The sequence below is a fragment of the Lentzea alba genome (assembly GCF_011067745.1).
Taxonomy (GTDB): domain Bacteria; phylum Actinomycetota; class Actinomycetes; order Mycobacteriales; family Pseudonocardiaceae; genus Lentzea; species Lentzea alba.
Window position 1 is genome coordinate 1 of the sequence record NZ_JAAMPJ010000017.1, and the last position, 57,102, is coordinate 57,102.

Sequence of the window (57,102 nt, forward strand, 5' to 3'; positions counted from 1 at the left end):
GGAATATGTCTGGCAATCTGGTATTACTCTCAAAGGAACTACCTCGACGAGGAGGTAATTCATATATTACTGGCTGTGTTTCGGCACGCTGTTGAGTTCTCAAAGAACACGCGCTCACCGCAGTCACGCCAGCTTTTCTGCTGGTTACTTCCGGGGCTTGTGTTGCCAGGCTCGTTCCGGCTTGTTTTCCGGCCCGTGTCGCTCTGACTTGGAGAACATTACATGGGCCGGTTTCGATCTCCAAATCGGGGGGCCCCTAAGCGCCGGAACCGCCGCTGACCTGCACGTTCTCCACCTGGAAGACCGGATGGCGGTCCGCCTCCGCTTCGAAGGCCGAGACCGGGTCGCCGACCCGTGCGTCGAAGAAAGGCCTAGTCACCGGCTCCTTGCGCACATAAGCGGCCAGCACGGGCGCCGCGACGGCCGCGGAAACCTCCACCAAACGAACCTGACGTGACCTACGTCCCCTTCGCACGACCGCCGTACCGGCTGCCCGTGCGTTGCGCACCCAGTCGCGCACGCCGTACGGCGCGACGAACCACTCCTGCCCGTCATGCAGCATCAGACGGATAGGGATCGTGCGCTCCGCACCACTACGTCGCCCACGTATGGACAGCAGCACGTAGTGGGAAGGCGCGATGCCCAGCGAAACGGCGCGACTGATGACGACGTTGCCGACACGACGCACGAGGTGCTGGCGGTAGGTCTTGGCCACAAGGTCAATCATGGACCCTGTGGAGTTCGACGTGGTGGTGATTGGCGGAGGTCCGGCCGGCCGTGCGCTCGCACGCGCGTGTGCGCAGGAGGGCCTCCACACGGCGATCGTCGACCGTCACCCGCACCGTGTGTGGACGGCGACCTACGGCGCGTGGGCCGACGAGCTCCCACCAGACACACCGGTGGCCGCCACAAGCTCAGTGGTCCGCGCCTACGCGCGCGAGGAGCACCTGATCCCACGCACCTATGTCGTACTCGACAACGCACGACTCCATGAGCTGCCTCAGGACGTGACAGTGCTCCGCGAACCAAGGGCAGCGCGCTACACGTTCAACGCCACAGGCGCACGCAAGGGCCGTGCTGAACAAACGGCCGTAGGCACCGTCATCGAGTCGAACGACACCGAGACCACGCTGATGGACTGGCGCAACGGCGACACGTTCCTCTACAGAGTCCCGCTCGGCCACAACAAGGTCCTGGTAGAGGAGACCTGTCTGGCCAGACGCCCCGGCATGCCGCTCAGCGAGCTCCGCGCGAGGCTCCACACACGGCTAGAAGCAGGCCAACAGGAAGAACGCGTCCGCTTCCCCTTGGACGCACCACGCCAGAAGGACCTCGCATTCGGCGCGGCGGCCGGCTTCATCCACCCCGCGACCGGCTACAGCGTGGCCACTTCGCTGGCCCTCGCCCCGAAGGTCGCCCAGGCCGTCAAGGCCGGCGAGAACCCGAAGCACGTCATCTGGTCCCGCAAGGCGCGCATCGTGCACGGCCTCAGGCGGTTCGGCCTCGAAGCACTGCTCCGCCTGGACGCCGCCGAGACCAGGGACTTCTTCGAGCTCTTCTTCCGGCTCCCGCCCGAACTGCAGCGCGCTTACCTGTCCGGACGGGAGGACGTGCGCGGTACGACGGCCGCGATGGTGGAACTCTTCCGCGCGGCACCGTGGCGGCTTCGCGCCAACCTGGTGAACACCTGGTGAACCCTCTTGGAGCTGGTCGTTCTCACCGGCACGATCTCCAGACGTGCCCGCATTGCTGGATGACGTCAGGTTCGCCTTCCAGCCGCTGTTCAACCTGAACACCGGGGGCGTCGTCGCGGTGGAGGCTCTGGCCCGGCCGCACGACGGCAGCGTGCAGGATCTGCTCCAGGCCGCCTTCCAGGCCGGTCTGCTGACCAACGCCGACGTCGGACTCGCCTGCCGCGCCATTCGGTCCGCGGCCGACTTCGACCTCATGCTGCCGTTGCACGTCAACCTGCTCGCGATCACGGTCGCGGACAAGCCCGAGATCATGAGTCCGCTCTACGGCGCGCTGCGGGACACCGGCCGGTCGCCCGACAGCATCGTCATCGAGGTCGGCGAGCCGTACTCACGGGCCAATCGCGCGCGTCTCGCCCGTGGAATGCAGACGTTGCGGAACAACGGCTTCCGCATCGCGCTCGACTGCGTGGGCGAGGGCGACGTGCCGCTGGGGCTGCTGACCAGCGCGAGTCCGGACTACATCAAGCTCGACCGCGAGATCGTCCGGACGTTGCCGGGTGACGCCGCGCGGGGTGCGTTGGTGAAGTCGTTGGTGCATCTCGGCGAGTACACGGGCGGTCAGGTCGTGGCCGAAGGTGTGGAGACCGAGGCCGAGCTGACCTACCTGCGCAAACTGGGTGTGGGACACGCGCAGGGCAACATGCTCGCGCCGCCGCAGCGCAGGCCGGCGGTCAACGCCCGCATCGCGCCTGAGGCGGTCACGGAGACCGGTGAGATCCGGCGCAGCAACACGGGCCCTCGGATCACGGCTTTCCTGCATCCCGCCACGACGTTGCCCGAACACGCCACGAGCGAGAACGTGCGTGAGGTGTTCTCCACCCAGCCGTCGGTCACCGGTGTCGTGCTCATCGACGACGAGGGACGCCCTAAGTGGTCGGTGGACCGCAACCGGTTCCTGCTCGCGGTCACCGGGCCGTACGGGCACGCGTTGCACGCCAAGAGAGAAGCCGCACGGCTCGCGGACAAGCCGCACATCATCGGGGCCGAGTCGTCCGCGCTCGAACTGCTCGACTTGGTGGCGCACGCGAACCGTGAGCGCACCAACGACGACCTCATCGTCGTGGACCACAACGAGCGGTGCATGGGTGTTGTGCGCGTTGCGGACGTTGTGCGAGGCGTCGCCGAGCTCAAGGTGGAACAGGCGGCGGCACTGAGCCCGCTCACCCGGCTGCCCGGCAGCGACGCGATCGCGAAGGAGGTCGACCGGCGCATCGAGGCCGCCGAGATCTTCGTGGTGTCCTGGCTGGACGTCGACAGCTTCAAGCTGGTGAACGACACGGTCGGGTTCGCGGCTGGCGACGATCTGATCCGCGAGATCGGGCACGACCTGGCGGATCTCGCGCACACGTTCCCCGGTGTGCAGGTCGGGCACGTGGGCGGGGACGACTTCCTCATCCTCGCCGGGCTCGACGAAACGGTACCGCTCAGTGCTCGTTTGCTCGACAAGCCGTACACGGCGGAGGGACGACACATCACCCTCTCTCTTGCGACCCTTATCTGTGCCCCGGGGTCAGTCGGGTCGTATCGCGAGGTGTCCCGGTTGCTGGCACCAGTGAAGGAACACGCGAAGTCGCTCGCCGGGTCGAGCTGGGTCATGGGCCGGCCGGGCAGCGAACGTCGCGATGTGCTGCGTGGTGTCGCGCAACGCGCGGTGAGTTGACAAGTACAACCCAAACGCATCCTGTGCGACGACCTGATCACTCATAGCATCGAGGTCGCTACTCAGCGCACAGGAGGTCCGGCGTGCAGGTCGGCAGCAGAACTCAATCGGTACCCGCGCAACGCATGAGCATGGACGCCCTCCTCACCGTTGGAGTGGAAGAAGAATTCGTCCTCGTCGAAGCCTCCACCGGGCATTTGGCCAACCGGGCCAACGAAGTGCTCGCCGGCGCCGACCGCTTCCAGGTCGACCTGCAACCGGAAATCGCGCAGTACCAGGTGGAATCGGCCAGCGGCATCTGTACCGACATGGGTGAGCTGCGCGACGAGCTCGCCGTCGCGCGCCGGGCGTTGATCGAACGGGCCGCGCGCCACGACGCCAGGCTCGCCGCGACCGGAACGCCAGTGCTGGGCCTGACGATGCCGACGCCGTTGACGAACTCCCCGCGCTACCACCGGATGGCGCAGGAGATGGGGGCGCTCACCAACGACCTCGCGATCTGCGGTTGCCACGTGCACGTCGGGCTCCCGGACGACGAGTCGAAGATCTTCGTGAGCAACCACCTGCGGCCGTGGTTGCCGACCCTGCTGGCACTCGGCGCGAACTCGCCGTACTGGCTGGACGGCGACACGGGCTACGCGAGCTGGCGCTACGTCGTCTGGAATCGTTGGCCCACTTCGGGTGCGCCACCGCACTTCGAGTCGGCGGCCGAGTACTACGCGGCGCGGGAGGAGATCGTCGCGAGCGGCGCGGCGATGGACGCCGGGATGCTCTACTGGGACGTCCGGCTCTCCGCCCGCCACCCCACGCTCGAACTGCGGGTGTCCGACGTCGCGCCGACGGTCGAGGAGGCCGTTCTGATGGCGGCGCTGGTGCGCGCGATCGCCGCCACCGCGCTGAGTTCCGGTGCCGCACCCGTGCACGTCCCTCCGCACCTGCTGAAGGTCGCGCTGTGGCGGGCCGCGCGCGACGGCCTGGCGGGCTTCGGCATCGACCCGGTCACCGGTGCGCCCACGCCCGCGTCCACGATCGCCGCGTCGTTGTTGCGGTGGGTGCGGCCGATGCTGGAGTTCGCCGGCGACTACGAGATGGTGACCGACGGGATCGACAGGTTGCTGCTCGACGGCACGGGTGCGGCACGGCAGCGCAGGGCGTTCGCGCGGCGCGGCAGGTTGGACGACGTCGTGGGATTCCTGGTGGCACAGACTGCTCCGGTCTGAGATCCATTCGAGTGCTATTCATCCGATCAGGTACACATTTGGTCGGCTTGGTGTGCGTCCAAGCCCTCATCCGGTAGTTAGTCCCCGTGGCCACCCCCATCTGGGCACCGGGAGTGAACGGCCCGGACAAACCCAACACCGCACGCGTCAGGGACTACTGGCTCGGCGGCACCCACAACACGGAGGCCGACCAGGAACTGGCGGCCCACCTCGTGTCCGCGGCACCGCACCTGCCGTACCTGTGCCGCACGCACCGCGCGTTCCTCGGCAGGCTCGTGAAAAGACTGACCGCGCTGGGCGTGCGGCAGTTCATCGACCTCGGCTCCGGCCTGCCCACCACGGGCAACGTGCACCTCGTCGCCCCCGACGCGCGCGTGGTGTACGTGGAGATCGACCCGGCGGTGGCGAGCGAGGGCCGCGAGATCGTCGCGGGCAACCCGAACGTCTCGTACCTGTGCGCGGATCTCGCCCAGCCCGAGAAGGTGCTGGAGTCGCCGGAGGTGCGCCGGACGCTGGACCTGTCCGAGCCGGTCGCCGTGCTGGTGCTGGACGTGCTGCACTTCGTCCCGGACGGCGCGGAGCCGCACAAGATGCTGGCGAAGTACATGGCCGCGTTGGCGCCCGGCAGCTACCTCGGGCTCTCGCACACCTGCCGCGACCCGTTCATGCTGGCCGCCGTCGGGCTTTTCGGCTCGATGTACGAAGACCAGCCGTTGCCCACCTTCACGTTCCGGTACCCGGAGCAGGTCGTGCAGTTCTTCGACGGTATGGAGGTACTGGCGCCGGGTGTCGTGCCGATTCCGTTGTGGGAACCGGATCCTGAAGAGGACCAGGACCGCAATCCGGAGAACTTCCAGGGATGCGGCGGTTTGGCGCGCAAACCCTAAGCGAGCAAAGGGATAGCGGCCAGCACGATCGTCGACGCGACGGCCATCGACATGCCGTAACGCAACTGCTTCCTGGCCGTCGGCAGGTCGCGCGCCAGCAGGAAGGCCGAGCACGCCACCACGCCGACAGCCGCCCAGAACGGCCCGAACCTGAACCACAACCCGCCGCCGACGAGCAGCAGCCCGCCCACCGTCAGCTGCGTCGTCGCGTTGACCGCATGTCTGATGCCGTAAAGGACCGCGGGCGTTCTGGACCCGACGCGGGCGTCACCGACGCGGTCCGGCACGGCCCACCAGAGCGCTCTGCCGGTCGCGAGAGCGGCGACACCGGAGAACACCAGCCACACCGCCGGGTCCGGCTGTCCCCCGGCCGCCGCGTAGGCGGTGACGCTCGGCAACAGCCCGGCGGCGATCGCCAGCACCACCGGACCTGAGTAGCCACGCCGTTTCAACCTGATCGGTTCGAGGTTGTACGCCAGGTACAGCACCAGGATCAGCCCGACCCCGGCCGCCACCCGCCACGACACCGCGATCGCCAGCGCCTCGGCGAAAATCATCTCGAAGATCGCCAGCGCGAGGACCTTGTTCGCGCCGATCTCCTGCACCGCCTGCGCCAGATGCCGTTTCTCCGCGGTGTGGATGTCGTTGCGGAGGTCGGCGTAGGCGTTGAGCGGGTTGCCGGAGATGATCGCGACGAAGTTCGCCAGCACCGCGATCACCACGGCCAGGTCGAATCTCGTCGCGTAGCAGGCACCCCACGCGGCGCAGCACGCGTAGTGCACGCCGAAGGGGTGTTCCAGGCGGTGGAGGTAGGTCAGCGCCGGCACGTGGCCACCATCGCGAGGCTCGGCGGCGGCGCCATCGCGGCGCCCCGCAACTGGGGTGAGCGGGGGTTCGGGATGCTGAGCCGGATCCGCCGGTGCCGCAGCAGGGCGGTCACGATCATCCGGATCTCGGTGAGCGCCAGGTCTTTGCCGGGGCAGTGCCGCACTCCCCCGCCGAACGGGAAGAACGCGCCCGGCGGCGGTGAGGTCCTGGCCGGGTCGAACACGTGCGGGTGCGGATAGGTCGCGGCGCGGCGGTGGGCGAGGTAGATGCTCGGGGTGATCACCATGCCGTCCTCGCTCATCCGGTTTCCGGCGAGCGTCGCGGGTGGGGACAGCCGCAGCGACTCCATGATCGTGGCGTCGAGCAGGTCGCCGTCGTCCACGAGCCGCTCGGCCAGGCCGGGGGTGCGGTCGATCCAGAACACCGTCCAGGCGGTGGCGGAGGCCGTGGTTTCGTGGCCCGCGAACAGAAGTGAGACGACCTGGTCCCGCAGGTCTTCCGGGGGCAGGCAGGCGGCCAGCGAGGGTGGTTCGGCGGTGCGGGCGCGGTGCAGGAGTCTTCGGTCGAGCTCCGGGTCGGATCTGGTGGCGCCGGGGGTGAGACAGCGGTGCGCGAGGGTCCGGACGCGGCTGCCGAGACGGCAGTCGAGCCAGCGGGTGAACGCCGTGAGCAGCTCGTCGTCGTCCACGCCGAAGACGATGCGGCCGATGATCCTGAGCGTGAGCTTTCTGGACCACGCGGCGAGCCCCACCGGGTCACCGCTCGGCAGTTCGGCGATCGAGCGTTCGACCATCTCCTCGATGAGCGCCTGATATCTGTTGCCGCGCAACACGGGTGCGAGCGTGCGGCGGTACGCGGCGTGCTCGGCGCCGTCGAGCCACAGCACGGAACGGTCGCCCAGCAACGCGCTCAGCGTGCGGCTCGGCGGGTGCCGCAGGACGCGGTCCTGGCGGAACAGCGCGGCCATCACGTCCGGGTGCCAGACGAGCCAGCGCCGGTCCCGCAGCTTGACCAGGCCGTCCTCGATGTCCTCCACCGAGTCGAGGAAGGGGATCAGCCGCAGGGCGAACCTCAGCTCGGTGCGGTTCATCGGCACACCGCGCACGCGAGGTGGAACGCCGCCGTGCCTTCCGCCTGGATGATCCTCGTTGGTGCGTAGAGGTCTTTGTCATGCCACAACGGTGGATGCGGGCGGTCTCCCCACTCCTGCATGAAGTTCGCGCCGCGGACCATCGCCCTGCTGACGTCGCGTCGTGAATGCGACAGGATCCGGATGGCGTACGCCGTTTCCTCGTAGGTGCCTTCCCAACGGCCCCACGAACCGTCGGCCTGCTGCGTCCTCAGCACCCAGTCGACGGCCTTTTCGTTGCCTCGCAAGGCATTCGTCACGCACGCGGTCGCGTAGTAGGGCGAGGCGTGCCACTTGTCGAGCCAGAAACCGCCGGGCTGCTGCATGTCACGCAGCCACTCCTCAAGCACTCGGTCGTGGCCGAGTGCCTGCAGCGCGTGGGCGTTCGTGCTGGTCGACGGCGTGCGCTCGTTCGGGAAACAGGCGAAGTGGCGAGCTTCCCGGTAGCGGCCGAGGGCGTCGGTGGGACGGGGGCTGTCGCACAACGCGAGCGCGTGCAGCGCGGTGGCGGTGTCGTCGGCGTCGGCGGGAAGTCCCGGTCCACCGGCCGCACCGTCGCGGGTGAACGCGGCTCTGATCTGGCCGGCCATCGGATCGGGGACGTCGAGGCCCGCGGACTTCAGCGCGACGATGATCCAGGACCGTTCGAACAACGGGACCGGCACACCCGCGGGGACCGGGCCGCCGTGCCGGCGCTGGACGGCTTCGAGGTAGTCGAGGCTCGGGCCTGGTCTCGGCCCCTGCAACTGGACGGCGGTCGCGGCCGGGCTGGCGGCGACGATGCCGTCGACCGCCCTGACCTCGGGACGCGGGCCGAAGACCTCCAAGGTGTGCCAGAGCTTTTCCGGCAACGGGCGTTGCCGGAGGGCGTGCAACGGGCGCGGGTCGAACGGAGTGCGCAGGCCGAGTCTGTCGGCGAGCGCGGGCACGATGAGCTCGACCGCGACCGTGTCCGGGAGTTTCAGCGGGAGGCTGAGCAGCTTGCGGAGCGCCAGCAGACCTCGTCGCGCCGCCGGGTGGTCTTGGAGTGCGTCGACCGCGCTGAGCGTCGGGACCAGCGCGTATTCGCCGGGGCCGCCCCAGGTGCCGTCCGGGTGCTGGGTGGTTTCGAGGTAACGGACTCTGGCTTCGTGGCCCTTCAACCAGGGGGCGAGGGCCACGAGTCTGCCCGTCTCGTACACGGACGGTGAAACACCGCTCCAAGGATCGTCTGTCAGTTGCGCCAGCAGGCTCATGGCGGCCCCCAGAGATAGCAACTGCGTAACCGTAGGACCACAGAGAGTAGCACCCAGCGCCATCTGGCCCGCAAGGGCTTGGACCGTTCAGCGGACCACCCTGCCGTGTGGTTTAGCCGCGGTCGACGCCGTCTTCCAGGTAGCGGGTCTCGCCCGCTTCCCTGGCTCGCAGCGCTTCGGCGACGCGGCGCGCGAGTCTGGGGATCAGACGCAGCTGCGCTTGTCGGGGCGTCACGAACTCGTAGGACTTGAGCTCCTCGGCCTGGAGCTGGATGTCGTCCTCGCCGGTGAGCGTGCCGCCGTCGAAGACGAACAGGACGCGGTCGTCGTCGTTGCTCGGAGCCCAGTCGACGACGAGAAGCCTTCCGGTGTCCCTGATCAGGCCGAGTTCCTCCGCGACCTCGCGCCGGCAGGCCTCGCTCGGGGTCTCGCCGTGTTCGACCACGCCGCCCGGGATCTCCCAGTGCGGTTTGTAGGTCGGCTCGACCAGCAGGATGCGACCTCGCTCGTCGAAGAAGAGCGCGCCGGCGGCGGCCAGCGCTCTGCTGCTGTGATCCACAGCGTCTTTGTACGTGATCGTCCGGCCAGGATTCGAACCCGGGACCCTCTGCTTGTAAGGCAGACGCTCTTCCGCTGAGCTACCGGACGTTGGTCGTCCCGCCAGGATTTGAACCTGGGACCTACCGCGTATCAGACGGACGCTCTCACCGTGCTGAGCTACGGGACGGGTGGAAGACGAGGGTGTCGAACCCTCCAGGGCGATCTTGCAAGGATCACCTGCGCGCCGGCGCGTCCCCCGTTTCAGTTGTGGTGCCGTAGTTGTGTGGTGCCGTGCCCCAACCAGGATTCGAACCTGGACTGGACGCGTTCTGAGCGCGTTGCCTCTTCCGTTGGGCTACCGGGGCGTGCGGATCCGGGGAGTCGAACCCCGACTGTCATGGCCCTCAACCATGTGCCTCTACCAGTTGGGCTAGATCCACATTCCTGCGAGCGGCCGGAGGGCATCGAACCCTCTGCTTCGGTTTGGAAGACCGACGTGTCCGCCGAGTTCACCACGACCGCGTGTTTTGTTCAGACCGCACCGACGGAAGGAGTCGAACCCTCGGGTAACGGGTTTGGAATCCGTTCCGCTTCCGAAGCTCGTCGGCATTCGCGTTTCCGCGAAAAAGAAAACCGCCCAGGTTTCCCGTGGGCGGCTCCGAGGTCATGACCTGGGGATCAGGTCATGGCGTGGAGCCCCACGCCACTGCCAGCAGACCGCCGGCGATGAGGGCGAGAATTCGCCATCCCGCGAGCTGGACCTTGGCGAGCATGTCTTCCTCCGTTGATCTTCGGCTGTTGTGACGGGTTCAAGTTAAGCGAGCCGCACGCGGGCCCGCAACGCATTTAATCGAAGTTTCAGAAGATGGACACGGAGACATGTTTCCGAGCGGAGCACAGGTGGAGTCCGCTGGTCCTTTCCGCCACGAAGCGACAGCTGAAGATGGCGGACACCTGCATATCGCCGCGACGCATCCGCCCACTACGACGAACGGCGCACACCCCGCGAGGTGCGCGCCGTTCGGTCAGGCTGGGTCGATCAGACGGTGAAGCCCAACGCCCGCAGCTGCTCGCGGCCGTCGTCGGTGATCTTCTCCGGGCCCCACGGCGGCATCCACACCCAGTTGATGCGGAAGTCCGACACGAGACCGCCGCCCGCGCCGCCGGTCAGGGCCGCTCGGGTCTGGTCCTCGATGACGTCGGTCAGCGGGCAGGCCGCCGAGGTGAGCGTCATGTCGATGGTGGCGACGTTCTTCTCGTCGACGTGGATGTCGTAGACGAGACCCAGGTCGACGACGTTGATGCCGAGCTCCGGGTCGACGACGTCGCGCATCGCCTCTTCCACGTCGTCCAGCGCGGCGACGTCAGCCTTGGGCTCGAAGACCGGCATGCCTTCGGCTCCCCGGACCACTTCTTCGGTGCTCATGCTGCTCCCTGGCTCCGTGCTACTGCGTCTTTGAAGGCCATCCAGCCCAGCAGCGCGCACTTCACGCGTGCCGGGTACTTCGCTACGCCGGCGAAGGCGATGCCGTCTTCCAGGACGTCCTCGTCGGGCTCCACCTTGCCGCGGCCCTGCATCAGCTCGACGAACGCGTCCATCTTCTTGAAGGCCTCGCCCACCGGCTTACCCACGACGAGGTCGGTCAACACCGACGTCGAGGCCTGGCTGATCGAGCAGCCCTGGCCGTCGTAGGAGACGTCCCGCACGACGTCGTCGACCACGTGCACGCGCAGCGTGACCTCGTCGCCGCAGGTCGGGTTGACCTGGAACGACTCCGCGTCGAACGGGTCGCGCAGGCCTCGGCCGTGCGGGTTCTTGTAGTGGTCCAGGATGATCTCCTGGTACATCTGCTGGAGCTGCATCTCTAGGCCACCCCGAAGAACTTCTGCGCTTCGCGGACGCCGTCGACCAGTGCGTCGACCTCGTCCAGCGTGTTGTACAGGTAGAACGTCGCGCGCACCGACGACTGGGCGTTCAGGCAGCGGTGCAGCGGCCACGCGCAGTGGTGGCCCACGCGCACGGCGATGCCCAGGCTGTCAAGCACCTGGCCGGCGTCGTGCGGGTGCACACCCTCGATCTCGAACGGCACGGCGCCGCCCCGGTCGACCGCGTCCTGCGGACCGAGCAGGCGAACACCGCGAACCGAACCAAGACCTTCCAGCGCCGCAACGGTCAGCGCGTGCTCGTGGGCGTGAATGCGTTCCATGCCCACGACGGTCAGGTAGTCGACCGCCGCGCCGAGGCCCACGGCCTGCGACGTCATCGGCGAACCGGCTTCGAAGCGCTGCGGCGGCGGAGCGAACGTCGAGCCCTCCATCTTGACCAGCTCGATCATCGAGCCGCCGGTGATGAAGGGAGGCAACGCCTCCAGCAACGAGCGCCGTCCGTAGAGGACACCGATGCCGGACGGGCCGAGCATCTTGTGGCCGGAGAACGACGCGAAGTCGACACCGAGCGCGTGGAAGTCGACCGGGCCGTGCGGAACGGACTGGCACGCGTCCAGCACGGTCAGCGCGCCGACCTTCTGCGCCGCCGCGACGAGCACGTCGACCGGGTTGATCACGCCGGTCACGTTCGACTGGTGCGTGAACGCCACGACCTTGGTGCGCGGGGTGATCACGCTGTCCACATCGGACAGGTCAAGACGACCGTCCGAGGTGAGCTTGAACCACTTCAGCGTGGCACCCGTGCGGGCAGCGAGTTGCTGCCACGGCACGAGGTTCGCGTGGTGCTCCATCTCGGTCACGACGATCTCGTCGCCGGGACCGACGACGAAACGCGCGGCCTCGGGGCCCGAGGTGGCGGCGTTGCCCATCGCGTACGCCACGAGGTTGAAGCCCTCGGTGGCGTTCTTGGTGAACACCAGCTCGCCGAAGTCGGCGCCGACGAAGTCCGCGATGCGCTGACGCGCACCTTCGTACGCGTCGGTCGCTTCCTCGGCCAGCTGGTGGGCACCCCGGTGGACCGCCGCGTTGGCGGTCTGCAGGAATGCCTTCTCCGCGTCCAGAACCTGCGTCGGGCGTTGCGAGGTGGCGCCGGAGTCCAGGTAGACCAGGCGCTTCCCGTCACGAACGGTGCGAGACAGGATCGGGAAGTCCGCCCGAAGAGCGGTTACATCCAGTGGTGCTGCGGTGGTGGTCACAGCGCCTCCTCTCAACACCTGTAACGCTACGAAAGGGCTGCGGCTTCCTTGGACCCGGTGTACTTCACGTAACCCTCGGCCTCGAGCTGGTTCGCGAGCTCCGGACCACCGGACTCAACGATGCGGCCACCGGCGAACACGTGCACGAAGTCCGGCGAGATGTACTTGAGGATCCGGGTGTAGTGCGTGATCAGCATGACGCCGACCTCACCGGAGGCCTTGTAGCGGTTGACGCCCTCGGACACGACGCGCAGCGCGTCGACGTCGAGGCCGGAGTCGGTCTCGTCGAGGATCGCGATCTTCGGCTGGAGCAGGCCCAGCTGCAGGATCTCGTGGCGCTTCTTCTCACCGCCGGAGAAGCCCTCGTTCACCGAACGCTCGGCAAACGCCGGGTCAATGTCGAGGTCGGCCATCGCACCCTTGACCTCCTTCACCCAGTGGCGGAGGTTCGGGGCCTCGCCGCGCACGGCGGTGGCGGCGGTGCGCAGGAAGTTCGACATCGAGACGCCGGGAACCTCGACCGGGTACTGCATGGCGAGGAACAGGCCGGCGCGGGCGCGCTCGTCGACGGACATCTCCAGGACGTCCTCGCCGTCGAGCGTGACGGTGCCCGAGGTGATCGTGTACTTCGGGTGCCCGGCGATCGCGTAGGACAGCGTGGACTTGCCGGAGCCGTTGGGGCCCATGATGGCGTGGGTCTCGCCGGCCTTGATCGTCAGGTCGACGCCCTTGAGGATCTCCTTGGGAGCGTCCTCGCTGACGACCGAGACGTGCAGGTCCTTGATCTCAAGGGTGGCCATGACTTGCCGTTCTCCTGGTGGTGTAGCTAGAAGTCAGTTCGTGGTGACGGTGACGTCGACGAAGACGTCGCCGTCACGGATGTCGACGGCGTAGACGTCGACCGGTTCGCTGGCGGGCGGCGACGAGGGCTTGCCGGTCTCCAGGTCGAAGCACGACCCGTGCAACCAGCACTCGATCCCCTTGCGGGAGACCTCGCCCTCGCTCAGCGACACCGCGGCGTGCGAGCACAGATCCGCGAGCGCGTGCACCCGCTCGCCGTCGCGCACCAGGACGATGTCGACATCGTCCACGCTGGCCGCCAACGGCTTGCGGTTGTCCAGTTCGGACAGTGCACACACCTTGATCACGCGCCGACCGCCTCGAGCTCTGCCTCGATGGCGGCCTCGAGGCGCTCGCGCACCTCGGGGACGGCGATCTTCGCGATCAGCTCCTGGAAGAAGCCGCGCACGACGAGCCGTCGTGCCTGGTCCTCCGGGATGCCGCGCGCCTGCAGGTAGAACAGCTGCTCGTCGTCGAACCGGCCGGTGGCGCTGGCGTGGCCCGCACCCTCGATCTCGCCGGTCTCGATCTCCAGGTTCGGCACCGAGTCGGCGCGGGCGCCGTCGGTCAGGATGAGGTTCCGGTTCAGCTCGAACGTCTCGGTGCCCTCAGCCGCCACGCGGATGAGCACGTCGCCGATCCACACGGCGTGCGCGCCCTCGCCCTGCAGCGCGCCCTTGTAGACGACGTTGCTGCGGCAGTTGGCCTGTCCGTGGTCGATGAACGGCCGGTGCTCCTGGTGCTGCCCCGCGTCCGCGAAGTACAGACCGAACAGCTCCGCGTCGCCACCGCGACCCGCGTACTGCACGACCGGCGTCACGCGCACGACGTCGCCGCCGAGCGTGACCACGGTGTGCTTGATCGTGGCGTCACGGCCGAGCTTCACGTGGTGCTGCGAGACGTGCACGGCGTCGTCGGCCCAGTCGTGGATGGCGATCACCGTGAGGTGTGCGCCGTCCGCGACGAGGAACTCGACGTTGTCCGCGTACGCGCCGGAGCCGCGGAAGTCCAGGATCACGGTGCCCTCGGCGAACTGCGAGGCCTTGATCTGGATGTGGCCGTACGAGACGGAGCCGGAGCCCGCGCCGGTCACCGTGACGGTGGTCGGCTCGGACTTCGCGTCGCCGGGCAGCGTGACGATCGTGGCCTGCGAGAACGAGGTGTACGCCTGCGCCGCGACGCGGTCGCCGGGAACACCCGCCTTGCCGAGGCGCTCGTCGTCGCGACCAACGGTCTCGACGGTGACACCGGCGGCGGCGTTCACCTCGACGGCAGCGGAACCCGTTGCCGCAGCGCCGGAGTGCAGACCGGCAAGACGCTTGAGAGGCGTGAAACGCCAGATCTCCTCACGGCCGCCCGGCACCTCGAACGCGTCCACGTCGTACGACGTGAAGTGCTCTGCGCGCGAGGCGACGGGAACGACAGCTCCGTGGGAGTGAGGTTGAGTCGACAGGGCGGCCATGTCAGCCGACGGCCCCTTCCATCTGCAGTTCGATCAGGCGGTTCAGTTCGAGGGCGTACTCCATGGGGAGCTCGCGCGCGATGGGCTCGACGAACCCGCGCACGATCATCGCCATGGCCTCGTCCTCGTTGAGGCCGCGCGACATCAGGTAGAACAGCTGGTCCTCGGAGACCTTCGAGACCGTGGCCTCGTGGCCCATCGCGACGTCGTCCTCGCGGACGTCGACGTACGGGTAGGTGTCCGACCGGCTGATGGTGTCGACCAGCAGCGCGTCGCACTTCACCGTGGACTTCGAGTGGTGCGCCCGCTTGTTGACCTGGACCAGGCCGCGGTACGACGTGCGGCCACCGCCACGCGCCACCGACTTCGACACGATGGTCGAGGAGGTGTGCGGTGCCATGTGGACCATCTTGGCGCCGGCGTCCTGGTGCTGGCCCTCGCCCGCGAACGCGATCGAGAGGACCTCGCCCTTGGCGTGCTCGCCCATCAGGAAGACGGCCGGGTACTTCATGGTCACCTTGGAGCCGATGTTGCCGTCGACCCACTCCATGGTCGCGCCCTCTTCGGCCTTGGCGCGCTTGGTGACCAGGTTGTAGACGTTGTTCGACCAGTTCTGGATCGTCGTGTAGCGGCAGCGGCCGCCCTTCTTCACGATGATCTCGACGACGGCCGAGTGCAGCGAGTCGGACGAGTAGATCGGCGCGGTGCAGCCCTCGACGTAGTGCACGTAGGCACCCTCGTCGACGATGATCAGCGTGCGCTCGAACTGGCCCATGTTCTCGGTGTTGATCCGGAAGTAGGCCTGCAGCGGGATCTCCACGTGCACGCCCTTCGGCACGTAGATGAACGAGCCACCGGACCAGGTCGCGGAGTTCAGCGCGGAGAACTTGTTGTCACCGGCCGGGATGACCGAGCCGAAGTACTCCTTGAACAGCTCCGGGTGCTCACGCAGACCCGAGTCCGTGTCGAGGAAGATGACGCCCTGCTCCTCGAGGTCCTCGCGGATCTGGTGGTAGACCACCTCGGACTCGTACTGAGCCGCGACACCGGCGACGAGGCGCTGCTTCTCCGCCTCGGGGATGCCCAGCCGGTCGTAGGTGTTCTTGATGTCCTCCGGCAGGTCCTCCCAGCTGGTGGCCTGCTTCTCGGTGGACCGCACGAAGTACTTGATCGAGTCGAAGTCGATCCCAGAGAGGTCGGCGCCCCAGTTCGGCATCGGCTTGAGGTCGAAGAGCTTGAGCGCCTTCAACCGGTACTCGAGCATCCACTCGGGCTCGTCCTTCTTCGCCGAGATGTCGCGAACGACGTCCTCGCTGAGGCCTCGGCGGGCGCTCGCGCCGGCGACGTCCGAGTCGGCCCAGCCGAACTCGTAGTTGCCGAGAGACGCGATGGTCTCTTCCTGCGTGAGCGGAGACTGCACCGTGGTGGGCGTGCGCTGCTCGGCAGCGGCAGTCATGCGGGCTCCCCTCCATCATCTGGGATGAGCTTTCCGGCAGAGCCGGGCTGAACGTTCGGGATGTGCGTCGTGCACACGGCGTGGCCGCTTGCGATCGTCGCGAGGCGCTGAACATGAGAACCGAGAAGGGTCGCGAAAACTTCCGTCTCGGTCTCGCACAGCTGAGGGAACTCAGCCGCCACGTGAGCTACCGGGCAGTGGTGCTGGCACAACTGCTCGCCCACTCCGACGTGACGGGCCGACGCAGCGTAGCCCTCCCTGGTCAGCGCGGTCGCAAGGGCCTTGGCCCGTTCGGCGGGTGTGGCCTGGGCCACGATCGCCGTCCGGTGCCGGTCCACGAGCGCGTCGACACGGCTCTGCGCGAAGGCGCGCACAGCCTCTTCCCCACCCGTTTGGGCGAGGAACCTGATCGCGGCGACCGCGAGGTCGTCGTAGGCGTGGCCGAACTGGGCGCGTCCGGCATCAGTGAGCAGGAAGAGCTTCGCGGGACGGCCACGACCGCGTTGGGTCTGGCGCGGAGCGTCCCTCGTGATCGCCTCGCCGTCCGCGAGCAGTGCGTCGATGTGACGGCGCACCGCCGTGGGACTGATGCCCAGTTCCTCCGCGACGGCTGCCGCGGTGACCGGACCCTGCTCCAGCAGGAGCCTGGCGACGGCACGCCGAGTCTTGCCGTCGTGCTGTGGCACGGCGTCAAGGTTGGTCTCGGCGTTTTTCACAACACCAGTGTTGCGTATTTAGCCTGAGGTCGCAAAGATCGCGGTCACAGGGTGACCTGACTCACGGCTGAACCGGGCTGGATACGCTGCGGCCATGCCCACCAACGGCGGAGCCGCGACTCCGGAGAGCGACCTCTTGAACGGTCGAGAGCGTCGCCAGCTGGACATCGTCCGTCGCTGGGGCACGATCGGCGCGCTTCTCCTGACCGTCGGGTCCCTCGGCGGAGGCGCCGCACCCATCTACTCGCCGCTCTACGGCGTGCCGCTGCTCGGGCTCTTCTCGAGGATGCCCAGCGTCGCGATGGGGGTCGTTTGGACGGGCATCTTCATGATCGTGTCGGCCTGGCTCGCGCTGGGCCGGTTCGTCCGCCCCGGTAGACCGAGGCTGGTCTCGCGCAGCCAGATGGACCGCACGCTGCTGATGTGGACCGTTCCGCTGGTCTTCTGCGTGCCGATGTTCTCCCGCGACGTCTACTCGTACCTCGCGCAGAGCGAGATCGCCGCGCGCGGCCTCGACCCGTACGTCCTGGGTCCGGCCAACGCCCTGGGCGTCGACCACATCCTCACCCGCGGTGTGCCGAACATCTGGCGTGAGACGCCCGCGCCGTACGGCCCGCTGTTCCTGGCGTTCGGCCGAGTCACCGCGATGATCACCGGCGACCACGTGGTGTCCGGCGTGTTCGTGCACCGCCTGCTGGTGCTGTGCGGCCTGGCGATGATCGTGTGGGCACTGCCGCGCCTGGCCGCGCGCTTCGGGGTGCCGCCGGTCGGCGCGTTGTGGCTGGGCGCGCTGAACCCGTTGGTGCTGTTCCACGTCGTCATCGGCGTGCACAACGACGGCCTTGCCCTGGGGCTCATGCTGGTCGGCCTGGAACTGGCGATGCGCGGCCTGGAACCGTTGAAGTGGTGGTGGATCACCCTGGGCGCGGCGATCATCGTGTGCGGGGCGATGGTCAAGATCCCCGCGATGGCGGCGCTCGGGTTCCTCGGGGTGATGGTGGCGCGCAAGCTCGGCGGGGAGCTCAAACACCTGGCTCTGGTCGCCGGGATCATGACGGTGATAGCCGCGGTCGGGGTGGTGGCGATCTGCCTCGGCACCGGGTTCGGATTCGGGTGGATCGAGACGCTGAACGTCGCCGAGACGGTGAAGTCGTGGATGTCGCCGCCGACCGCTCTCGGCTTCCTGGGAGCCGGCACCGGGATCATGCTCGGGCTGGGCAACCACACCGAGTCGATGATCGCGCTGACCCGCCTGCTCGGCCAGGGCATCTCCGTGGTGATCACCATTGTGCTGCTGTGGCGTGCCTTCAAGGGCCGGATCAAGTCGATGAACGGCCTGGGCGCGGCGCTGGGCGCGATCCTGGTGCTCGGACCGGTGCTGCAGCCCTGGTACGTGCTGTGGGCGGCACTTCCGCTGGCCACGGCCGTGGTGGGCCCGAAGTTCCGGCTGTTCGCGATGGTGACGTCGGCGGCGATCGCGGTGATCCTGCCGCCCACCGGGTCCGCCTTCGACGGGCGCGCGTACACGGTGCCGCAGGCGGTGGCGGGTGCGGTGATCACGTTCGCGATCTGCGTGCTGATCGCGCGCAAGCGGGTGGGGCCGTTCCTCAAGTCCGACCCGGTGTGATGGCCCGATCGGGTCAGTAACCACAACCCTTCGGCGGACGACCTCGTACACAGGGGAAGATCGACGCTGAGGGGGTGATGTGGGCATGTCCGAGCAACCCATGTCGCGGGAAGAGGTCCGGTTCGCCGTCGTGCTCAACGGCGGGGTGAGCCTGGCCGTGTGGATGGGCGGGGTGGTCCTCGAACTGGACCGCCTGACCAGGGCGGGAACCACGTACCAGCCGCTGCTCGACCTGGTCGGCTGCACCGCGAGAGCGGACGTCATCGCCGGCACGTCGGCGGGCGGTATCAACGGGGCCGCGCTGGCGTTGTCGCAGGTCAACAAGCAGGCCGACCTGAGCAGGCTGCGGGACCTGTGGGCCGAGCAGGGCCGGATGGAACAGCTGCTCAGGACGCCGTTCCGGGGTGCGCCCGCCAGCCTGCTCAAGGGCGACGAGTTCTTCCTGCCGAGGCTGCAGGAGGCGCTGGCCCGGCTGACCGCCGACTTCGACCCGAGCCCGCCGGACGAGCGCCCGATCGACCTGCGCATCACGACCACGCTGCTGGGTGGCGTCCCGACGATCACCTACGACGACCTGGGCCAGCCGCTGACCCAGTCGGTGCACCAGGGCTCGTTCTCGTTCCGCCGCGACCCGTACACCTGGGTCAGCGAGAAGACCAGGGACGACTTCACGCCGGAGGCGCTCGACGACCGCGTCCTGCAGCTCGCCCTGGCCGCGCGGAGCAGTGCCAGCTTCCCGTTCGCGTTCGAGCCGAGCTTCATCCCCGTCGGCGGTCAGGCGACGCCGGACCGCCCGGACATGGCGGACGTCGCGAGCTGGGCCAACGGCGGCGACCGGAGCAGATTCGCGGTCGACGGTGGCGTGCTGGTGAACACGCCCACGAAGGAAGCCCTCGAGGCCATCGACCGCATGCCCGCGGACGGACCGGTCCGGCGCGTCATGTTGCTGGTGTTCCCGCACGCCGAACCGCTCGGCTCCGAGCCGCGCGCCGACACGCTCGACAAGGGGCTGACGACGGTCAGCTCCGGCGGCAAGCTGCTGGGAGCCATGTCGAGCCAGGCGAACCGGACGTACGTCGAGAAGATCGAGGAGCACAACCGCCGGGCCGCGTCGAGCAGGGGCGGCCGGATGGCGTTGCTGGAACGCCTGCACGCGAGCGACGAGAACGTCGTCGACGAGGTGTACTCGTTGGCGGACAAGCTCTTCGGCCACTACGAGGACGTCGAGATCCGGCTCGCGGCCCGGCAGGTGACGACGCAGCAGTTCACGATTCCCGGTGGCAACCCGTGCAACTGGTCGTTCGAACGGGCTCGGCGTGCGGCGGAAACGGCGCAGCGCAAGTGGAAGAAGCAGCAGGGGGTGCTGCCGTACGTGCCCGGCGTCAGGCTTCCCGCGCCAGTGTGCCGGGAGGACGTCGGCTGGGAGTGGGGCATCACGATGGCCGAACGCCTTGGCGCGTCGGCACTCGACGTGCTCAAGCGGCTGGTGTGGGTGGCGCCGGACGGCAGCGCGGACAAGATCGCCGCGGCCCGCCGCGAGTTGCACCAGGTGCGCGCGGAACTGCGGCGCCTGAGGGAAGAGCTGTTCGCCTGGAAGCCGTCCGACTCGCTCGGCGAGACGTACTGGACCGGCCGGCTCGCGAGCTACCACGAGCACATGATCGACGGGCACCTCGGCTTGGAGGTCAAGGCGCAGGTCGCCGAGATCGGCCGGATCGTCGGCGAGGCCCAGGAAGTGATCGGCGGCCTCGACGAGCACCGGCTGCGGCTCGGCGGCCTGGAGCCGTGGAAAGCGTTGCTGGACACCGGAAGCACGCGGGGCGAGGCCGGGCTCAGCGCGAACGAACGGTGGCTGAGCCGGCTGCTCGCGCTGGAGGTCGCCGGGACCTGCCTGTCCGACGACGCGTCGACCGGGCTGGACACGCCGGTCGAGCTGGTGCAGGTGTCGCTGCAGACGCGCAACGCGTTCGCGCAGCAGTCGATCACCGCCGACGACAAGGCGGGCGGGGCGTCGCTGTCGCGGTTCTCCGGGTTCCTCAAGCGGTCCTGGCGGGTCAACGACTGGATCTGGGGGCGGCTCGACGGCGCCACGATGCTGTGCCGGGTGCTGTTCGACCCGCGCCGGCTGCGCCGGATGGACACGCTCGGCCGTCCGGCGGGCGACCAGCGCACGCCGGAAGAACGCGCGGCGGCCGTGGTCGACGAGGTCATCAGGGCGATGTTCGGGCCGGAGCTGCCGATCAAGGTGGCTCGGTGCGCCGAGGAGGCCAAGGCCGAACTCGCGGGCATTTACGCGGCGGAGGGCGAGCTGTCGCCGTCGTCGATGAAGCTCGCCGAACTGGCCGCGTGGGGCCTGCACTGGCGGATCATCTGCGAGGAGCTGCCGCGGCTGCGCGCGGCCATCATCGCCGACCGCGGTGACGGCGCGGACCAGCGTTCGCGCGGCGAGCTGTTCCTGGAGGAGCACGCGGACCTGTTGCGGCGCCTGGAATATCCCCACGAGCACACGGTCACGCTCGGCATGACCGCGCTGGACGCCTTCGACCGCGCGGGAATCGGCCGCGAACCGCTCACCCAGGAAGCCGCGTCGGACCAGATGATCCGCACGGCCGCGACCGCCGCGGCCGTCGCGGTCACGGTCGCCGACTCCGAACGGTCGGGGCTCGCCGCGGTCCGGCCGATCACCCGGACCGTGCGCGGTGCGGCCCTGCTGCCCTACTGGACGATCACCGGCCTGACCAGAGGCGGGAACCTCGCCCAGTTCCTGGGGTTGCTCGGGCTCGCGGTCGGTGGCGCGCTCGTCGTGATGGCGTTGTTCGGCCTGCTGCCGACGTGGGCGGCGGGGCCGGGCGCGGCGATCGGTGCCGCCAGCCTGCTCGCCGCTTTCGGTTACGCGGCACTGCGAAGCGGCACGATGTTGCACGGCTTGGTGTTGCTCTCACCGGTGATCCCGCTGGTGGCGATAGCCGTCGACAGGCTGCCCGACGACCGCTCGCAGATCACCACGGGCACGGTCACGGTGGCCGGGGTCGCGCTGGTCGTCGCGGCGTTGCTCGTCCTCGGTTCGCTGCCGGCGCCGATCCGCACACCGCTCGCCGTGCTGGCCGACTTCAGGCCGTGGGAGATCGTCAAACGCCGGTGGAAGCAGGCCGCGGTGGCGGTGGCGGCGGCCGGGATCGTCTGGGCGGTCTGGGAGTTCGAGCTGCACACCAAGCCGTGGCTGGTGATCCCGACCTCCGTCCTCTGTGGAGCGTTCGGGACGTGGATGGCGTTGTCCGGCGGCAAGTCGCTGCAACGCTGGCGCCGGGTCGAGGGCGTCTGGGGCACCGAACGCGCCGAGCCGCCGGCCGCCGCGACCGCGGGCTGGGCGGTGGTCTACGGCGTCGTCTACCTCGCGGTCGCCGACGTGCTGCTGATCATCGGGCCGAGCGGGTGGGGCTGGCAGGCGGTGATCGGCACGGCGCTGGTGTTCGGCCTGACGCTGCTGCTGATCACGTCCTGGTACGTGCCCAGGGTGGAACGCCGCCGGATCCGCACGCAGCTGGTCGGCGAGGCGATTCCGGCGATCTACCCGGAGGGGTGCGACATCGCGAAGACGTTGCACGAACGGCTGGAGGGCCACGCCTCGCTGTACCGGTTCCTCGTGCGGGGCGAGGGCGAGCACCCCGCGGAGCTCTCCCTCTCCCACAACGGACTCGTGGTCGCGCAGGAGATCGGGACGAAGCTGGGCCGGCGCGGATGAGAGCCGACGCGTCGCGCAACGTCGAAGCGGTGCTCCGCGCCGCCGCACGGGTGTTCTCGGCGGATCCCCTCGCGCGGATCACCGACGTCGCCGTCGAGGCCGGCGTGGACAAGCGCACCGTCTACCGGCGGTTCGAGTCGCGCGAGGACCTGCTGCTGGCGGTCTACCGCGCCCGGCTGGACGAGCTGGAGGCGTTGATCGACGCGACCTTCGCCGACGAACGGCCGGTGCGCGACGCCCTGGTCGCGTTCGCCGAGGGAGGCATCCGGCTGAGCCGCGACTGGCCGGTCGACATCCGCGCGGTGGCCGACCCGGCGATCCGGCGGCGGCGCGAGGAGCTGGACGCGCGGATGGACGACTTCCTGCGCCGCGCCGAGCAGGCGGGCGTGCTCGCGCCCGGCCTGCCCGGCGGCTGGGCGTTGCGGGTGCTGCAGACGCAGCTGCACACGGTCGCGCAGGAGATGCCCGCGCTCCAGCCCGGTCCGGCGGCCGCGCTCGTGGTCGAGACGTTCCTGCACGGCGTCGGCGCCTGATCCGCAGCACTCGTCGTCGAAATACTCCCGCACGGCGTCGACACCCGACCCACCCGTCCTGTGACGAGCGCCATGCCCGCGCCGGGCATTTTCGCGCCGCCTCCAGCGTCGTAAGTGTCATAGAAAGTGACACTTACGAGGGAGTGGACGATGTCGAGCACCTGGCTCATCACCGGAGCGTCGCGGGGTTTCGGCCGCGCGCTCGCCGAAGCCGCCGCCGACGCGGGCGAGCGGGTCGTCGCGACCGCACGGCGACCGGAGCAGCTCGAAGATCTGGTGACGCGGTACCCGGACCGGGTGCGGGCGGTCGCGCTGGACGTCACCGACCCGGCCGCGGCCCGCCGGGCGGTCGAGCAGGCCGTCGAGGCGTTCGGCTCGCTCGACGTGGTCGTCAACAACGCCGGGTACGCCGACAGCGCGCCCATCGAGGAGATGACCGAGGCCCACTTTCGCGCCCAGGTGGAGGCGAACCTGTTCGGTGTCGTGAACGTGACCCGCGCGGCGCTGCCGGTGCTGCGGAGCCGGCGTTCCGGCACGTTCGTGCAGTTCTCGTCCGTCGGCGGCCGCGCGGGTGGCACGCCGGGCATGGGCGCCTACCAGACCGCGAAGTTCGCCGTGGAGGGCTTCTCCGAGGTGCTGGCGAGCGAGGTGGCGCCGTTCGGCGTGCGGGTCGTGATCGTCGAACCGGGCGCGTTCCGCACCGACTGGCAGGGTTCCTCGATGGTCCGCCACGAGGTCGGTCCCGACTACGAGGAGACCGTCGGCGCGATCAACCGCTACCGCGACGAGAACGACGGTGTGCAGCCGGGCGACCCCGCCCGTGCGGCGCGGGTGATCCTCGACGTCGTCGCCTCGGACGCTCCGCCGCGCCGCCTCGTGCTGGGGGCCGCCGCCGTCGAGACGGTGCTGGCGGCCGAGGCGCGCAGGACCGCCGAAACGCAGAAGTGGGCGGCGGTCAGCGCGTCGGCGGACTTCCCCGCCGACGAACGCTGACCGCCGCCGTCCCCCTGGCGATCAGGCCGCGAGCGCGATGACGGGCGCGGTGCGGCCCATCGCTCGCGCGTAGAGGCCCTCGAAGCGCTCCAGAGTGGCCGCGAGCGCGTGGTGCGAGATGATCTCGCTGCTGGCCGCGCCCATCCGGCCCCGCATCGGCTCGTCGTGGACCAGCGTGTGCAGGCGCTGGGCGAGCTGGTTCACGTCGCCGGGCTCGAACAGCCAGCCGTTGCGGCCGTGGTGCACGAGGTGCGGCAGCGCCATCGCGTTCGCCGCGATCACCGGCTTGCCCGCGGCCATCGCCTCCATCGTGGCGAGGCTCTGCAGCTCGGCGACACCGGGCATCACGAACAGGTCCGCGCGGGCATAGGCGTCGAGCAGCTCGTCCTCCGACACGAACCCGTGGAACTTCACGCGGTCCGTGATGCCCAGGTCGCGGGCCAGCAGCTCCCACTCGGCCCGGCAGGTGCCGTCACCGACGATCTCACCGAACGCGCCGGGCACGCGGGCCAGGGCGCGCAGGAACTCGTCGACGCGCTTCTCCTCGTCCAACCGCCCGACGAACAACGCGGTCGGCCGGTCGTTGTGCGTCACGGACCGCTGGTAGCGCGCGATGTCGATACCGCACGACACCGGCACCGCGCGTTCAGGGAAACCGCTCTCGTGCAACAACTGCACGGCCCGCGGCGTCGGCGCGGTGACCATGTCGGCCCGTCCGAACACGCGCGCCAGGTCGCGGTAGGCGAACTTGCTCGCCAGGCCCTGCAGGAACGACGGCACGTGCGCGTGGCTGAACAGGTTCTCCGGCATGAAGTGGTTCGTGGCGAGCGTGGGAATGCCCTGAGCGACGGCGGAGTTCAGGACGAACCGGCCCACCACGAAGTGCGCTTGGACGTGCACGACGTCCGGCTTCAACGACTTGATCAACTCGTCCGCCTCGCGGGAGGCCTGCCACGGCAGGCAGAAGCGGAAGTCCGGGTAGAACGGCAGCCGGTGCGAACGCAGGCGGTGCACCGTCACGCCTTCGATCTCGGTGGCCTTGGGCGAGTCCGGGGCGATGACGTGGACGTCGTGGCCCTTGCCGGCCAGACCGACGGCCAGGCGCTGCGCGAACCGCGCCGCTCCGTTGACGTCCGGCGGGAACGTGTCGGCGGCGATGACGACGCGCAGCGCGCTGGAGGTGTTCACGGGAAGCTCCGATCGAAGAGAGACACGAGGTTGACGAGCGAGTGCGAACACACCGCCGGCGGCGGCGAGCGCGCAGGCGATCAGCGCGGCGCCGGTCCACACGGACAGGTGCGCGGCCTCGCCGAGCAGGAAGGCACCGATGCCGACCGCGACCAGTGGATCCACCACGGTCAGGCAGGCGACGGCGAGATGAGGGGGCCCGCCGGCGTAGGCGTGCTGGACCAGCCAGCCACCGACGGCGAGCGAGAGAGCGATGCCGAGCACGGACGCGATGTGAGAGAGCCCGAACCCGCCCTGCTGCACCGACTGCGAGACGGCGCGCATGAGCACGGACACGTACCCGTATGCGACGCCACCGGCCGATGCGAACGCCACGGCACGAACGCGCGCGTTCGTCGTGAGTGCGGCGATCACTCCAGGCACCGCGATCGCGCCGAGAACCACGAAACCGGCCGTGAGTTCGGCATCGGGCACAACCCGCGTTGAGGTCGCACTGCCGGACGCGAGGAACACGAACGCACCCACGCCCACGGTCGTGATCAGGATCGCCGGCAACTCGCGGAAACGGCGGTCCATCAACGCGGTCATCCCGATCGCGAGCACGCCGATCGGCTGAATCACGGTGAGCGGCGCCATGCCCAGCGCGGCCGCGTGCACACCCGCACCGGCGATGAGCAGGGCGAGCCCGCCCAGCCAGCGCGGCTGCGTGAGGACGCTGACGCGGGCGCCGGTCTCGGCGACCGCGTCGTGCTGCAGCCGCGCCGCGAGCGCGAAGGCCACGGCACCGAGCACCGCGAGCGTGATGGCGAGCAGGGTCATGAGGTGCGCCTCACCTGTAGTGCCGCAATGGCGAAAAGGAGTCCGTACAGCGATGCGAACAAAACGCGTTCGGTGAGCCCGCGCGCCTCAAAACCGGCGAACGAAACGTGGCTGACCAGAAACGCCGCGCTCGACACGGTCGCCGTTATTGCGACACCGAGCAGAGCCGGAAATTTGCGGGCAATGAGCACGCCGGCCGCGGGCAACGCCATGAACATCACCGCGCCGGCGTACCGGTGGACGTAGCCGGACAACGAGGTCGGCGCTCCCGTCGGGTCGGTCGGGAAGATCGTCGACACGGTCAGACCTGCCGACCAGATGCCGATCAGCCACTGCGCTGACCTGCCTACTCCGCGCAGGTTGACGGCGAGCAACGCCGAGACGGCCGCGAGACTAAGAGATGTCGCCGCGAGCCAACCCGTGCCGTTGTTCACGAACACGTAGTCGCTGATGACGTCCGTGACCGGGTTGAGCTGACCTGCCGACACGACATGCAGGTAGAAAATCGGAACCAGTGAGAACACCAGTCCCCCGACCACCAGTCCCCGTCTTTTCGCCCCCGACTCGATCACGACAAAAGTCTCTTGTGAACGCGTTGATCAACCAATGGGGAACTCCCCCGAGCAAACCCTGAGGTGTCCCTGACTCCCCGGGGTAGGGACAGCCCCACCCCCCTTGCCGGAGGAAACGCGGGGGCCTTTCGTTTCCTTCTGGGGAACGCGGGGCCCCCGCGTTCCCCCCGGCAAGCGGGGACCGCCTAGGCTGACCGCTCGTGAGCCCGAATCCCCAGCCTGCGGTGGAAGTGTCGGGGCTGGTCAAGAGGTACGGCTCGAAGACCGCCGTCGACGGCCTCGATCTCGTGCAGCAGCCCGGCACCGTTCTCGCCCTGCTCGGGCCCAACGGCGCGGGCAAGACGACGACCGTCGAGATCTGCGAGGGGTTCCGCTCGGCCGACGACGGCACGGTGCGCGTGCTCGGCCTCGCGGCCGGCTCCGAGGCGTTGCGGCCCCGCATCGGCGTGATGCCCCAGGGCGGTGGCGGGTATCCCGGCATCCGCGCCGAGGAGATGCTGAACCTCGTGGCGGCGTGCGCGGCCAACCCGCTCGATCCGAAGTGGCTGATCGAGATCCTCGGGCTTTCCGGTGCGGTGCGCACCCCCTACAAGCGGTTGTCCGGCGGTCAGCAGCAGCGGCTCTCGTTGGCCTGCGCGTTGATCGGACGCCCCGAGCTGGTGTTCCTGGACGAGCCGACCGCGGGCATGGACCCGCAGGCACGCCGTCTGGTGTGGGACCTCGTGGGCGCGCTGAAGGACGACGGCGTGTCCGTGTTGCTCACCACGCACCTCATGGACGAGGCCGAGGCGCTGGCCGACAACGTCGTGATCATCGACGAGGGCCGGGTCGTCGCGCAGGGCTCGCCCGCCGAGCTGACCGCGAACCGGCCGGACGACCAGCAGCTGCGCTTCCGCGCGCGGCCCGGCCTGGACACGTCGTTGCTGTCCGCCGCGCTGCCCGAGGGACTGAAGGTGCGCGAGGCGACGCGCGGCGCGTACCTCGTCGAAGGGCTGATCGATCCTCAGGTCGTGTCCACCGTGACGTCGTGGTGCGCCCAGCAGGGTGTGCTGGCCGAGGAGCTGACGGTGGCCAAGCGCAGCCTCGAAGACGTTTTCCTGGAGCTGACCGGCAGGGAGCTGCGTTCGTGACCACCTTCGCTCCCGGCACGTTCAAGCCCGCGCCCGGTCGCGGCTCGCTGCCGAAGATGCTCTTCGTGCACGCCCGCACCGAGGCGATGCTGACCCTGCGCAACGGCGAGCAGATCCTGCTCACCGTGATCATCCCGCTGGCGTTGCTGGTCGCGCTGTCGTTGATGTCGGTGATCCCGATGCCGGAGCCGCGCGTGGGTTCGGCGGCCGCGCGGATCTTCGCGCTGGCGATCATCTCCTCGGCGTTCACCGGGCAGGCCATCGCGCTCGGGTTCGACCGGCGTTATGGCGTGCTGAAGCGGCTTGCGGCCTCCGCACTGCCCCGGTGGCTGCTGATCGCCGGACGGGTCTGCGGGGCACTGGTCGTGGTCGCGATCCAGATCGCGTTGCTGGCGGTCACGGCGTTGATCCTGGGCTGGAAGTTCCCGTTGAGCGGCTTGCCCTGGATGGTGCTGCTGATCGTCCTGGGCACGCTGACGTTCGGCGCTTTGGGCGTGCTGCTGGGCGGAGCGTTGCGTGCGGAGATCGTGCTGGCGCTGGCGAACATCATCTGGTTCGTGTTGCTGATGGTCGGTGGCGTGGCGCTGTCCGTGCCCGTTGGGTTCGTGCACCTGTTGCCGTCGGCTGCCCTCGCGCAGGCGTTGGAAACCGCTGTGGTGCACGGCACCGCACCAGGTGTGGGCCCGGTCGCAGTGCTCGTGGCCTGGGGCGTTGTGGCGGGGGCACTGTCCACCCGGACGACTCGACTTACCTGACGAGACCTACCATCAGAGGCGTGTCGAAGCTGACCGCCTTCCTCGTGTCCTGGCAGCGCGCGTTCGCGATTGCCGTCGTCATCGCGCAGGCCGGAATCGCGGTCACCGGGTCGATCGTCCGCGTGACCGGTTCGGGCCTCGGCTGCCCGACGTGGCCGCAGTGCGTCGAGGGCAGCGTCGTGCCGGTGCAGCACCCAGAGGTCGCGGCCCTGCACCAGTGGGTCGAGTTCGGCAACCGGACGCTGACCGGTGTCGTCGGGGTCATCGCGGGTCTGTGCGTGCTGGCGGCGTGGTTCACCCTGCCGCGACGCAAGCGGGTGCTGAAGCTCTCGCTCGTGCAGCTCGTCGGGGTGGCCGTGCAGGCGGTCGTCGGCGGCATCACCGTGCTGACCGGACTGGCCTGGTACACCGTGTCGATCCACTTCATGATCTCGATGGCCCTGGTGTGGATGGCCGTGCTGCTCGTCAGCTCGCTGTCCGAGGGCGACGGTCCCGCTCGCCTGAAGGTGCCAGCGCCGTTGATGAAGCTCCAGGTCGTCATGGCCGCCGTGCTGAGCGCGTTGCTGCTCGCGGGTACCTGGGTGACGGCCGCCGGGCCGCACGCCGGTGACGCGTCGACGCCGCGCCTGGGCGTCGAGGTGGCGACGCTCGCGCAGATCCACGCGGACCTGCTGTTCCTGTTCCTGGGCCTGCTGATCGCGGTCGGGTTCTTCAGCCGGACCCGCACGTACTGGACGCTCGTCGGCGTCGTGCTCGCCCAGGGCGCGCTGGGCATGGTCCAGTACTGGACCGGGGTGCCCGAGGTGCTCGTGTCGATCCACGTGCTGGGCGCCGGCGCGGTTGTCGTTGCCACGGCGGCACTCTGGACGTCGTCGCGGGAGCGCACGCACGAGGTCGAGCTTCCGGCTGACGATCAGGCGCTCAGCAAGGCCTGAGCTTCACCCTGGTCGTTGTGCCCGGCCCAGTTCGCGGGCGTGGCCTCGAAGTTGGCGTCCGTGATGGACCGGTCGGCACCCGCGTCGAGCAGGATCCGGATGATCGGCAGGTGGCCGCGTTCGGCCGCGAGGTGCAGCGCCGTCACGCCCTCGCCGTGCATCGGACCGCCGAAACCCGTGCGCTGGTTGGGATTCGCGCCCAGGTCGAGCAACGTGCGGGTGGCGTTCTCCAGCCCGCACCACGCAGCCCACGCCAGCGCCGTGCCGCGGTAGACGTCCGCGTCGATCCTGGCGCCGCGCTTCAGCAGGTCGCCGAAGACCTCGGTCCGGTCGTTCCGCGCGGCCCACGACAAAGCCTCGTCGAGGACTTCCTGCGGGTCGTCGGTCGGCCACCAGCGCGGGAAACCGCTGTGCGGCCGGTAATAGCCGCGCTTGGCCTCGGGTTCGGTGGCGAGGTCGAGGTTGCCGAGGCCGGCCGCGGTGCGCAGGTTCGGCGGATCGACCCCCAGCAGTTCCGCGGTTTCCCTGTTGCCCCAGAACAACGCGACGGTGAGCGGCGTGCCACCTTCGCCGCGGGCTTCGAGGTCGGTGCGGGCACCCCGGTCCAGCAGCAACCGGGCCAGGCCAGGGAGGTTCGCGTACGCGGCCTGGTGCAACGCCGTCCAGCCGTGCACGTTCTGGTGGTTGATGTCCGCGCCGTCGTCGAGCAGCACCTTGACCAGCCGCTCGTCGCACTTGGCCGCGGACAGCCCCAGCAGGTCGTTCCCGTTGGTACCGCTGGCCTTCACCAGCCACGGGTCCCGCGTGATGATCGCCTTGAGCTCGTCCGGGTGCTGCAGCTCGATCGCCTGGTAGGCGCGGGCGAACGGGCGCGGCTTGCGGATGTTGGCCTTCAGCGCCTTCCAGTCCTGGCAACCGTGGGCCTGCGCGAGCACGAGGTGCGCGCCCTCGTCCGTCAGCGGCACGTCGTCGAAGACTTCGAGCGCGCCGGGCACACCGTCCCACGCGGAGGCGAGCAGTCCCCTGGCTCGCTCCTCGTAGTACTCGATGTCATCGCGGTAGGGGTGCCACATGCACCCACGCTACTTCGGCGACGCGGGCCTGCGCTCCCACAAAGCGGGAAGTTCCTCTGAGAGCCAACCGTAGAGGTGGTCGACGGCCTTGAGCCGCATCGCGCGCTCCGGGTCGCCGCTGAGCAGCCGCATGCCGTCGTCGGTCAGCAACTGGACGCTGGCGATCGCGTTGAGCTTGCGCTGGATGAAGTCCGTCCAGGCCTTCTCGTTGATCCGGTACTCGGCGGCCTGCCTGCCGCGCCGGGTCCGCTTGGTCACCAAGCCGACGTTGACGAGGTACTTGAGGTTCGTGCTGATCGACCCGCTGCTGGCTTCCAGCTCCTGGGACAGCTCGGCGGCGGTGCGCTCGACCGGCTGGCAGACCAGCAGGTAGCCGAGGATGCGGCCGCCGATCAGCGGGATGCCCTCCTCGGCGAAGTGGGCGGCGAACCGCTCGATCCAGGCGGACAGCCGGGTTTCCCGTCCGACGCTCATCGCGGATGATCCCCTTCGGTCGACACTGAAATCATCGTAGCGATCTTGTCAACCGTTGTGCAACCAATGGGTTGCATGTCGCGGTTTCTAGTGCAACCATCGGTTGCGCGAGCGACGACTTCACGGACAAGGACATCGGCGATGGACACGACCGCACTGCGCAGCGCCTACGAGAAGTTCTTCGAGACGACGGCAAGGCCCGATCTCGGCGAGGCCGCCGACGGAGGCTGGAACGCCGACCAGGTGCTCGCCCACGTGCTCAGCGTGGACGCCGCGACCGCCGCGGTCGCGCTGAGCGTCGTGTCCGGCGCACGCCCCACCTTCGACAACCGGGTGTGCCTGGACGGCCGGAACCTCGATCGGATCATCGCCGAGCACGCCGGCCGGGCCGAGCTGATCGCCCGCGTGCGGAGTCAGGCCGCCGTTCTCTGCGACATCGCCGACCAACTCGGCGACGAGGACTCGGCGGTGCTGGTGCCGGCGTTCCTGATGTCCGGCGACGAACTCCTGCTGGACCAGCCCGTCCCGCTCGCCGCCCTCATCGACGGGCTCGCCGAGAACCACGTGCCCGTGCACACCCGGCAGCTCGCCGAGCTCAGTCGGCAGCCCCGCGCTTGACTTCACCGAGGAACGCCGCCCACGACACCGCGGACACCGGCAGGTGCGTGGCCGGTGCCTTGCTGTCCCGGACGCCGACGCCGTGCCCCACCTCGACGCACTGGTTGGCGGTAGCGCTGTAGCTGCTCTTGCGCCAGTTGGTCATTGGAGGCCCTCCAAGATGTTGTCGATCACCCCCCTCGATTCTTCACGATCGAGGGCGACGGCCGCGAGCCGCTTCACCCTGTCCTCGTACAGCGCGACGGTTTCCTTGTCGTCGAAGAACAAGCCGCAGTTCAGGGTGTCCAGGAAGACCAGTGGCGGGTACTTCGGAAACCTCATCAGCCGGAAGTCACCCGCCGCGCCCGCGTGCATGCCGATCGACCGCGGAATGACGTGAAAGTTGATGTACGCACGCACCGACATCCGCAGCAGATGGGCCAGTTGGTCACGCCACACGTCTTCGCCACCCACCGGCAACCAGAGTGCCTGCTCGTGCACCAGGAAGGTGAACGTCCTGCCAGGCCTCAGGATCTCCGCCCGCGCAATCCTCGCGGCCACGACCTTCGGGACATCGTCTTTGTCGATGGGCCCGGCCTCTGTGACGTGGTGCGTGTACTCAGGCGTCTGCAGAACACCGGGCACGAGCGACATCGCCCAGTCGATGATCTCGGAGGATTCCTTCTCGTGGCTGATGAGCGTGCGCAACTGGTCCGGCACGCCGTCCTCGGGGAACAGGAGAAGGCCCTTCTCCCCCGCCTCCGCGTACAGGCTCATCAACCGACGCCGTTCCGCGAGCGGAACCCGACAGTAGGCGAGCAACACCTCGACCTGGTGCTCGTCGAGGCCGCGTTTGCCGTTGACGGCTTCCGAGATCTGCGCCTCGTCGAAGTCCAGCACTTCGGCCAGCCTGCGTTGGGTCAGGTCGGTGGTGGCGATGGCGGCGCGAAGGCCGTTGCCGAACTCGCGGCCCAGGACGTTCGACTCTCTTTTGGGCATGCCGGAAAACTAGAAGGCGGAAACCTCCCGGCTCCATTGTTTCGCCTCAAAACGCCCTGAAGGTGGGAGCCTTGGAAAAGCTCCAAAGACGAGGCTTGTGGAGATCGGCGGGGTCCAAGCTGATTGCCGGGTGTCAACGTCACGACGTCCGAGTAGACGCCGTCATTCAGCCGGTGGCAGTAGATGACCGGACCATACGCACCGTCGAGTTCGACTCGCCAGTACGCGGGCACACCGGCCGCGGCCAGAGCAGCCGGCTTCTCCAGGTGATCGCTCTTCTTCGTGGACGGGCTGACGATCTCCACCGCCAGCGCGACGTTCGCGACGTCCACGGACACCGTCTCGATGCGTTCAGTCGTCACGACCACGTCCGGGATGTAGCCGAACCGGTCGCCCGCGCGTTGGTGCTTCACTGCCTGGACCGGGATCGCGACGAACCGCCCATCGCTCAGCTCGATGCGGCAGCCTTCCAGGGGATCAAGGCTCTCCCACACGAAACAGTGGCTAGGAGCCCACGCGGCCTCCCAGCCACTGTTCGTCAGCAACACGACCGGAAAGAGCTACCCCTTGGAGCTGCTCCAAGTCAGCAGACAGGCGCCAGCGGGGTCGTCTCGTCAGGCCCCGGCCGGCGCCGCCACCGGTCCAGCTTCGCGTGCTCGGTCAGCGTGATCAGCGCCTCCCGCACGGACAGCCGCACCCGCGGGTCGCAATCCACGACCGGCACCTCGGGAGCGATGCCCATGCCCCGGATGATCGCCTTCACGTCCGACCGGACAGACGCGTGCACGTTGTTCAACGCCAGCACGTAGGGGATCCGGTGGTCCTCGAAGTACCGCATCGCGTCCACGGAGTCCGCGGGCCGCATCACGTCGAAGAGCACCACGGCACCGACGGCGCCGCGCACCACGTCGTTCCAGCCCGCGCGGGCGTCCTGCCACTGCGGGGCGACGAACAGGTGCAAGGCCAGGCCGGGGTCGAGCCACACCCGGCCGAACTGGATGCGCACCAGCTCGGTGACCAGACCCGCGCGTTCCGGTGGGAGCGCTGTCATGGTCAGCAGATCGTTTTCCACGATCGACCTGATGAAGGTGCTCTTGCCAACGCCGAAGCCACCGGCGACGACGACTTTTGCCGAGGTCAGCTCCCGACCGGGCGGCCCGGGGGGCCCGAATTCGGGAAATCTAGAGCCGACGTAGTCCACTCAGCACTCTCTCCATCAACCCGAGGTCCGGCACAGCACCACCCGCGGAAACAGTCTGATGCACGTCCACCAGACCTCGTTCCGCCATGTCGCCGAGCAACACCTTCACGACTCCCAGTGGGAGCCGCATCAGTGCGGCCACCTCCGCGACGGATCGCGGTGAGCGGCACAACTCGACGACGTGTTGGTGCTCAGCCTGCAAGATACCTGCAGACTGCCGACTCTGATCATTCGCGGAGACAAGTGTCTCGATCTCGAGGTTGATGTTCGACCGAGTGCGCCCACCCGTCCAGGCATATGCACGCACGATCGAGGCGTCCTGAGGCTCCACCGCGGGAGACTCATCCGCCGGCAATTGTTCTTGCGGTACAACGGGAGTTGCTTCCCGCGCGGGCACCGGGGACGACGGCGTGCGCGTTCGCTTGCGGCCCGAGTCCAGGGAAAACCCGTTCATCAGGTCGGCGAACGTCTGCTCGGCGGGCGTCTCAGCCCGTCTGCGTCGTCGGTGCGCGTCAGCGGCCGAACTCATGGATTCACCTCACGCTGTGCAGCTGCGCTCGCAGTTCGGGAGTGAGGATCTGGCCCACCTGGTCGACAACCACGGTCATCTCGTAGGCCACTTGGCCGACGTCGCTGTCGGGGGCGGCGAGAACCGCCAAACAAGACCCGTCTCGAATGGACATGAGAAGCATGATCCCGTAGTCCATCTCGATCACGGTGCGCAACACTCCGCCACCTTCGAAGCATCGTGAAGCGCTCATCGTCAGCGCCGCGACACCGGAGGCGATCGCCGCCAGCTGCTCGGCGCGGTCCGGGGGCAGGCCTGTCGACTTGGTGAGCAACAGGCCGTCCACCGAGATGACGATCGCGTGGGCGACTCCGGCCACGCGATCGGTGAAGTTCGTGATCAACCAGCCGAACTGGTCCACCTGGCGTGACTGCGTGCTCATGCCTTCTCCCCGTTCCGCTGGCCGTTCCCCTGGCCGTTTCCGTTCCCGTTGCTTCCCAGCGGGGCCTGACGCAGGCCCGTCTGGTAGCTCGCGAGAAAGCCTCGTGCTCGTTCCGGATCACGTCTGTGGCCCACGGCAGGACGTGTGCCGTTCTCGGGACGTTCAGCGAGGTCGGGGAGCAGATTCTTACGTGGTGCCCGTTTCGGCAACCCGGCATCCGTCTCGCCGGCGTCCGTGGCGGGGTCGCCGGCCTGTTCCCAGACCGTCCCGCCGGGCTTCTTGCCGAACCAGGACGCCACTACGGACGGTGACGACGCAGGTGGGGGCGATTGGTCACCGTTGACCGGTTCGCCCGAGACTCCGCTCCCGGAAAACCAGGAAGACGTTGTCTCATTTGGTGTCTCAACAGGCACGGGGTTTTCAACGACGGACGCCGGGCGCGGGTTGCGCTGCGGCAGCGCCTCGTCGATCGCGGCGCCGCGGAACGAGGTCCACTCGGCCGACTCCCGAGGGTGCTCGATGGCCGGCGCGGGCGTGGGCGGCGGGGCGAGGTTCGGGGTCTTCACGACCACGTGCGGCTCTTTGGCGGCCTGCGGCTGCTTGGGCAGCTGCTTGGGCTGGGGCAGCGCGGCGTGCCGTGGCGGAGCAACAGCCTGAGCGTCCTCGTGCGAGCGGACGAGCTCCGACGGCACGAGCACGAACGCGCGCAGGCCTTCCCTGCCCTCACCGGCCGACCGCAGCCGGACGGTGATGCCGTGGCGGGACGCGAGACGGCCGACGACGAACAGACCCATCTGACGCGAGACGGGCACGTCTTCTTCTGTCCCCGACGACAACCGTTCGTTGGCCTCGGTGAGTTCGGCGGGACCCATGCCGATGCCCTGGTCGGCCACCTCGACGAGCACCGAGCCCTGCTGGTCGATCCGCGAGCCGATCATGACCTGGGTGGCGGGCGCGGAGAACGCGGTGGCGTTGTCCAGCAGCTCCGCGACGAGCCGGACGAGGTCGCTGGCCGCGTAGCCGACGATCTCGACGGACGGCGTCGACTTCACCACGACCCGTTGGTAGTGCTCGATCTCCGACGCGGCGGCGCGCAGCACGTCGGCCAGCGGGACGGGCTGGTGGAAGCGGCGGGCGACGTCGGTGCCGGACAGCACCATCAGGTTCTCGTTGTTGCGGCGCATGCGCGTCGCGAGGTGGTCGAGCTTGAAGAGGTTGGCGAGCTGCTCGGGGTTCTCCTCGTGGCGCTCCAGCTCCTCCATGAGCTTGAGCTGGCGCTCGACGAGGCCCTGCGAGCGGCGCGACAGGTTGACGAAGATGTTCTTCATGCCCGACCGCAGCGACGACTGCTCGACCGCGGACCGGATGGCCTGCTCGTGCACGGCGTCGAACGCGCGCGCCAGCTGGCCGAACTCCTCGGTGGTGTGCACGGGCACCGGTTCGATCTCGGTGTCCGGCTTGCGGTCCGCGCGGATCGCGGCGACGACCTCGGGGAGGTGGTGGTGCGCCACGTCGAGCGCGGAGTGCCGCAGCTCGGACAGCGAGCGCAGCAGGTAGCGGCCGATGACGAAGCCGAGGGCGCCGGCGATGATCAGCATCGCGAGCAGGATGACCGCGGCGGCGCCGGCCTTGTTGGACGTGTCGTCCTGCAGCTGGGCGGCGGAGTTCGCGAGCTCGTCCTGCAGCTGGCGGGCGACCTGTTCCATCAGGCGGGCGGTGGTGCCGGAGGCCTTGTTCCACTCATCGACGGCGATGCCGAACGACGGCGGCGGCTTCGGCTGGCCGGGACGCGTCGTCACCGGGGTGCCGTCCGGCTGCGTGAGCGCGCGCTCGACCAGTGCGGACCGGCTCGCGACGGCGGCGCCGGTGACGGTCTGGTCGTACTCGCGGCGCTGTTCGGTGGTGCCGACCGCCTGGAAGTCGTTGATGCGGTCCTGCAGCCGGATGTCGGACTGCTCCAGCATGCGGACCTCCGGGCCGAGCAGCCTGCCCCGCCCGATCCCGGCTAACACGATCGCGTGCTGCAGCGAGACCTGCTCCTGCGCGATGACCATGTTGTGCAGCGCGAGCGCGGTGCCCGAGATGATCTCGTCGCCGAAGTGGCTGACGAGCGCCTGTTCGAAGTCCAGCAACGACTTCACGACCGAGGTGTAGCCGGTGGTGCCGCCCGTCGGGTCGCCTCCGTCGCCGCCCTGGGACACCTTCTCCCGCAGGTTCTTCAACGTCTCCAGCTGGGCGTTGACCTCGCTGAAGCGGTTGCGCGCGACGTCGCTCAGCCCGTCGGTGCGCTCGACCCGGCGGCGCGCGGTCGCGGCGGCGTTGTCGGTGGCGCTGATCTGGTTCTGGTAGGCGCCGACGCCGGAACCGCTGGTCGCGCTCTGGGCGGCGAGCGTGCGTTCCTGCTGGACGCTGGAGATCAAAGGAGCGAGATCCGCCCGCAGCCGGACCAGGCCCTGCATCTGCACGTAGTTGTTCGACCGGTCGACGTAACCGGAGATCTGCAGCGCGCCCGCGCCGACCGCCACGGCCACCGGCACGAGCAGCACGACGCCGAGCTTGACCGGCAGGCGCCAGTTGCGCCAGTCGCTGATCTTTCTCCACTCGACATTCACGAAATGGTCCCCAAGGCGCGCTCGAAGTGCCCCACTATCGGCTACCTCCTGGCCTGGTGAATCCCCGCGAGTCGAGACACCCGCCGCTCGATATCGAGATCAGCCGTATCGGGTGTCAGCGGATAGTAGGCCAGAGAGCGTGACGCGACAACGACCTGGGCCGTGTACGACTCGTCACCCAGCGTCACAGCCCACCTCATGGGGTGGTCCTACGGCTTCAAGGGATTGACTCATCGCCACGCGTGGTTACGCTTGCGCCCTCCACCCCCGGTTCAGCCGCGGCCTCCGCGCAGGCGCTCGCCGGGCACTCCCCGTAACGAATGCGAGCGGTTGATGACGAAGGCGCTGCCCTCCGTGTCACGCCCGGCTGTGCCCGGATTCGCGACCTTTGAAGAGCCTCATCACTCATTGCTCATCGATGGTGACGGTGAGCCTGATTTCGGCGCGATCCAAACGAGCGAGGATTTCCTCGCGTTGAAGCGCAGGGTGACGCGATTTATTCTCCCCGCGACGGTGCTGTTCCTCACTTGGTACGTCACGTTCGTATTGCTTTCGGCTTACGCGGCCGACTTCATGAGCACTCGGCTGTTCGGAACAGTGAACGTCGGCCTGACGATGGGATTCCTCCAGTTCGTCACGACGATCATCATCACAATGGCGTACGCACGTTACTCCAAGAAGAGGCTCGATCCGCAGGTCGAGAAGGTGCGCGCACTCGCAGAAATCGATGAGGAGCTCGCGTGACCGGGACGAACACCGCGATCAACCTGTCCGTTTTCGGCATCTTCGTCCTGCTGACGCTCTACATCGTCTACCGCGCTTCCACGCGGAACGTGAGCGCCTCGGACTACTACGCCGCGGGCAGCAGCTTCACCGGCACCCAGAACGGCATCGCACTGTCGGGTGACTTCCTCTCCGCCGCGTCGTTCCTGGGCGTCTCCGGTGCCATCGCGGTGAACGGCTACGACGGCTTCATGTACTCCATCGGCTGGGTCGTCGCCTGGCTGATCGGCCTGATGCTCATCTCGGAACGACTGCGCAACACCGGCCGCTACACCATGGGCGACGTCATGGCGTTCCGCATGCGCCAGCGCCCCGTGCGCGCGGCCGCGGCGAACGCGACGCTGGTGATCTCGCTCTTCTACATGATCGCGCAGATGGCGGGCGCCGGCGGCCTGATGGCGTTGCTGCTGGACGTCCACAGCAAGGTCGGCCAGGCCATCATCATCGCCGTCGTCGGCATCGTCATGGTGCTGTACGTGCTGGTCGGCGGCATGAAGGGCACCACCTGGGTGCAGATCATCAAGGCCGTGCTGCTGCTCCTGACGGTGTCGCTGCTGACGATCTTCCTGATCGGCAAGTTCGGCTTCGACTTCTCGTCGATGCTCGACCGCGCTGCGCAGAAGTCGCCGCTGGGCGAGGCCGTGTTGTCGCCGGGCGTGAAGTACGGCGCGACGGACCTTTCGAAAATCGACTTCCTGTCCCTGGCGCTCGCGCTGGTGCTCGGCACCGCGTCGCTCCCGCACGTGCTGATGCGCTTCTACACGGTGCCGAACGCGCGTGAGGCGCGGAAGTCCGTCGTCTGGGCCACCTGGATGATGGCGATCTTCTACTCGTGCACGCTGGTCATCGGCTTCGGCGCGATGGCGCTGGTCGGCACGGACAAGATCACCGGTGCTCCTGGCGGCGAGAACTCGGCGGCGCCGCTGCTGGCGTTCCAGGTCGGCGGCACGGTGCTGCTCGGCATCGTGTGCGCGGTGGCGTTCGCCACGATCCTCGCCGTGGTCGCGGGTCTGACGCTGACCGCTTCGGCGTCGTTCGCGCACGACGTCTACGCGAACGTCATCAAGCACGGTGAGGCGGACCCGCGGGACGAGGTCCGCGTCGCCCGCCTCACCGCGGTCTGCGTCGGTGTGCTCGCGATCGTCGGCGGCATCGCGGCTAACGGTCAGAACGTCGCCTTCCTGGTCGCGCTCGCGTTCGCGCTGGCCGCGTCCGCGAACCTGCCGACGCTGCTGTACTCCATGTTCTGGAAGCGGTTCAACACGCGCGGCACGTTGTGGAGCATCTACGGCGGTCTCACGTCGTGCGTGCTGCTCATCGTCTTCTCTCCCGCGATCTCCGGGTCGAAGTCGTCGGTGTTCCCGGACGTGGACTTCGCGTTCTTCCCGCTCTCCAACCCCGGCATCGTGTCGATCCCGCTGTCGTTCCTGGCCGGGTTCCTGGGCACGGTCCTGGGCGGCGAGCCGGCGGACCCGGCGAAGCAGTCGGAGATGGAGGTTCGCGGGCTGACCGGCATCGGCTCAGGCCTGCGCTAGCAGCTCTGCCACCGCTTTGTTGAAGACCTCGGGGCGTTCCAGGTTCGGCATGTGGGCGGCGCCGTCGACCACGACCAGCGTCGAACCCGGAACGCGCTCGTGCATGTACTCGGCGTCTTTCACCGGGGTGTACTCGTCATCGCTGCCCACCACCACGAGCGTCGGCACGGTGATTGCTTCGAGTGTCGCCGTGTAGTCAGGCCGTTCCGCACGGCCCCTCAGTGCCGCCGCAGCACCCTCCGGCGAAGCGTTGTGCATCATGTTCGCGACGTGCTCACCGGCCGCGGTGTTGTGCGGTGCCACCATCTTCCACAGCACCTCGGTGGCGTAGCCGGACATGCCCTCGCGCAGCAGGCGATCCGCCATGTCGTTGCGGTTCTTGCGACCCTGCGGGGTCTCGGCCTGGGCGAACGTGTCGGCGAGGACGAGGCCGCGCAGGCGTTCGGGGAACGTCCGCGCGCACTCCATGACGATCTGCCCGCCCATCGACAGGCCGGCGAGCACGAACTTCTCCACGCCGAGGTGGTCGAGCAGTCCGGCGATGTCGTGCGCGAACACGTCCAGCGTCGTGATGCCGGGGACGACCGTGGTCTCGCCGTAGCCGCGCAGGTCCGCGGCGATCACCCGCCACCCCGCCGCGGTGAAGTGCTCGACCTGCGGCCGCCACATCGAGCGGTCGAACGGATGCCCGTGCACCAGCACCAGCACGTCGTCGCCCGTGCCTTCGTCGTCGTACCCGATGGTGATGCCGTTGACGTTCGCGGTGGTCATGATCCTGACCGTAACCAGGGCTTTTGCTCGGTACAATCAAAACATTGCTCTCGGTGCAATTGGGGATCTCGACCGTGGACGACTACCGCCGGATCGCCGACGCCGTCGCCGCCGACATCGCGGCCGGGCGGTTGCGACCGGGTGAGCGGTTGGCTCCGCAGCGCGTGTTCGCCCGCCGCCACCGCATCGCGAACTCCACGGCCGCAAGGGTTTACGGCGAACTGTCGCGGCGCGGGCTGGTCACCGGAGAAGTCGGCCGGGGCACGTTCGTGCGGGCGCGAGCGGCGGAACCCGCGCTCGCCGATCCCGGCGGCGCGCCGGTGGACCTGCAGCTGAACTTCCCGGTGCTGCCGGAGCAGTCGGCGTTGCTGGCGAACAGTTTGGCGAGAGTGCTGCGTCCGGACGTGCTGGCGGAGGCGTTGCAGCCGGGCGGCGTGACCGGCACGGCTCCTGCCCGAGCCGCCGCCGCAGAGCTGTTGGCGCGCACCGGATGGCAGCCTTCGCCGGAGCAGATCCTGTTCACCGGCAACGGAAAGCAGTCGCTCGCCGCGACCATGGCGGCGCTCGTGCCGGTCGGCGGGCGGCTCGGCGTCGAGGCGCTCACCTATCCGGTCGTGCGGACCATCGCCACCCGGCTCGGGATCACGTTGGTGCCGCTGGAAATGGACGACCACGGTGTCGTTCCGGACGCCTTGCGCGCGGCGGCGGTGCGCGCGGTCTACCTCCAACCGGCGCTGCACAACCCGCTCGGCGTCACCATGCCGGAAGCTCGCCGCGCGGAGGTCGTCGCGGTGTCGGCGGAGCTGGACCTCCCGGTGATCGAGGACGCCGTGTACACCTTCCTGTGCGACGAGCCGCCGCTCGCCGCGCTCGCCCCGGACCGCACGGTGGTCGTCGACAGCCTGTCCAAGCGGATCGCGCCGGGCCTGACGGTCGGCTTCGTCGTGCCACCGGCCCAGCTCTTCGACCGGATCGCCACGAGCGTGCGGGGCGGCGGCTGGACCGCGCCGCGGTTCGCCCTCGACGTGGCGGCGCACCACATCGCGGACGGCACCGCCGCCGTCATCCAGCGGGCCAAGCGGGCGGACGCGATGGCCCGGCAACGGCTCGTCGCCGAGAAGCTCGACGTGCGCGCCGATCCACGCGCCTACCACTGCTGGTGGGAGCTGCCGCCGCCGTGGCGGGCGGACACGTTCGCCGCCGCGGCCGCGCGCGAGGGCATCGCGGTGACCCCGGCGGCGGCGTTCGCGATCGGCCAGGCACCCAACGCCGTCCGGCTCGCGTTGGCGTCGCCGCCCCTCGACCGGCTGGCGGCCGCGCTCGACGTGCTGGCCGGGATCGCCCGTGAGCCTACTGGCGCGCCCTGATCGCCGCGCTCAACCGCGACGCGGCGGCTTCGTCGGTGAGCTTGAACCCGAGCGACGGCTCGGTCAGCTCCAGCTCCAGCAGCAACGGCTCGCCGCGAGGGCCTTCGACGACGTCCACCCGTGCATACAGGAAGTCCTTGCGCTCCAACGAGAGCAACTCGGCGGCGACGTCGAGGACCTGGTTCGCGAGCTCGACCTGACGCTCAGTCGGCTCGATGCTCCGCAGCTTCTCCTCGACGTACAGGCCGGACTCCGACTCGGGCAGGCCCTGCGCCAGCATCGGTCCCTTGTGGAACGAGTGGGAGTACTCGCCCGCGAAGAACACCAGCGCGGTCTCGCCGTTCAAGTCCACACTGGACTGATACGGCTGCACCAGTGCCTTGACCCCGAGGGCGTCGAAGTGCGCACGTGCCTCGGCGTGGTCGGTGAACCGGCCGGCGCCGCGCGAACCCGCGCCGATCGCCGGTTTCACCACGAACTCGCCGTCGGGGAAGACCAGGGACTCCCCTGGCTCCACGACCGCGGTGGGCACGACGGGGATGCCGCGCGCGGCGAGCTCGACCAAATAGGACTTGTCGGTGTTCCAGCGGACCACCGGCAACGGGTTCGCAAGCGCGGGCACGGTTTCGCACCACGCCAGGAAGTCGTCGAGGCGCTCGGTGTAGTCCCAGGTCGCGCGCAGCACCACGAGGTCCGCGTCGACGGCTTCGCCCCAGGGCTGCCACACGACGTCCACGCCGTCACGCCGCAGGGCGTCGATCAACGCGTCTTCGTCGCCGTCACCGTTGGGCAGCGCGGCGCACGAGGCGAGTACGACCTTCACGACTGCATCTTGGCCATCTTGCGGCGGTGCGCCGGGCCGATCTTGGTGGCGGCGGTGGTCTCGCGGTCCCAGTCGGCCTGCTCGACGTTGTCGGTCGCCTCGACGGCCTTGGTGGCGGACTCGACGTCCTTCGCCATCACGTCGCCCATGGCGCCGTCCGCGCCGACCAGCACGATCCGCGCGCCGGCCCGGCCGATCGGCTCGACGACCGCCCTGACCGCCGTGCCCGGCTTGCCGTGGGCCTTCACGAACTCCGCGATGCGCTTCTGAGTGGTTTGATCAGACATCCCCACACTGTAAAACCACCGGGTAGCTTCAGTCGGGTGACCACCGACACGCTCACGTCGTTTCTCTCGTGGTACTTCGACCATCACCCCGCCCACGCGGCGCAAGTCGGCTCACTCGAGCACTACTCGACGTTCGGGGACTTCTCCGCGACGGCGTTCGAGCAGCGGGCCAGGCAGAACGGCGCGTGGCTCGCGCGGCTGGAGCCGTTGCCGAGGTCGGTGGACCGCGATCTCGCGCTGTCGGTGCTGCGCGGGCAGCTCGCGATGGAGGCGTGGCCGGGCTGGCGGCGCGACCCGCACGAGTACTCCGGGATGGTGTTCTTCGGGCTGCTGGCACCGTTCCTGCACCAGCTGCTGCCCGAGGCCGAGCTCGTCGCCGCCGCGATCGCGAAACTGCGCGAGGTGCCGTCGGTCTTCGCGGCCGCCGAGGCGAACCTCGACGCGTCGCTGGCGTCACCGCTGGTCGTGCGGCGGGCGTGCGACCAGGTGAAGACGGGGCGTTCGTTCGTGCTCGACTCGCTGCCGCTGCAGGTGAGCTCACCCGAGCTGCGCGCGCAGCTCGTCGAGGCCGCCGTGCCCGCCGCCGAGGCGTTCGACCGGCACGCGGCGTTCCTGGAGGACCTCGCCCTGCGCGCCACCGGCGACTGGCGGATGGGCGAGAAGCTCTACTCGACCATGTTGCAGGACAAGGAACTGCTCGGTTACGGCGCGCCGGAGCTGCACCAGCGCGGGCAGGACGCCTACGCGGCGCTGGAAGCCGAACTGATCGACCTGGCGGGCTCGCCGGACTGGCGCGCGGTGATGAGCTCGCTGCAGGACGACCACCCGCCGACGCTGGAGGCGATGCGCGCGGAGTACGAGACCGAGACGCAGAGGGCGCGCGCGGCGCTGGTCGAGCACTCACTGGTCACGCTGCCCGACGGCGAGGAGTGCGCCGTCGTGCCGTCGCCGCCGTTCCACCGGGCGATCATGGCGGTCGCGAGCTACCTGGGGCCGCCGCCGCTGACGTCTCGGCGGGCCGGCTACTTCTTCGTGCCGTTCACGCCCGACGGGGCCACGGACGAGCAGATCACGCACCGCCTGCGCACCAACGCGCGCCCGCAGATTCCGACGATCGCGGTGCACGAGGCGTATCCCGGTCACCACTGGCACTCGGCCTGGGTGGCGGCGCAGGGGCCGGCGCACCCGTTGCGGAAGGTGTTCCGGACGTCGTACTTCTCCGAGGGCTGGGCGCTGTACTCGGAGAAGCTGCTGCGGTCGGTCGGCTACTACCGGACCAAGGCGTCCCTGATGGGACACGTGGAGGCACGGCTGTTCCGCGCGGCGCGGATGGTCGTGGACACGGCGTTGCACTGCGGCGACATGACACCGGCGGAAGCCGAGGCGTTCATGGTGGCGCGCACGGCCCTGACGCCGGGCACGGCCGTGGGCGAGGTGAAGCGGTACTGCGCGTGGGCGACGCAGGCGCCGTCGTACCTGACCGGCGCGCTGGAGATCGACCTCATCCGCGACGAGTTCCTGGCCGCGGAACTGGGGTCGTTGCGCGACTTCCACGACCGGATCGCCGGATCCGGCGCGTTGCCGCTCGGGCTCGCGCGCCGCGTGGCGCTCGGCGAGGACTGAGGGCAAGGTTCGAAGTCTGGGTTCGATGAGAGTTGCCCGGCCATCGCGGATTCAGACTTCGATGCAGGCCCTACGGCAAGGTTCCCATCTGACGGGACCGGGAACACCGCGGCCGTGGCCTGGGTTGACCGGGTTGAGTCGATCAAGGAGGACAGATGCCCAAGGCAGTGGTGGTGCGTTCGGCCGGCGGACCGGAGGTGCTGGAACACACCGAAGTGCCGTCACCCGTGCCCGGTGACGGCGAGCTGCTGGTGCGGGTCGGCGCGGCGGGCGTCAACTACATCGACACCTACCAGCGCAGCGGCCAGTACCAGGTGCCGTTGCCCACCGCTTTGGGGCTTGAGGGCGCGGGCGTGGTCGTCGCCTCGAACTCGCCGGAGTTCTCCGTCGGCGACCGGGTGGCGTGGATGTCCGTGCTGGGCAGCTACGCGTCCGAGGTCGTGGTGCCGGCGACGACCGCGGTGCGGGTGCCGGACGGGCTGGACGTCGAGCTGGCGGCGGCCGCTCTGTTGCAGGGCATCACCGCGCACTACCTGACGCATTCGACGCACGTCGTGAAGGAAGGCGACCGGGTGCTGGTGCACGCGGCCGCCGGTGGCGTCGGGTTGTTGCTGACGCAGTGGTCGAAGTCGAAGGGCGCGCACGTGGTCGCGACCGTGTCGACCGACGAGAAAGAGGCGCTGGCGCGGGAGGCCGGCGCCGACGAGGTCCTGCGGTACGGGGAGTTCGCGTCGCAGATCGAGAAGGTCGACGTGGTCTACGACGGCGTGGGGCGCGACACGTTCGACCAGTCGCTCGCGTCGCTGAAGCCGCGCGGGCTGCTGGCGCTGTTCGGTGCCTCGTCCGGACCGGTGCCGCCGGTGGACCCGCAGCGCCTCAACGCAGCCGGGTCGGTGTACCTCACCCGGCCGTCGACCGGGTCGTACCTGCTGGACCGCGCCGAGTACGAGTGGCGGGCGGCGGACCTGTTCGGGGCGATCGTGGACGGCACGCTGAACATCCGGATCGGCGGGCGCTACAAGCTGGAGGAGGCGGCCCAAGCGCACACGGACCTCCAGTCCCGCCGAACCACCGGCAAACTCCTGCTCGTGCCCTGACCCACGCGGTCCGGTCCGGGATGTTGATGAGGGGAGCTTTCATAAACCTGAGGTTTGTGAAAGCTCCCCTCATCAACGTCAGGCGGCGGGGGTGACCTTCACGCCGTCGATCACGAAGACGAGGGTCTCGTTGGGCTTGATGCCCTGACCGCCCTGGCCGTACCCCTTGGCGGGCGGCACGACCAGCAGCCGCCGGCCCTTCTCCTTGAGGCCGACGATGCCCTCGTTCCAGCCGTCGATGACCGGCGCGCTGCCGACGTTCTCCACGTCGAACGGCTCGCCGCGCTCGAACGAGCTGTCCAGCACCTTCTTGTCCGAGAACGTCGTGAGCTGGTAGTTGACCGTGGCCGTCGTGCCCGCCTTCACCTCGGCGCCGGTGCCCTGCACCAGGTCCTTGACGATGAGCTCGTCGGTGGGCTTGCACGCGGGGATCTCGACCTTGGGCGCCGACCCGAAATCGCCGGTGACCTTGAAGTCGTCGGCCTTGCAGGGGGCGGTCGGCGCGCCCGTCGAGGGCTGGGCCGAGCTGCCGCAGCCCGCGAGGCCGGTGGCCGCTACGAGCGCCAGGGACGCGATGAGCAGGACGTTGCGCATGGTGGGTGAGCGTATTCGGAGGGCTGTTAGCGCGGTGTAGCAGGTGGGGCTGGGGTGCGGTCCGACCCATCGGGCGTGCGGCCGCGGGCGGGTGGTGTGCTGCGCCTCGCGGACCAACGGCGGGTGGCGCTGAGCGGGCTAAAACACGCGGCGTGGGTGCGTTCGGGTGGGTGGGTCACCCTCATCCGACACGTCGGGCACCGGCCGCGACTGGGTGTCACCGAAGTGCACGAGTACGGGCCGTCGACGGCCTTCAAGGGCGGTTATTCCGGTGCTAAATGTCGCACGAATAGCAGCTTCCTTATCTTTTGACCGACGCGTACAGTAACTCCGCGCACTTGATCGGACACCGACCGCATTCGTCCGTTCGGGTAGCGGCCAATGAGGTGACCCAGGAGGTGGGACACGTGTCCGCGGAGGCCGGAGGCATCCGCAGCAACCTGATCCAGGAGTTGTTTTGGACTCGGACCGGGTTGCTCCTCCTCATACTCGTCACGACGTCGGGTGCGTCGCTGGCCATTTCCAGTCAAATGGATTCCGGGGCACCGAGAAACTTCCTGACGGCGCTGGGCACCGGCACGCTCATATCGGCGGTCGTGAGCTTCACCCAGACGCTCGTCACGTCGAAAACGGCGCAGAAAGCACTACTCGCGCCGGTCGTCGAGGAGAGTCGCCGGGCGCTCAAGGAGCTCAGCGAGGAGTACCGGCTGCTCGACCGGGAGTTCTTCCCCAGCCACGTGTTCGAGCCGACGGCCAAGCCGTCACCCGTCTTCAACCAGCTGATGATGCAGGACCTGGAGCGGACGCGGCTGTACTGCTTCCGCGGCTTCGCCGGGCGGTACGCGGCGGGCAGAGTCCTGTTGTCGCAGACGGAATGCGAGCTCAGGGCCGTGCTGGCGGACCCGCGCGACGACAACGCGATCAGCGGGCGCGCTCGGTACCTGTTGCGCAACGAGGGCGCGGACGGCGACTACGAGGAGATCCAGGCGAGGCTCAAGGAACAGATCCGCATCGGGCTGGTCGGGCTCTACGCGGCGCGCAGCCGGTGCAGCCGGATCGACGTCACGATCGTTTCGGATCCACCGCAGGATCGACTCGAACTGTTCGACGACTGCGCCTGGATCACGCTCTACAGCAACACCGCCGGAGTGCCGAGGCCGTATCCGCGAACGCTCAGGTTCACCGAGAGCTCGTTCCTGTACGCGATGGAACGCGCGGAGTTCCTGCGGATCAGCAATTCCAAGGCCGGCTATCACTTCGTCATCACACCGGGAACGACGAGGACGGACTTCCTGGCGTTGTTCGAGAAGATCACCGGCGAAACACTCACCACAGACGGCTTCGCGGAGCTCGAAGGCAAGTTCCACGCATTCCGTCGCGAATTCTCCGCATCCGCTCAGTTGAGGAGCTGATCGATCTTGCTAGCCGAGTTCACCGGGTTGTCCGCGCTCGAGGAGCTCGCCGCCCGGGTGAAGCGCGCCGAATTTCCCGTCGTGGACCACTGGACCGACGTCGGTACGTGGTTTGGCGAATGGGCGGCGCGGCCGGATCTGCGCAAGGAGCTTCGTGCGTACATCGACGGGCTCACGCCCCAGGAGGCGACCTGGGTGATCGCGCATTCCCGGGAGACGACGACGCACTTCGCGTGGTGCTTGAGGGACGAACCGGACGAACCGTTCACGTTCTGGTTGCACGAGTACAAACCGCTGACGGACTGGCGGGCCGGCTACGCGGACTCGGTCCACAACCACCGGTACCACTTCTGCACCACCATCCTGAGCGGCGCCTACCTGCACGAACGTTTTGACGCCCGGCTCGGCCTCGGCGGTCGCACGATCGTCGCCACGGAGCTCACGAAACGCACTCAGTGCACCGAGGGCACCACGGGCACGTTGCTCGCGCACGAGTTCCACCGCATCCCACGCGCGGCGGAGGGGACCATGACGTTCCTCGTCAAGTCGCGTGCCGTCACGCCGTGGAGCCTCAGCTACGACCCGGACACCGGGATCAGCCACCGGCACGTGCCGGTCGAGGACCGACTGGAGGATCTGACGAACAACCTGTAAACGCTCCGGCACGCGCCTACCATCAGCCCACCCGGTGGGAGGGCTGATGATGCGTACGCGCACAACGATTCCTAGGTCTGTCATCGCGGACGTGGAGCAGCGCGTGAGGCGGCTGTGCGAGGACCTGGCCGCGAAGCTGCAGTTCCACGGCTGGCACCACGTGAGCTTCGTCCGCGACAAGTCCGTGCACTTCGCCGAGCGCAACGGCGCCGCGAGGGACGTCGTCGAGATCGCCGCCCTGGTCCACGACCTCAACTACATGGTCCGCCGCAACTCGCTGCCGACCGACGGCGAGGCGCTGCGCCGGAAGGTCCTGTTCGTCTCGGGCGTCTGCGTCGGCGACATCGAGTGGATCGAGAAGATCGTCCTCGAGGCCGAGATGCGCACCCGCAGCCGCGACATCTCACTGGAGGCGCAGGCGCTCTCCGACGCGGACACGCTGTTCAAGGCGCTCCCCGTCACGCCGGTCGTGCTGGCGCACAAGTACCTGCAGGAGAACGGCATCACGCTCCGCGAGCTCGCGTACAAGATCGTGGGCGAGCAGGTGGGCAAGGCCGACGAGGGCTACTACTTCTACGACGCGGAAGCCACCGCGACCTACACCAAGTGGGCCGAGACCAACCTCCTGCTGTGGCAGTGCATCGTGGAGTCCCTCGACGACCCGTGCGTCGAGGACCTGCTGACCAAGGTGGTCTCCTAGAGGTCACCGCGCCGGCGTGAGACCAGCTGTCTGCTGAATCGGCATCTGAACACCAACGGCCGTGAGCGCGAGCTCGCGGGCGGCGCGGCGTGCGGTCAGCACGGCGAGATGGGCGTGCACGGTCGAGGTGCGGCTGAGGTCTTCGTACGCTGCCGCGGCGGCCTCGAAGATCACCTCGGCCGCCACCCGGTCACCGAAGCGGTGGGTCAGGTCCGCCATCGCCTGACGTAGTTGCGCGTCCGAGTTCAGCATGCCTGCGAAAACGCCCACAGACCCCCAGCGGTTCACCGAAGACGACGATTCACCCGCCAGGACGCGTTACGGTCGGGCGGGCGGAGGCGTTGATCAGAGGTGGGGATGAACGACGACCAGGTTCGCAACGAGATCAACGAGAACGCCGTGATCATCGGCCCGGTGGTGCAGGCGGGCACGTTCACCGGGGAGATCCACCACCACCCGGCCCCTCGGCAACCGTTGGACCTGCTCACCCTGCGGCAATGGGTCGAGCGCGTCGCGGCCGAGCACAGCGGGACTGATCGAAAACAGGCGGCACAGCTCGACCACGTCCGGGCCGAGCTGGCCGACCCCGCGACGAAGGACGCCGTGCGGCGCCTCATGATCGCCGGTCTGGTCGGCTACCTCGCCCGGCCGGGCGAACCGCCGCAGCAGCCGGTGGCGGGCCAGATCCTGCTCGACCTGGTCGTTTTCGCGGTGTGGCCGGTGGTGACCGCCAAGAAGCTGCCGCCCGGCTGGGAGGGCGATCTCGCCCAGCTCACCTCACCCCGGCTCGCGGTGCTCGTGCAACGCGCACGGTTCGAACGCCACTCCGCCGAAGCCTTCACGCGCGACGTGGCGAACGGGGCGCTCTCCTCGGCGATCACCGCGCTGTTCGACGACCTGGCCGATCCGCGCCGCGGCGGCGCGCTGCTCACGGCACTCGCGCTGGCCGGTGGGCTCGAAGCGCCGCCGACCGGCAGGGGAGCCGGCCGCAAGGTCGCGGTGTGGGCGCTCGTCATCGCGGGCGGCGCCACGCTCGCCCACGCGCTGCGGCAGCGCGACTCCCGCGCCGCCAAGCTGATCGGCGAGGTGATCATCGCCCTCCCCGACGCCGCCGCGGACCCGCTCGACCTCGCCGACGTGGTGACGGACGTGCTGAACTGGCTGGTGAACTGATGACCCTCGATCTCCTGCTCGCGGCGGGGACGCTCGCGCTGAAGGTCATCTTCTACGGCACGCTCGGGTTCTACCTCACGACGCTGGGCAATCCGGGCGCGCTGCGTCAGTCCGTGCTGACGGTCGGGGCGCTCGACAGGTGGCCCTCGACCGCCCTCTTCCGCTGGCGCACGGGCGTCCGGCACCCGTACAGCCTCCCCGATCCCTGGACCGCACCGGATCGGGACGGCTACGTGGTCGTCGTCTACAACCACAAGACCGGGGAGGAGGACGAGGTCCCCGGCGTGCTGCACCTGGCCAAGTACTGCCCGACCTACCCGATGTGGCCGAAGAAGAGGGCGCAGACCAAGGCCAGGATGCTGCGGACGGCACGGATCACCCTCCTGGTCCGGGTGTTCTTCTTCGTCGTGTTCTTCCTGGGTGCGTTCGCCGCGCTCACCTGGCTGACGTTCACCCACGACTGGCGCTGGTCGATCGCCCTGGGAGTGCTCGCCGTCCACCAGCTCGCCTTCTACCGCGCGAACACCTACTTCGTCTGGCTGAAGTGGTGGCTGCTCCTCGTGATCGGCATCGGCACGTGGGTGTACCAGCGCGGCGAGCCGTTCGAGACGTCCGCGATCTGCGTGGTGGGCGTGGTGCTCACCCTCGCGATCCTGGGCCAGTGGCACATGGCGACGAGCCCGAGTTTCGAGCGCATGCGCAACATGGAGCACGGTCCCTTCGACCCGCGCCGCCAGCGCAAGCCGTGGTGACGACTCAGCGCAGCCGCAGGTCCGCACCCGCGTGCAACGCATACGCGAGCCCCAGGACGTTGCCTCGGCCGAGCATCTCCCAGCGGGTCTGCCGCAACGCCTCCCCCGCGGGCATCCCCTCGGCCAGCCGGGCGAGCAGCATGCCGCTCACCCACCCCGCCATGCCCTGGTCGACCGCCACCTCCGGGCAGATCACGCCCGCGGCACCCGCCCCGTTCACGAAGGCGTCCACGAGATCGGCCGACGGTGACGTCGTCACGACCAACGGCCGGTGCGGCCACGGCTCGACCTCGAAGGCCTCCAGGACGCCCTCGTCGTAGACCAGGTGCAGCACGTCCGCGCGCTCGTCCGTCAACGCCCTGGCCAGCCCCGCCGGGCTGACGTAGGCCGACGAGATCGACTCCGGCGGCAGGTACGACATCAGCTCGGCCACGTGCCGCTGGGTGAGCGTCCGGTCCAGCGCGGGATCGACGGCCAGTGCCACCGAGACCGGGCGCGTCCCAGGCGCGACCTGCCAGGCAGGCGGCCCCGCTGGCTGCTCCAGCACGCTCGAAAGGCCCCAGAAACCGAAGGGGCACAACATGTTCCCGCTGTGGTCCGGTTCCGGGCACTGCGCCGGCACAGGTCCCCCGGCACCGAACGGCCCGAACCGCGCCACGGACGTGCACAGCCGGTACGGCCCCTCGGTGAACGGCAGGTCGTAGACGAGCGCCCACGGCACCCGCGTCCGCCCGGCCACCGTGATCACCCCGCCGCGCCGGACCACCGCACCCAGCCGTCCGTGCAGCTCGGCACCCCGCACGGCGGCAGCGGCGAGGTCCGCGCAGTATGCCGGGAAGTCCTTGCCGTACCAGGGATCCAGCCCCGACACCGGGGGCAGCGAGCAGTCACCGTCCAGGCTGATCCACGACGGCACACCACCGGTGGCGACCAGCGCCCGTTCCCCGAGCACCAGGATCGACGCCACCCGTGACGACAACGGCGCGAGATCGGCGAACGTCCGCGACAACCGGAACCGGAGCCTGGCCTGGGACTTCCCCGCCCCGACCGGCAGCACGACCCGCTGGACGTGCACCGGCACCACACCGCGATAGACGACCAGCTCACCGCTCCACGGCACCGACGCGTACGGCGTGGTCACCGGGAAGCTCACCCACGGACTGGACCCCTCCGCCGGCAGCACGAACGACTCGGCCTGCACCTCGCGCCCGGACATGCCGAGCACCGCCCGCAGCTCCAGGTCGCCCGGCAGCGCGGAGAGATGGTCCCCGACCCGCACCCACACCTCGTAGGAGGCACCGGGCCGCAACACCCCCGCGATCCCCTCGGTCGCGCCGGGCAACGCCACCACGACCGACACCGCGCGATCCTCGACCACGACCGGCTCCGGCAAGGCGGTGTAGCGGACCATCCGGCGCCGTTCCAGCTCACCGAACTGCCAGAGGGCGTCCTCGACCCGGCCCTCGCCCGGACCGGACGGCACCGCGAGCACCACGTGCGGCGCGCTCCACCCCATCAGCACCGACGCGGAGTCCACTCCGGACACCCACGTGTGCGCGGCGGTGAACAGCAGGACCGGCCGCACCCGGCGCAGCGACTGCACGACCGCGGTGGTGTCCCACGAGCGCGTGTCGTGCAGCGCCACCACCTCCCCGGGCACGTCCGTGATCGACGGCAGTTCGGCGGGCGAGGAGAAGTGCCGCAGGTCCAGCACCGCGATCTTGAGCGTCCGCACGCGCGTGGCGACCGCGGTGGAGGCGGCCTGACCAGGCACGAGTCCCTTGCTGACCAGCGCCCAGCCGGCCGGATCGGTCAGGACGACGAACGACCTGGCAGGAACGAACGCGGCCGCGAAGTCCAGTGGCGAGCCTTCACCACCGGTGACGGTGAACTCAACGGGCGCCACAGCCGTACGACTTGAGGTGCAGCTAGAACGGCCAGCCAAGCACCGGCAACCCGACCACGGCGTCCACGGCGAGACCGCAGAACACGAGCATCAGGTAGAGGTTCGACATGTGGAAGAACTTCATGGTGTTCGTGGACCCGCCGCGGCGGACAACGTTGTGCAACTTGTGCGCGAAGACGGCGAACCACACGCCGGACAGGGCCGCCACCGCCACGTAGATCCACGAGGTCACGGGGGCGAGGGCGAGGGTGCAGACGACGGTGATCCAGCTGTAGATGACGATCTGCCGCGTCACCTGCTGAGCTGTGGCCACCACGGGCAGCATCGGCACACCTGCGCGCGCGTAGTCCTCCTTGAACTTCATGGCGAGGGCCCAGGTGTGCGGCGGAGTCCAGAAGAAGATGACGCCGAACATCACGAGGGCCGGCCACTCCACCGTGCCCGTCACCGCGCTCCAGCCGATGATCACCGGCATGCAGCCCGCCATGCCGCCCCAGATGATGTTCTGGGAGGTCCGGCGCTTGAGGACCAGCGTGTAGACGAAGATGTAGAAGAGGATGGTCGCCACCGCGAACGCGGCCGACATCAGGTTGACGAAGATCCACAGGAACGCGAACGAGACGACGCCGAGCACGATGCCGAAGATCAGGGCGTTGCGCGGCGGGATGGCGTTCTGCGCGAGCGGCCGGGCCGTCGTCCGCTTCATGACCGAGTCGATGTCGGCGTCGACGAAGCAGTTGAGGGCATTTGCCGACCCCGCGGCGAGGGTGCCGCCGGTGAGCGTGCAGGCGATCAGCCAGAGCGGCGGGAGGCCGTGCTGGGCGAGCAGCATCGCGGGGATCGTGGTGATCAGCAGGAGCTCGATGACCCGCGGTTTGGTCAGCGCCACGTAGGCGCCCACGACCTGGCGAGGCGACCGGGGCGCCTCGAGGACGGCACTCATCGCGGGGACGCTCCTCGTGTTGAGACAGGTGTGAAATCCAGCGACTGATGGTAACCGCGCAAAGAATTCACAGCCCGTTCGGGTGCTGGTGTGCCCCGGCACACACCCACCTGAGACCTTTCAGAGCAACATCTGAATCTCTCAGGACTAGGCTGGCCGGTGGACGAGGGAGAAACGCGGGTCAGCCTGTTCGGGATCGATCAAGCCTGCCCGCCCTAGCGACAAGAGTGGAGCTGTAAGTCCGTGACCGTCACCGACGACATCACCCGGCTCACCAAGGCCGATCTGCCGGACGACTGGACCGAACTCGACAAGCGCGCTGTCGACACCGCGCGCCTGCTCGCGGCGGACGCCGTGCAGAAGGTCGGCAACGGGCACCCCGGCACCGCGATGAGCCTCGCGCCGCTGGCGTACACGCTGTTCCAGCGCGTCCTGCGGCACGACCCCGCCGACCCGGACTGGATCGGCCGCGACCGGTTCGTGCTGTCCGCGGGCCACTCCAGCCTCACGCTGTACGTGCAGCTGTACCTCTCCGGCTACGGCCTGGAGCTGGACGACCTGAAGGCGTTGCGCACCTGGGGTTCCCAGACCCCCGGCCACCCGGAGCACGGGCACACCAGGGGCGTCGAGATCACCACGGGTCCGCTGGGCTCCGGCCTCGCCTCCGCCGTCGGCATGGCCATGGCCGCCCGCCGCGAGCGCGGCCTGTTCGATCCGGACGCCGCGCAGGGTCAGAGCCCGTTCGACCACCACATCTACGTGATCGCCTCCGACGGTGACATCGAGGAGGGCGTCACCTCCGAGGCCTCGTCGCTGGCTGGCACGCAAGCGCTCGGCAACCTGGTCGTCTTCTACGACGACAACAAGATCTCCATCGAGGACGACACGACGATCGCGCTGTCCGAGGACACCGCGAAGCGCTACGAGGCCTACGGCTGGCACGTCCAGGTCGTCGAGTCCGGCGAGAACGTCAAGGGCATCCTCGAGGCGATCGAGAACGCCAAGGCCGAGACCGAGCGCCCCTCGTTCATCCTGCTGCGCACGATCATCGGCTACCCGGCGCCGAACAAGCAGAACACCGGTGCCGCGCACGGTGCCGCGCTCGGCGCCGACGAGGTCAAGGCCACGAAGGAGATCCTCGGCTTCGACCCCGAGCAGACCTTCGAGGTCACCGACGAGGTCATCAACCACACCCGCGAGGTCGTCAAGCGCGGCGAGCACGCCAAGGCGCAGTGGCAGTCGTCCTTCGACGCGTGGGCTTCGGCCAACCCGGAGAACAAGAAGCTGCTCGACCGCCTGATCGCGCGTCAGCTGCCCGAGGGCTGGGCGGACGCGCTGCCGGTCTACCCGGTCGACGCCAAGGGCGTGCCGACCCGCAAGGCCTCCGGCGAGGTGATCAACGCGCTCGCCGGCGCGCTGCCCGAGCTGTGGGGCGGTTCGGCCGACCTGGCCGAGTCGAACCTGACGACCATCAAGGGTGCCAAGTCGTTCGGCCCGGAGTCGATCTCCACCGGCATGTGGAAGGCCGACCCGTACGGCCGCGTGCTGCACTTCGGTGTCCGCGAGCACGCCATGGGCGCCATCCTCAACGGCATCGCGCTGCACGGCCCGACCCGTCCGTTCGGTGGCACGTTCCTCGTGTTCTCCGACTACATGCGCCCGTCCGTGCGGCTGGCCGCGATCATGCAGGCCGCCGTCACGTACGTGTGGACGCACGACTCCATCGGCCTGGGCGAGGACGGCCCGACGCACCAGCCGATCGAGCACCTCGCGGCCCTGCGCGCGATCCCGGACTTCGCGGTCGTCCGTCCTGGCGACGGCAACGAGACCGCGTTCGCCTGGAAGGCCGTGCTGGAGCAGCTCGGCCCGGTCGGTCTCGCGCTGACCCGCCAGAACGTGCCGACGCTGCCGGGTACCTCCGCCGAGGGCGTGAAGCGCGGTGGTTACGTGCTCTTCGGTGACGAGAACCCCGAGGTCGTGATCATCGGCACGGGCTCCGAACTGCAGATGGCCTACGAGGCTGGAAAGGTTCTGCAGGGCGAGGGCGTTGCAGTGCGTGTGGTCTCCATGCCGTCGCTCGACTGGTTCGAGAAGCAGGACGCCGAGTACCGCGAGTCGGTCATCCCGTCGTCGGTGAAGGCGCGCGTCGCGGTCGAGGCCGGCATCGCGCAGCCGTGGTACCGCCACGTCGGCGACGCGGGCGAGATCGTGTCGATCGAGCACTTCGGCGCCTCGGCCGACTACCAGACGTTGTTCAAGGAGTTCGGCTTCACGACGGAGAACGTCGTCGCCGCCGCACGCCGTTCCCTTGACCGAGTGAGGGGTTAAGAAGTTGAGCAAGCCGAATCTCGCCGCACTGTCCGGCGCCGGTGTCTCGATCTGGCTGGACGACCTGTCCCGTGAGCGGCTCACCAGCGGCAACCTGGACGAGCTGATCCGCGACTGGAACGTTGTCGGTGTCACGACGAACCCGACGATCTTCGCGGGCGCGCTCTCGAAGGGCGAGTCGTACGACGAGCAGGTCCGCGAGCTCGCCAACCGGGGCGCCGACACCGAGGCGACCATCCGCGAGGTCACCACGACCGACGTGCGCAACGCGTGCGACAAGTTCCGCGACATCTACAACTCGACGAACGGTGTGGACGGCCGCGTCTCCATCGAGGTCGACCCGCGCCTCGCGTTCGACACGGACAAGACCGTGGCCGAGGCGCAGGACCTGTGGAAGACCGTGGACCGGCCGAACCTGCTGGTGAAGATCCCGGCCACCGAGGCCGGCCTGCCCGCGATCACCAAGACGATCGCCGAGGGCATCAGCGTCAACGTCACGCTGATCTTCTCCACCGAGCGCTACCAGGCCGTCATGGACGCCTACATCGCCGGCCTGGAGCAGGCCAAGGCGAACGGCCACGACCTGCGCTCGATCCACTCGGTCGCGTCGTTCTTCGTGTCCCGGGTGGACACCGAGATCGACAAGCGGCTGGACGCGATCGGCACGGACGAGGCCAAGGCACTGCGCGGCAAGGCGGCTCTCGCCAACGCGTGGATCGCCTACGGAGCGTTCGAGAAGACGTTCCAGGGTGCGCGCTGGGAGGCGTTGAAGGCCGACGGCGCCAACGCGCAGCGTCCGCTGTGGGCGTCGACCGGTGTGAAGGACCCGAGCTACTCCCCCACCCTCTACGTCGACCAGCTCGTCGTCGCCGACGTCGTGAACACGATGCCGGAGAAGACGCTGCACGCCGTCGCCGACGCGGGCAAGATCGCGGGTGACACGGTCACCGGACGCGCTGCCGAGGGCCAGGAGGTGTTCGACCAGCTCGCCGCCGTGGGAATCGACCTCGAGGACGTGTTCAAGGTCCTCGAGACCGAGGGCGTCGAGAAGTTCGAGAAGTCCTGGGAAGAGTTGCTCGAGACGGTGACGAACCAACTGGCTCAACTGAAGGGCTGATCACGAAGTGACCTCCGTCGAAATCGTGAGGTCACCGAACGCCGACCAGGTCAGCATCATCGCTGCTGACCTGGTCGCGGATTCGGTGCCGAGCAAGCTGACCGCGCAGGACCCGACCCTGTGGGGGCCGGAAGCCGAGTCCGAGGCGAGCATCCGCCTCTCGTGGA

56 protein-coding genes and 5 tRNA genes (1 of these 61 only partly in view) are annotated in these 57,102 nt (G+C 68.8%); 25 read left to right on the top strand and 36 right to left on the bottom strand.

Annotated elements, in window-relative coordinates:
* Positions 1–256: 256 nt before the first annotated feature.
* Entirely contained in the window at positions 257–715 is a 459-nt protein-coding gene (locus G7043_RS42490; protein WP_166054495.1) for a nitroreductase/quinone reductase family protein, read from the bottom strand.
* A gap of 10 nt (positions 716–725) precedes the next feature.
* Between G7043_RS42490 and G7043_RS42495 the strand changes: the two genes are divergently transcribed.
* From G7043_RS42495 to G7043_RS42510, 4 genes are all read left to right on the top strand, one after another.
* Positions 726–1,694: a lycopene cyclase family protein gene (locus tag G7043_RS42495; protein WP_166054497.1), complete on the top strand. Its 969-nt coding sequence runs from the start codon at positions 726–728 to the stop codon at positions 1,692–1,694.
* Positions 1,695–1,737: 43 nt separating this feature from the next.
* Complete coding sequence (locus G7043_RS42500) at positions 1,738–3,414, top strand: GGDEF domain-containing protein (RefSeq protein WP_313888356.1); 1,677 nt, start codon at positions 1,738–1,740, stop codon at positions 3,412–3,414.
* Between the two features lie 125 nt (positions 3,415–3,539).
* On the top strand, positions 3,540–4,634 hold the full coding sequence (locus G7043_RS42505) for a carboxylate-amine ligase (RefSeq protein ID WP_166054499.1): 1,095 nt from the start codon (positions 3,540–3,542) through the stop codon (positions 4,632–4,634).
* 86 nt (positions 4,635–4,720) lie between these two features.
* Positions 4,721–5,521, top strand: a complete 801-nt coding sequence (locus tag G7043_RS42510; protein ID WP_166054501.1) for an SAM-dependent methyltransferase — start codon at positions 4,721–4,723, stop codon at positions 5,519–5,521.
* Here G7043_RS42510 and G7043_RS42515 read toward each other — a convergent pair.
* From G7043_RS42515 to G7043_RS42595, 17 genes are all read right to left on the bottom strand, one after another.
* A complete protein-coding gene (locus tag G7043_RS42515; RefSeq protein WP_166054503.1) occupies positions 5,518–6,348 on the bottom strand; it encodes a UbiA prenyltransferase family protein in 831 nt (276 codons plus the stop codon). The genes G7043_RS42510 and G7043_RS42515 overlap by 4 nt on opposite strands.
* On the bottom strand, positions 6,336–7,439 hold the full coding sequence (locus tag G7043_RS42520) for a cytochrome P450 (RefSeq protein ID WP_166054505.1): 1,104 nt from the start codon (positions 7,437–7,439) through the stop codon (positions 6,336–6,338). Before G7043_RS42520 ends, G7043_RS42515 begins: the two co-directional genes overlap by 13 nt.
* Entirely contained in the window at positions 7,436–8,638 is a 1,203-nt protein-coding gene (locus tag G7043_RS50225) for a prenyltransferase/squalene oxidase repeat-containing protein (protein WP_207312481.1), read from the bottom strand. The genes G7043_RS42520 and G7043_RS50225 overlap by 4 nt, the downstream gene beginning before the upstream one ends.
* Positions 8,639–8,825: 187 nt before the next feature.
* Positions 8,826–9,272: an NUDIX domain-containing protein gene (locus tag G7043_RS42530; RefSeq protein ID WP_166054509.1), complete on the bottom strand. Its 447-nt coding sequence runs from the start codon at positions 9,270–9,272 to the stop codon at positions 8,826–8,828.
* A 17-nt stretch (positions 9,273–9,289) separates the two neighbouring features.
* Positions 9,290–9,361, bottom strand: a tRNA-Val gene (locus G7043_RS42535).
* Position 9,362: 1 nt separating this feature from the next.
* Positions 9,363–9,440, bottom strand: a tRNA-Ile gene (locus G7043_RS42540).
* Between the two features lie 105 nt (positions 9,441–9,545).
* Positions 9,546–9,618 (bottom strand) — tRNA-Leu (locus G7043_RS42545).
* 1 nt (position 9,619) lies between these two features.
* Positions 9,620–9,693 (bottom strand) — tRNA-Leu (locus G7043_RS42550).
* A gap of 9 nt (positions 9,694–9,702) precedes the next feature.
* Positions 9,703–9,775 (bottom strand) — tRNA-Gly (locus G7043_RS42555).
* 517 nt (positions 9,776–10,292) lie between these two features.
* Entirely contained in the window at positions 10,293–10,679 is a 387-nt protein-coding gene (locus G7043_RS42560; protein ID WP_166054511.1) for a metal-sulfur cluster assembly factor, read from the bottom strand.
* On the bottom strand, positions 10,676–11,116 hold the full coding sequence (sufU, locus tag G7043_RS42565) for a Fe-S cluster assembly sulfur transfer protein SufU (RefSeq protein WP_166054513.1): 441 nt from the start codon (positions 11,114–11,116) through the stop codon (positions 10,676–10,678). Before sufU ends, G7043_RS42560 begins: the two co-directional genes overlap by 4 nt.
* Before the next feature lie 2 nt (positions 11,117–11,118).
* Entirely contained in the window at positions 11,119–12,396 is a 1,278-nt protein-coding gene (locus tag G7043_RS42570) for a cysteine desulfurase (protein ID WP_166054515.1), read from the bottom strand.
* Positions 12,397–12,422: 26 nt separating this feature from the next.
* Positions 12,423–13,196 (bottom strand): Fe-S cluster assembly ATPase SufC, encoded by a 774-nt coding sequence (gene sufC, locus G7043_RS42575; RefSeq protein ID WP_166054517.1) that lies wholly within the window; start codon positions 13,194–13,196, stop codon positions 12,423–12,425.
* A 33-nt stretch (positions 13,197–13,229) separates the two neighbouring features.
* Positions 13,230–13,544, bottom strand: a complete 315-nt coding sequence (locus G7043_RS42580; protein ID WP_166054519.1) for a non-heme iron oxygenase ferredoxin subunit — start codon at positions 13,542–13,544, stop codon at positions 13,230–13,232.
* A complete protein-coding gene (sufD, locus tag G7043_RS42585; protein ID WP_166054521.1) occupies positions 13,541–14,698 on the bottom strand; it encodes a Fe-S cluster assembly protein SufD in 1,158 nt (385 codons plus the stop codon). The genes G7043_RS42580 and sufD overlap by 4 nt, the downstream gene beginning before the upstream one ends.
* Position 14,699: 1 nt before the next feature.
* Positions 14,700–16,154 carry a Fe-S cluster assembly protein SufB gene (gene sufB, locus G7043_RS42590; RefSeq protein ID WP_166054523.1) on the bottom strand — a complete coding sequence of 485 codons (1,455 nt, stop codon included), beginning with the start codon at positions 16,152–16,154 and terminating at the stop codon, positions 14,700–14,702.
* Entirely contained in the window at positions 16,151–16,840 is a 690-nt protein-coding gene (locus tag G7043_RS42595; RefSeq protein WP_313888357.1) for a helix-turn-helix transcriptional regulator, read from the bottom strand. Before G7043_RS42595 ends, sufB begins: the two co-directional genes overlap by 4 nt.
* A 124-nt stretch (positions 16,841–16,964) precedes the next feature.
* Between G7043_RS42595 and mptB the strand changes: the two genes are divergently transcribed.
* The 4 genes from mptB to G7043_RS42615 all read left to right on the top strand — a co-directional run bounded on the left by mptB (position 16,965) and on the right by G7043_RS42615 (position 23,765).
* Entirely contained in the window at positions 16,965–18,497 is a 1,533-nt protein-coding gene (gene mptB / locus G7043_RS42600) for a polyprenol phosphomannose-dependent alpha 1,6 mannosyltransferase MptB (RefSeq protein ID WP_166054525.1), read from the top strand.
* 85 nt (positions 18,498–18,582) lie between these two features.
* A complete protein-coding gene (locus tag G7043_RS42605) occupies positions 18,583–22,239 on the top strand; it encodes a patatin-like protein (protein ID WP_166054527.1) in 3,657 nt (1,218 codons plus the stop codon).
* Positions 22,236–22,772, top strand: a complete 537-nt coding sequence (locus G7043_RS42610) for a TetR/AcrR family transcriptional regulator (RefSeq protein WP_166054529.1) — start codon at positions 22,236–22,238, stop codon at positions 22,770–22,772. Before G7043_RS42605 ends, G7043_RS42610 begins: the two co-directional genes overlap by 4 nt.
* Positions 22,773–22,922: 150 nt before the next feature.
* Complete coding sequence (locus G7043_RS42615) at positions 22,923–23,765, top strand: oxidoreductase (protein ID WP_166054531.1); 843 nt, start codon at positions 22,923–22,925, stop codon at positions 23,763–23,765.
* Positions 23,766–23,786: 21 nt separating this feature from the next.
* Here G7043_RS42615 and G7043_RS42620 read toward each other — a convergent pair whose 3' ends face one another.
* Entirely contained in the window at positions 23,787–25,772 is a 1,986-nt protein-coding gene (locus G7043_RS42620; protein ID WP_166054534.1) for a glycosyltransferase, read from the bottom strand.
* A complete protein-coding gene (locus tag G7043_RS42625) occupies positions 25,769–26,344 on the bottom strand; it encodes a DUF998 domain-containing protein (protein WP_313888358.1) in 576 nt (191 codons plus the stop codon). The genes G7043_RS42620 and G7043_RS42625 overlap by 4 nt, the downstream gene beginning before the upstream one ends.
* Positions 26,345–26,544: 200 nt before the next feature.
* On the opposite strand from G7043_RS42625, the gene G7043_RS42630 reads away from it, so the two are divergent.
* From G7043_RS42630 to G7043_RS42640, 3 genes are read left to right on the top strand one after another with little or no spacing between them, the layout of a single operon-like run.
* Complete coding sequence (locus tag G7043_RS42630; RefSeq protein ID WP_313888359.1) at positions 26,545–27,474, top strand: ABC transporter ATP-binding protein; 930 nt, start codon at positions 26,545–26,547, stop codon at positions 27,472–27,474.
* Positions 27,471–28,229 (top strand): ABC transporter permease, encoded by a 759-nt coding sequence (locus G7043_RS42635; protein WP_390829476.1) that lies wholly within the window; start codon positions 27,471–27,473, stop codon positions 28,227–28,229. Before G7043_RS42630 ends, G7043_RS42635 begins: the two co-directional genes overlap by 4 nt.
* A 20-nt stretch (positions 28,230–28,249) precedes the next feature.
* Positions 28,250–29,164 carry a COX15/CtaA family protein gene (locus G7043_RS42640; protein ID WP_313888360.1) on the top strand — a complete coding sequence of 305 codons (915 nt, stop codon included), beginning with the start codon at positions 28,250–28,252 and terminating at the stop codon, positions 29,162–29,164.
* On the opposite strand, the gene G7043_RS42645 is transcribed toward G7043_RS42640, so the two are convergent.
* A complete protein-coding gene (locus G7043_RS42645; protein ID WP_166054536.1) occupies positions 29,143–30,237 on the bottom strand; it encodes an ankyrin repeat domain-containing protein in 1,095 nt (364 codons plus the stop codon). The two genes, G7043_RS42640 and G7043_RS42645, sit on opposite strands and share 22 nt — an antisense overlap.
* A gap of 9 nt (positions 30,238–30,246) precedes the next feature.
* A complete protein-coding gene (locus G7043_RS42650; RefSeq protein ID WP_166054538.1) occupies positions 30,247–30,711 on the bottom strand; it encodes a GbsR/MarR family transcriptional regulator in 465 nt (154 codons plus the stop codon).
* A 141-nt stretch (positions 30,712–30,852) separates the two neighbouring features.
* On the opposite strand from G7043_RS42650, the gene G7043_RS42655 reads away from it, so the two are divergent.
* On the top strand, positions 30,853–31,329 hold the full coding sequence (locus G7043_RS42655) for a hypothetical protein (protein WP_166054540.1): 477 nt from the start codon (positions 30,853–30,855) through the stop codon (positions 31,327–31,329).
* On the opposite strand, the gene G7043_RS42660 is transcribed toward G7043_RS42655, so the two are convergent.
* From G7043_RS42660 to G7043_RS42690, 7 genes are all read right to left on the bottom strand, one after another.
* Positions 31,307–31,474 carry a DUF397 domain-containing protein gene (locus tag G7043_RS42660; protein WP_166054542.1) on the bottom strand — a complete coding sequence of 56 codons (168 nt, stop codon included), beginning with the start codon at positions 31,472–31,474 and terminating at the stop codon, positions 31,307–31,309. The genes G7043_RS42655 and G7043_RS42660 overlap by 23 nt on opposite strands.
* A complete protein-coding gene (locus G7043_RS42665; RefSeq protein WP_166054544.1) occupies positions 31,471–32,307 on the bottom strand; it encodes a helix-turn-helix domain-containing protein in 837 nt (278 codons plus the stop codon). Before G7043_RS42665 ends, G7043_RS42660 begins: the two co-directional genes overlap by 4 nt.
* On the bottom strand, positions 32,229–32,801 hold the full coding sequence (locus tag G7043_RS42670; protein WP_313888361.1) for a Uma2 family endonuclease: 573 nt from the start codon (positions 32,799–32,801) through the stop codon (positions 32,229–32,231). The genes G7043_RS42665 and G7043_RS42670 overlap by 79 nt, the downstream gene beginning before the upstream one ends.
* A gap of 89 nt (positions 32,802–32,890) precedes the next feature.
* Positions 32,891–33,379, bottom strand: a complete 489-nt coding sequence (locus G7043_RS42675; RefSeq protein ID WP_166054547.1) for an ATP-binding protein — start codon at positions 33,377–33,379, stop codon at positions 32,891–32,893.
* A gap of 109 nt (positions 33,380–33,488) precedes the next feature.
* Positions 33,489–34,037, bottom strand: a complete 549-nt coding sequence (locus G7043_RS42680) for a DUF742 domain-containing protein (protein ID WP_207312483.1) — start codon at positions 34,035–34,037, stop codon at positions 33,489–33,491.
* Between the two features lie 4 nt (positions 34,038–34,041).
* Positions 34,042–34,458, bottom strand: coding sequence for a roadblock/LC7 domain-containing protein (locus tag G7043_RS42685; protein ID WP_166054549.1), 417 nt, complete (start codon positions 34,456–34,458; stop codon positions 34,042–34,044).
* A complete protein-coding gene (locus tag G7043_RS42690) occupies positions 34,455–37,070 on the bottom strand; it encodes a sensor histidine kinase (RefSeq protein WP_166054551.1) in 2,616 nt (871 codons plus the stop codon). The genes G7043_RS42685 and G7043_RS42690 overlap by 4 nt, the downstream gene beginning before the upstream one ends.
* A gap of 333 nt (positions 37,071–37,403) precedes the next feature.
* On the opposite strand from G7043_RS42690, the gene G7043_RS42695 reads away from it, so the two are divergent.
* Positions 37,404–37,814 carry a DUF485 domain-containing protein gene (locus G7043_RS42695; protein ID WP_166054553.1) on the top strand — a complete coding sequence of 137 codons (411 nt, stop codon included), beginning with the start codon at positions 37,404–37,406 and terminating at the stop codon, positions 37,812–37,814.
* Complete coding sequence (locus G7043_RS42700) at positions 37,811–39,388, top strand: solute symporter family protein (RefSeq protein ID WP_166054555.1); 1,578 nt, start codon at positions 37,811–37,813, stop codon at positions 39,386–39,388. The genes G7043_RS42695 and G7043_RS42700 overlap by 4 nt, the downstream gene beginning before the upstream one ends.
* Here G7043_RS42700 and G7043_RS42705 read toward each other — a convergent pair.
* Positions 39,374–40,159 carry an alpha/beta fold hydrolase gene (locus tag G7043_RS42705; RefSeq protein WP_166054557.1) on the bottom strand — a complete coding sequence of 262 codons (786 nt, stop codon included), beginning with the start codon at positions 40,157–40,159 and terminating at the stop codon, positions 39,374–39,376. The genes G7043_RS42700 and G7043_RS42705 overlap by 15 nt on opposite strands.
* A gap of 74 nt (positions 40,160–40,233) precedes the next feature.
* Between G7043_RS42705 and G7043_RS42710 the strand changes: the two genes are divergently transcribed.
* The gene (locus G7043_RS42710; protein WP_166054862.1) at positions 40,234–41,526 is read left to right on the top strand and encodes an aminotransferase-like domain-containing protein; all 1,293 of its coding nucleotides are present in this window, start codon (positions 40,234–40,236) and stop codon (positions 41,524–41,526) included.
* On the opposite strand, the gene G7043_RS42715 is transcribed toward G7043_RS42710, so the two are convergent.
* Positions 41,510–42,349 carry an ATP-grasp domain-containing protein gene (locus G7043_RS42715; protein WP_166054559.1) on the bottom strand — a complete coding sequence of 280 codons (840 nt, stop codon included), beginning with the start codon at positions 42,347–42,349 and terminating at the stop codon, positions 41,510–41,512. The genes G7043_RS42710 and G7043_RS42715 overlap by 17 nt on opposite strands.
* Entirely contained in the window at positions 42,346–42,636 is a 291-nt protein-coding gene (locus tag G7043_RS42720; protein ID WP_166054561.1) for a hypothetical protein, read from the bottom strand. The genes G7043_RS42715 and G7043_RS42720 overlap by 4 nt, the downstream gene beginning before the upstream one ends.
* Positions 42,637–42,672: 36 nt before the next feature.
* Between G7043_RS42720 and G7043_RS42725 the strand changes: the two genes are divergently transcribed.
* Both G7043_RS42725 and G7043_RS42730 read left to right on the top strand, forming a co-directional pair.
* Complete coding sequence (locus G7043_RS42725) at positions 42,673–44,259, top strand: DUF885 domain-containing protein (RefSeq protein ID WP_166054563.1); 1,587 nt, start codon at positions 42,673–42,675, stop codon at positions 44,257–44,259.
* A gap of 155 nt (positions 44,260–44,414) precedes the next feature.
* The gene (locus G7043_RS42730) at positions 44,415–45,356 is read left to right on the top strand and encodes a quinone oxidoreductase family protein (protein ID WP_166054565.1); all 942 of its coding nucleotides are present in this window, start codon (positions 44,415–44,417) and stop codon (positions 45,354–45,356) included.
* Between the two features lie 78 nt (positions 45,357–45,434).
* On the opposite strand, the gene G7043_RS42735 is transcribed toward G7043_RS42730, so the two are convergent.
* Positions 45,435–45,950: an FKBP-type peptidyl-prolyl cis-trans isomerase gene (locus tag G7043_RS42735; protein WP_166054566.1), complete on the bottom strand. Its 516-nt coding sequence runs from the start codon at positions 45,948–45,950 to the stop codon at positions 45,435–45,437.
* A gap of 473 nt (positions 45,951–46,423) precedes the next feature.
* Here G7043_RS42735 and G7043_RS42740 point away from each other — a divergent pair, with 473 nt between their 5' ends.
* From G7043_RS42740 to G7043_RS42750, 3 genes are read left to right on the top strand one after another with little or no spacing between them, the layout of a single operon-like run.
* A complete protein-coding gene (locus G7043_RS42740; protein ID WP_242643320.1) occupies positions 46,424–47,362 on the top strand; it encodes a hypothetical protein in 939 nt (312 codons plus the stop codon).
* Between the two features lie 6 nt (positions 47,363–47,368).
* Positions 47,369–48,016: a hypothetical protein gene (locus G7043_RS42745; protein WP_166054568.1), complete on the top strand. Its 648-nt coding sequence runs from the start codon at positions 47,369–47,371 to the stop codon at positions 48,014–48,016.
* A 49-nt stretch (positions 48,017–48,065) separates the two neighbouring features.
* Positions 48,066–48,716 (top strand): HD family phosphohydrolase, encoded by a 651-nt coding sequence (locus tag G7043_RS42750; protein ID WP_166054569.1) that lies wholly within the window; start codon positions 48,066–48,068, stop codon positions 48,714–48,716.
* 3 nt (positions 48,717–48,719) lie between these two features.
* On the opposite strand, the gene G7043_RS42755 is transcribed toward G7043_RS42750, so the two are convergent.
* Positions 48,720–48,968 carry a three-helix bundle dimerization domain-containing protein gene (locus G7043_RS42755; RefSeq protein ID WP_166054570.1) on the bottom strand — a complete coding sequence of 83 codons (249 nt, stop codon included), beginning with the start codon at positions 48,966–48,968 and terminating at the stop codon, positions 48,720–48,722.
* Between the two features lie 105 nt (positions 48,969–49,073).
* Here G7043_RS42755 and G7043_RS42760 point away from each other — a divergent pair, with 105 nt between their 5' ends.
* Together G7043_RS42760 and G7043_RS42765 are read left to right on the top strand one after the other, a co-directional pair.
* Entirely contained in the window at positions 49,074–49,889 is an 816-nt protein-coding gene (locus G7043_RS42760) for a hypothetical protein (RefSeq protein ID WP_166054572.1), read from the top strand.
* Complete coding sequence (locus tag G7043_RS42765) at positions 49,889–50,641, top strand: hypothetical protein (RefSeq protein WP_166054574.1); 753 nt, start codon at positions 49,889–49,891, stop codon at positions 50,639–50,641. The genes G7043_RS42760 and G7043_RS42765 overlap by 1 nt, the downstream gene beginning before the upstream one ends.
* A gap of 4 nt (positions 50,642–50,645) precedes the next feature.
* Here G7043_RS42765 and G7043_RS42770 read toward each other — a convergent pair whose 3' ends face one another.
* Positions 50,646–52,547, bottom strand: coding sequence for a hypothetical protein (locus tag G7043_RS42770; protein ID WP_166054576.1), 1,902 nt, complete (start codon positions 52,545–52,547; stop codon positions 50,646–50,648).
* Between the two features lie 22 nt (positions 52,548–52,569).
* Positions 52,570–53,490 carry a heme o synthase gene (locus tag G7043_RS42775; protein WP_166054578.1) on the bottom strand — a complete coding sequence of 307 codons (921 nt, stop codon included), beginning with the start codon at positions 53,488–53,490 and terminating at the stop codon, positions 52,570–52,572.
* A 243-nt stretch (positions 53,491–53,733) separates the two neighbouring features.
* Here G7043_RS42775 and tkt point away from each other — a divergent pair, with 243 nt between their 5' ends.
* The 3 genes in view from tkt to G7043_RS42790 are tightly spaced (at most 25 nt apart) and all read left to right on the top strand, a layout consistent with a single transcriptional unit that may run on beyond the window.
* Complete coding sequence (gene tkt / locus G7043_RS42780) at positions 53,734–55,818, top strand: transketolase (RefSeq protein WP_166054580.1); 2,085 nt, start codon at positions 53,734–53,736, stop codon at positions 55,816–55,818.
* A 4-nt stretch (positions 55,819–55,822) separates the two neighbouring features.
* The gene (tal, locus tag G7043_RS42785) at positions 55,823–56,935 is read left to right on the top strand and encodes a transaldolase (RefSeq protein WP_166054582.1); all 1,113 of its coding nucleotides are present in this window, start codon (positions 55,823–55,825) and stop codon (positions 56,933–56,935) included.
* A gap of 25 nt (positions 56,936–56,960) precedes the next feature.
* Positions 56,961–57,102 carry the 5' portion of a glucose-6-phosphate isomerase gene (locus G7043_RS42790; RefSeq protein WP_313888363.1) on the top strand. It continues 1,445 nt past the right edge of the window, so the window shows 142 of its 1,587 coding nt (coding positions 1–142); the start codon lies at positions 56,961–56,963; the stop codon falls past the right edge of the window.

Bases quoted from the DNA above. Each gene is read 5' to 3' on its own strand.
- G7043_RS42495 (WP_166054497.1), top strand. From the start codon at position 726: ATGGACCCTGTGGAGTTCGACGTGGTGGTGATTGGCGGAGGTCCGGCC.
- G7043_RS42505 (WP_166054499.1), top strand. From the start codon at position 3,540: ATGAGCATGGACGCCCTCCTCACCGTTGGAGTGGAAGAAGAATTCGTC.
- G7043_RS42520 (WP_166054505.1), bottom strand. From the start codon at position 7,439: ATGAACCGCACCGAGCTGAGGTTCGCCCTGCGGCTGATCCCCTTCCTC.
- G7043_RS42560 (WP_166054511.1), bottom strand. From the start codon at position 10,679: ATGAGCACCGAAGAAGTGGTCCGGGGAGCCGAAGGCATGCCGGTCTTC.
- sufU (WP_166054513.1), bottom strand. From the start codon at position 11,116: ATGCAGCTCCAGCAGATGTACCAGGAGATCATCCTGGACCACTACAAG.
- sufC (WP_166054517.1), bottom strand. From the start codon at position 13,196: ATGGCCACCCTTGAGATCAAGGACCTGCACGTCTCGGTCGTCAGCGAG.
- sufD (WP_166054521.1), bottom strand. From the start codon at position 14,698: ATGGCCGCCCTGTCGACTCAACCTCACTCCCACGGAGCTGTCGTTCCC.
- sufB (WP_166054523.1), bottom strand. From the start codon at position 16,154: ATGACTGCCGCTGCCGAGCAGCGCACGCCCACCACGGTGCAGTCTCCG.
- mptB (WP_166054525.1), top strand. From the start codon at position 16,965: ATGCCCACCAACGGCGGAGCCGCGACTCCGGAGAGCGACCTCTTGAAC.
- G7043_RS42605 (WP_166054527.1), top strand. From the start codon at position 18,583: ATGTCCGAGCAACCCATGTCGCGGGAAGAGGTCCGGTTCGCCGTCGTG.
- G7043_RS42610 (WP_166054529.1), top strand. From the start codon at position 22,236: ATGAGAGCCGACGCGTCGCGCAACGTCGAAGCGGTGCTCCGCGCCGCC.
- G7043_RS42615 (WP_166054531.1), top strand. From the start codon at position 22,923: ATGTCGAGCACCTGGCTCATCACCGGAGCGTCGCGGGGTTTCGGCCGC.
- G7043_RS42620 (WP_166054534.1), bottom strand. From the start codon at position 25,772: ATGACCCTGCTCGCCATCACGCTCGCGGTGCTCGGTGCCGTGGCCTTC.
- G7043_RS42645 (WP_166054536.1), bottom strand. From the start codon at position 30,237: ATGTGGCACCCCTACCGCGATGACATCGAGTACTACGAGGAGCGAGCC.
- G7043_RS42650 (WP_166054538.1), bottom strand. From the start codon at position 30,711: ATGAGCGTCGGACGGGAAACCCGGCTGTCCGCCTGGATCGAGCGGTTC.
- G7043_RS42655 (WP_166054540.1), top strand. From the start codon at position 30,853: ATGGACACGACCGCACTGCGCAGCGCCTACGAGAAGTTCTTCGAGACG.
- G7043_RS42660 (WP_166054542.1), bottom strand. From the start codon at position 31,474: ATGACCAACTGGCGCAAGAGCAGCTACAGCGCTACCGCCAACCAGTGC.
- G7043_RS42665 (WP_166054544.1), bottom strand. From the start codon at position 32,307: ATGCCCAAAAGAGAGTCGAACGTCCTGGGCCGCGAGTTCGGCAACGGC.
- G7043_RS42680 (WP_207312483.1), bottom strand. From the start codon at position 34,037: ATGAGTTCGGCCGCTGACGCGCACCGACGACGCAGACGGGCTGAGACG.
- G7043_RS42685 (WP_166054549.1), bottom strand. From the start codon at position 34,458: ATGAGCACGCAGTCACGCCAGGTGGACCAGTTCGGCTGGTTGATCACG.
- G7043_RS42695 (WP_166054553.1), top strand. From the start codon at position 37,404: ATGACGAAGGCGCTGCCCTCCGTGTCACGCCCGGCTGTGCCCGGATTC.
- G7043_RS42705 (WP_166054557.1), bottom strand. From the start codon at position 40,159: ATGACCACCGCGAACGTCAACGGCATCACCATCGGGTACGACGACGAA.
- G7043_RS42720 (WP_166054561.1), bottom strand. From the start codon at position 42,636: ATGTCTGATCAAACCACTCAGAAGCGCATCGCGGAGTTCGTGAAGGCC.
- G7043_RS42730 (WP_166054565.1), top strand. From the start codon at position 44,415: ATGCCCAAGGCAGTGGTGGTGCGTTCGGCCGGCGGACCGGAGGTGCTG.
- G7043_RS42735 (WP_166054566.1), bottom strand. From the start codon at position 45,950: ATGCGCAACGTCCTGCTCATCGCGTCCCTGGCGCTCGTAGCGGCCACC.
- G7043_RS42750 (WP_166054569.1), top strand. From the start codon at position 48,066: ATGCGTACGCGCACAACGATTCCTAGGTCTGTCATCGCGGACGTGGAG.
- G7043_RS42755 (WP_166054570.1), bottom strand. From the start codon at position 48,968: ATGCTGAACTCGGACGCGCAACTACGTCAGGCGATGGCGGACCTGACC.
- G7043_RS42760 (WP_166054572.1), top strand. From the start codon at position 49,074: ATGAACGACGACCAGGTTCGCAACGAGATCAACGAGAACGCCGTGATC.
- G7043_RS42765 (WP_166054574.1), top strand. From the start codon at position 49,889: ATGACCCTCGATCTCCTGCTCGCGGCGGGGACGCTCGCGCTGAAGGTC.
- G7043_RS42775 (WP_166054578.1), bottom strand. From the start codon at position 53,490: ATGAGTGCCGTCCTCGAGGCGCCCCGGTCGCCTCGCCAGGTCGTGGGC.